This window comes from Kitasatospora sp. NPDC054768 (genome assembly GCF_053612025.1).
This window is the reverse complement of sequence record NZ_JBSHBN010000002.1, coordinates 1-57,671: the sequence shown is the minus strand read 5'-3', so window position 1 is coordinate 57,671 and position 57,671 is coordinate 1. Positions and strand designations below refer to the sequence as shown.

Below are 57,671 nucleotides of genomic sequence, written 5' to 3'. Positions count from 1 at the left end.
GCCGAGTTCACCAACATCAACATCGGCCAGGACGCCTCGACCCTCAAGGGCTCGGCCACCCAGGGCTGGCAGTCCAAGCTCGGCGGCCTGCCGTCCGGTCAGACCGGCTTCGCCCAGGCCGCCGAGAAGGCCGACCTGTACAACGTGCAGCAGACCGCCTGGGCCACCTCGGCCGGCACCTTCAAGCTCCAGGGCCTGAAGCTCGCGCTGCACACCGACGGTTCCGGCGAGTGCTACTGAGCCGCTGACGGCGGCGGACCGGGCCCGGTCCGCCCGCCCCGACGGCACCTGCGGGACCGGGGACGGTGCGTGCGCCGTCCCCGGATCCCGTGTCTCGTCCATCCCCTCGTTCACACCATCGAGGAGCTGCACCGTGTCCAGCGCCCTTGCCTCCTACCGGCCCGCCGAGCACGAGAACCCCGCCCAGTGGCTGCGCCGGGTGTTCCGTACGTTCCGCCGGACGCGGCCGTACTACGGCGGTCTGCTGGCCATGATCGCCGGCGTCCCGATCATGTACTTCCCGTACGCCAAGCTCTCGCTGGGCGGCATGACCGTGGCCATGGCCACCACGGCGGGTGCCGGGTCACTGATCATCGGCGTGCTGCTGGTGGTGCTCGGACTGACCGCGTGGTTCCAGCCGGCCGTGCGGGTCTTCGCCGGTATCGCCACCACCCTGCTGACGCTGGTCTCGATCCCGGTCTCCAACCTGGGGGGCTTCGGGCTGGCCCTGCTGCCGGGCCTGATCGGCGGCGGGCTGATGGTCTCCTGGGCCCCACTGCCGGAGCCCGAGGCCGGAAAGGCCGCCAAGGGCCGGCGCCGGCGCCGGGCCGGGAGCGGCGCCGGGGACGCGGCGGCCGGGAGCGCCGTCGCGCAGAGCGTCGCCACCGAGCCGAACGCCGAGCCGAACGCCGAGACCCGGACCGCCGCCGCGCCCGCCACCGACGGCGCCGTCGCGGTGCCCACCGCCGAACTGCCCGCCCGGGGCGCGCCGCCGGCGACCGCCGCCGCGACCGTCCCCGCGGCCGCCGAAACCGTCGCCGGGAGCACCGTCCCGAAGCAGGCCGGCGCCGTGGACCAGGAGGAGGCGCGGTGACCGGGCCGGCCGAGCAAGCCGACAACGGTACGACCGTTCCCGCGCAGCGCTCCGGCCGGCACGCGGCCCCGCGCACGCCCGTACGGGTCCGGCTGAGAGGCCGGGCGCTGGCGATGGCGGCGGTGCCGACCGCGCTGCTGATGGCCGCGGCCTACACGCCCAACCCGGCGGTCGCCGAGTCCGCGGCGGGCAAGCCCTGCGGCACCGCTCCGGCCACCGTGCCGGACGTCGCGCCGATCGAGACGCCGGTGCCCAAGAGCGAGCTGCCGGAGCCGCCGCCGGGCCCGTCCGGCGCGCCGAGCCAGGCCCCGACCACGGCGCCCCCGGCCGGCCCCTCGACCGACCCCGGCTCGGTGCCGACCCAGGTGCCGACCACCGCGCCCGCCCAGCAGCCCACCTCGCCGGTCAAGCCGTCGGCCGCCACCGCCCAGCCGTCCGTCGCCGGTTCCGCCGTCGCCGGTTCCGCCGACACCGGCACGGCGGTCCGGACCGGCCTGATCGACGACCTGGTCGGCGGCATCAGCCACCTGCTGAACCCGAACGCCGCGCCGAGCCCGACGCCGGCCACCACACCGGCGGCCACCACGGCGCCGACCGCTCCGACGGGCCCGACCGCACCTGCCCCGAGCACGGGCACCCCGGCCCAGCCCGCCCAGCCGCAGGCCCGGGCCGCCGCCCCGCAGACCGCGCCGCCCGCGACCCGGCCGGCCGACGACGAGCCCTCGCCCACCGCCACGCCCACCGCCGCGCCGAGCGGCAAGGCGACCGGCAGGCCGAAGCCCTCCGCGACGCCGTCCGCGGACGCCTCGGCGACGCCCTCCGCGGGCGCCTCCGGCAGCCCGTCCGCCACGCCCACCGAGAACCCCAACTGCGATGTGGACGCCCGGTCTCTGACGGCCGGCGCGCCCGCCCCCGGGCACGTCGTCCCGGAGCAGAACTGGACCCTGAAGACCAGCCGGCTCGCCCTGCACGGCGCGGCCTTCCACGGCGTCTACGACGTGAAGACCCCGACCGGCAGCAAGCGCGTCCTGAAGTTCGTGGTCGACAGCGTGGACATCGACAACCTCGACATGTCCACCCTGGAGGGCAACGGCGTCACCTTCCACGTCCAGGGCGCCCCGGGGTCCACCTCGACGATGCGCAAGGGCCCGGTCACCATGTACGTGGAGCGGCTGTCCGGCCACCTCTCCAAGGTGCTCGGCCTGCCGATCCTGATCGACCTGGGCGAGATCACCCTCACCCCGGACACCCTGCCGCGCTGGCTGTACGACCTGATCGGCTCCATCCCGATCCCGCTGGACCTGGAGCTGACCGGCGTCACCGCCAAGCAGGCCGGTCAGTTCGGCGGCACCCTGCGGATCCCCGGGATGCGCATGTTCAACGACGACGCCCCCTACAGCGACAAGTAGCGGCGACGGGCGGCGCGGGCGACGAGCGGCGTGCGCCGCAAGGCCCGTGGGGCGGCCCTCCGGAAGGAGGACCGCCCCACGGGCGTTCGGGTCGGGCGGGCGGTCACTCGCTCCGGGTGCCGAGGTGGTGCACCTGCACCATGTTGGTGGTGCCGGGGATGCCGACCGGGACACCGGCGGTGACGATGACGGTGTCGCCCTCGCCGAGCCGGCCCAGCTTCAGCAGCTCCCGGTCGACCTGCGCGACCATCGCGTCCGTGGTGGCCACCTGCTCCGTCACGTACGCCTCGACGCCCCAGCTCAGCGAGAGCTGGTTGCGGGTGGCGGTGTCCGGGGTGAAGGCGATCACCGGGATCGGCGAGCGGTAGCGGGACAGCCGGCGGGCGGTGTCACCGGACTTGGTGAAGGCGACCAGCGCCCTGCCGTCCAGGAAGTCGCCCAGCTCGCACGCGGCGCGGGCGACCGAGCCGCCCTGGGTGCGCGGCTTGCGGCCCGGGTTGAGCGGCTGGAGGCCCTGGGAGAGCAGTTCCTCCTCGGCCTTCTCGCAGATCCGGCTCATGGTGCGGACGGTCTCGACCGGGTACTTGCCGACGCTCGACTCGGCGGACAGCATGACCGCGTCGGCGCCGTCCAGGATGGCGTTGGCGACGTCGGAGACCTCGGCGCGGGTCGGGCGCGAGGCGTGGATCATCGACTCCATCATCTGGGTGGCGACGATGACCGGCTTGGCGTTGCGGCGGGCCAGGGTGACCAGCTGCTTCTGGACCAGCGGCACCCGCTCCAGCGGGTACTCCACGGCCAGGTCGCCGCGGGCGACCATGATGGCGTCGAAGGCGAGGACGATCTCCTCCATGGCCTCGACGGCCTGCGGCTTCTCGATCTTGGCGATGACCGGCACCCGGATGCCGACCTCGTCCATGACCTCGTGGACGTCCTTGACGTCGTCCGCGTTGCGGACGAAGGACAGGGCGATCATGTCGACGCCCAGGCGCAGCGCGAAGCGCAGGTCGTCCTTGTCCTTCTCGGACAGGGCGGGCACGTTCACGGCCGCGCCGGGCAGGTTGATGCCCTTGTTGTTCGAGAGCACGCCGCCCTCGACCACCACGGTCCTCACCCGCGGGCCGTCGACGCTGACGACCTCCAGGGCGATGACGCCGTCGTTGATCAGGATCGGGTCGCCGGGCTTCACGTCGCCGGGCAGGCCCTTGTAGGTGGTGCCGCAGATGTGCTGGTCACCGGGGACGTCCTCGGTGGTGATGGTGAACTCGTCGCCGTTGTCGACGGTCACCGGGCCGTTGGCGAAGGTCGCCAGACGGATCTTCGGACCCTGGAGGTCGGCCAGGACGCCGATGGCCTTGCCGGTGTCCTCCGAGACCTGGCGGACCTTGCGGTACCGCTCCTCGTGGTCCGCGTGGTTGCCGTGGCTCATGTTCAGTCGGGCGACGTTCATGCCCGCCTCGACGATGGCCTTCAGCTGTTCGTAGGAGTCCGTCGCCGGACCCAGGGTGCAGACAATTTTCGCTCGGCGCATATGGATCAGTCTATCCGTTCGTGTTATAGGTGCATTCGGCACGCACCGGGAGGAATCGCCGACGAAAAGTTCCGAGGAGTGAGACGGTTCTGTGTCAGTCCTCGGACTCCCGGCGTTCCCGGTGCACCAGGGCGAAGGCCTGTCGGGCGATCTCCAGCTCCTCGTCGGTGGGCACCACGGCGACCGCCACCCGGCCGTACTCGGGCGAGATGATCCGGGCCTCGCCGGACCGCACCGAGTTCAGCTCCGGGTCGACGGCGATGCCCAGTTCCTCCAGTCCCGCGGTGGCCGCCGCGCGCACCGGCGCCGCGTTCTCCCCGACGCCGGCGGTGAACGCGATCGCGTCCACCCGGCCGAGCACCGCGTAGTAGCCGCCGATGTACTTGCGCAGCCGGTGGACGTACGAGTCGAAGGCCAGCCTCGCGTCCGCGTCCCCCTCGTCGGCCCGGCGCATGATCTCGCGCATGTCGTTCTCGCCGCACAGCCCGCGCAGGCCGCTGCGGCGGTTCAGCAGGTCGTCGATCTCGTCCACGGAGAGGCCGCCGACCCGGTGCAGGTGGAACACCACGCCGGCGTCGATGTCGCCCGAGCGGGTGCCCATGACCAGGCCCTCCAGCGGGGTCAGGCCCATCGAGGTGTCCACGCAGCGGCCGCCGGCGACAGCCGAGGCGGAGGCGCCGTTGCCCAGGTGCAGCACGATCACGTTGACCTCGGCCGGATCCTTGCCGAGCAGCCGCGCGGTGGCCCGCGAGACGTACTGGTGCGAGGTGCCGTGGAAGCCGTAGCGGCGCACCCGGTGCCGGTCGGCGACGGCCTTGTCGATGGCGTACCGGGCCGAGTACTCGGGCATCGAGGCGTGGAAGGCGGTGTCGAAGACGGCCACCTGGGGGAGGTCGGGGCGCAGCGCGCGGGCCACCTCGATGCCGGTGATGTTGGCCGGGTTGTGCAGCGGGGCGACCGGGATCAGCCGGCGGATCTCCCGGAGCACGTCGTCGGTGATCACGGTCGGCTCGGTGAACCGCAGGCCGCCGTGCACCACCCGGTGGCCGATCGCGGCCAGCTCGGGGGAGTCCAGCCCGAGGCCGTCGGCGGACAGTTCCTCGGCGACGGCCTTGAGCGCGCCGGCGTGGTCCGGGAAGACCTGGACGGTCTCGCGCGCCTCGCCGCCGCGCGGGGTGTGCACCAGCCGCCCGCCGGTCTCACCGATCCGCTCGACCAGCCCGGCGGCCAGCTTGGCCCCGTCCAGCATGTCGATCAGCTGGTACTTCACCGACGAGGAGCCGGCGTTCAGCACGAGAACGCGGGTGCCTCCACTCATGCGACGGGCTCCTTGCTGTCCGATGTGCGGTCCTGGGACTGGATGGCGGTGATCGCGACGGTGTTGACGATGTCCTGCACCAGCGCCCCGCGGGAGAGGTCGTTGACGGGCTTGCGCAGCCCCTGGAGCACCGGCCCGACCGCGACCGCGCCGGCCGAACGCTGGACCGCCTTGTAGGTGTTGTTGCCCGTGTTGAGGTCCGGGAAGATCAGCACGGTGGCCCGCCCGGCGACCGGGGAGCCCGGCAGCTTGGTGGCCGCGACGTGGGCGTCCACCGCCGCGTCGTACTGGATCGGGCCCTCGACCAGGATGTCCGGCCGCAGCTCGCGGACCAGCTCGGTGGCCTTGCGGACCTTGTCGACGTCGGCGCCGGAGCCGGAGGTGCCGGTCGAGTACGAGAGCATCGCGACCCGCGGCTCCACCCCGAACTGGGCGGCGGTGGCGGCCGATTGGATGGCGATGTCGGCCAGCTGCTGGGCGTCCGGGTCCGGGTTGACGGCGCAGTCGCCGTACACCAGCACCCGGTCGGCCAGGCACATGAAGAAGACCGAGGAGACGATCGAGGCGCCCGGCGAGGTCTTGATCACCTCGAAGGCGGGCCGGATGGTGGCGGCGGTGGAGTGTGCCGCGCCGGAGACCATGCCGTCCGCGATGCCCTCCTGGACCATCAGGGTGCCGAAGTACGAGACGTCGGTGACCACGTCCAGCGCCAGCTCGACGGTCATCCCCTTGTGGGCGCGCAGCTTCGCGTACAGCTCGGCGAACTGGCGGCGCAGCGGGCTGGTGGCCGGGTCGACGATCCGCACCTGGGCCCGGTCGGCGGCCGGGTTCCCCCCGGCCTGGTGGCCGGGAGCGGTGCCCGCGTCCGGGAGGGCGATGCTCAGGGCCGAGGCCTTGCGGCGGACGGCGTCCACCTCGCCGAGCAGGGTGAGGTCGCAGATGTTGCGGCGCAGCAGGATCTCGGCGGCGCGCAGCACCCGCTCCTCGGTGCCTTCGGGCAGGACGACGTGCCGGCGGGCGCCCCGGGCGCGCTCCAGCAGCTCGTGCTCGAACATCATCGGGGTGACCCGGTCGGACCGGCCGACCTCGATCAGGTTGGTCAACTCGGCGGTGTCGACGTGCAGTTCGAAGAGGCCGAGGGCGATCTCGGCCTTCCGGGGGCTGGCCGGGGTGAGCTTGCCCTCCAGGTGGGTCAGATGGGCGGCGGTGGGCCAGCTGCCCTCGGGGACGACGGCGACCGGGGTGCCGGGGGCGAGCCGGGCGGCCAGTGCCATCACGTTGGGGCCGGGGTGCTGGCCGAGCGTCAGCAGCACGCCGGCGATCGGCGGGGCGCCGGCGGCGTGCGCGGCCAGCGAGCCGATCACCAGGTCGGCGCGGTCCCCGGGGGTGACCACCAGCGCGCCTTCGGTCAGCGCGTCCAGGAAGGTCGGCAGCATGGCGCCGCCGAAGACGTAGCCGCGCACGTCCCGGGCGAGGCCGGCGGCGTCCCCGATCAGGACCTCGGCGCCGGTCGCCTCGACCAGCTGGGCGACGGTGGGCGCGGCCAGGGCCGGCTCCTCCGGGATGACGTAGGCGGGGATCGGCAGCTTCTCGGTGAGGGTGTGCCGGATCCGCTGCTCGGCGCCGGGGGAGACCCGGTTGGCGATCATCGCGAGGGTCTGGCAGCCGAGGTCGGTGTACGCCCGGTGGGCGTTGCGGACCTCGGCGATGACCGTCCCGGCGTCCGCGCCGTGCCCGCCGACCACGGGCAGTACGGCGGCGCCGAACTCGTTGGCCAGGCGGGCGTTGAAGGCCAGTTCGTCCGGGATGCTGGTGTCGGAGAAGTCGGTGCCGAGCACCAGCACGGCCTGGCAGCGCCGCTCCAGCGCGTGGAAGCGGTCGACCAGGACGGAGACCAGCTCGTCCTGCCCCATGGCGGCCTGGAGCGCGGCGGCCTCCTCGTAGGTGAGGCCGTACAGCTCGGTGCTCGGCAGGTCGAGCCGGTAGCGGCCGTGCAGCAGCTCGACCACGTGGTCGGAGCCCGGCCGCCCGGGCGCGGCGGCGTGCACCAGTGGGCGGAACACCCCGACCCGGTCCACCTGGCGGGTGAGCAGTTCCATGACCCCGAGTTCGACCGCCTGGCGGCCGTCCCCCCGGTCGATACCGGTCACGTACACGCTGCGCGCCACGTGGGTGTCTCCGTCCCGTCGTCTCGGAAAGTGGTCATATCGACCATACCTTCGCACCCCGAACGGCCGTCCGCGAGCAGAACGGCGGGGTTCGGGCAAGGGGCGGAGGTCCCTCCCGGGTGCCCGCCCGGTGGGGCGGGCACCCGGGGCCTCGTCGTGCGCGGCCCCCGGCCGAGCGGCGCTCAGCGGGCGGGGCGGAGCCAGACGGTGGAGAGCGGGGGGAGGACCAGTTCGGCGGAGCGGGGCTGGCCGTCCCACTCCACCGGCTCGGCCTTGACCGGGTGGGAGTTGCCGACGCCGCTGCCGCCGTACTCCTCGGCGTCGGTGTTCAGTGCCTCCTCCCAGAGCTGCTCGCGGCCCGCCAGCCGGGGCAGGCCGACCCGGTGCCCGTGCCGGACGACCGGCGAGAAGTTGCAGAGCGCGACCAGCGGCGAGCCGTCGGCCGCGTACCGGACGAAGGAGAGCAGGTTGTCCTCGGCGGCGCCGCCGTCGAGCCAGCGGAAGCCGTCCGGGACGGTGTCCAGCTCCCACAGTGCCGGGGTGTCGAGGTAGCACCGGTTGAGGTCGCCGACCAGCCGGCGCACCCCGAGGTGGTCCCGGTGGGCCGGCCACTGCTCGTCGAGCACCCACCACTGCGGGCCCTGCTCGTGGTCCCACTCCGCGCCCTGGGCGAACTCCTGCCCCATGAACAGCAGTTGCTTGCCCGGGTGGGACCACATGAAGCCGAGGTAGGCGCGGTGGTTGGCGCGCTGCTGCCACCAGTCGCCGGGCATCTTGGAGACCAGCGCCTGCTTGCCGTGCACCACCTCGTCGTGGGAGATCGGCAGGACGTAGTTCTCCGAGTAGGCGTACACCATCGAGAAGGTGATCTCGTTGTGGTGGTACTTGCGGTGCACCGGCTCCTTGGAGATGTAGACCAGCGAGTCGTGCATCCAGCCCATGTTCCACTTCAGCCCGAAGCCGAGGCCGCCGGCGTCGGTGGGCCGGGTGACCCCGTCCCAGGCGGTGGACTCCTCGGCGACGGTGATCACGCCCGGGCAGCGGCGGTAGACGGTGGCGTTCATCTCCTGGAGGAAGGAGGCCGCGTCGAGGTTCTCCCGGCCGCCGTACTGGTTGGGCGTCCAGTCGCCGCCCTCGCGGGAGTAGTCGAGGTAGAGCATCGAGGCGACGGCGTCCACCCGCAGGCCGTCGATGTGGAACTCCTCGCACCAGTACACCGCGTTGGCGACCAGGAAGTTGCGCACCTCCTTGCGGCCGTAGTCGAACTCCAGCGTCCCCCAGTCCGGGTGCTCGGCGCGCAGCGGGTCGGCCGGCTCGTACAGCGGCTCGCCGTCGAAGCGGGCGAGCGCGAAGTCGTCCTTGGGGAAGTGCGCGGGCACCCAGTCGACGATCACGCCGATGCCGTGCCGGTGCAGGGTGTCCACCAGGTGGCGGAAGTCGTCGGGGCCGCCGAGCCGGGCGGTGGGGGCGTAGTAGCCGGACACCTGGTAGCCCCAGGAGCCGCCGAAGGGGTGCTCCATCACCGGCATGAACTCCACGTGGGTGAAGTTCAACTCCTGGAGGTAGCGCGGCAGTTCCTCGGCGATGGCGCGGTAGGTGGTGAGGTCCGGGCGCCAGGACGGCAGGTGCAGCTCGTACACCGACATCGGTGCCCGGTGGTGCGCCGAGCGGGCCCTGCGGGCCATCCACTCGCCGTCCTGCCACGTGTGGTCGGAGGAGGTGACCACCGAGGCGGTGCCGGGCGGGCACTGGGCGGCCCGGGCGAGCGGGTCGGCCTTGTCCAGCACCCAGCCCTGCCGGGTGTGCACCTCGTACTTGTAGGTGGCGCCCTCGGCCAGGCCGGGGACGAACAGCTCCCAGATCCCGGACGAGCCGAGCGAGCGCATCGGGTGCCCGGTGCCGTTCCAGTGGTTGAAGTCGCCGATCAGCCGCACCCCGGCGGCGTTCGGCGCCCAGACCGCGAAGGCGGTGCCGGCCACCCCGTCGACGGTGCGCACGTGCGAGCCGAGCGCCCGCCACAGCTGTTCGTGCCGGCCCTCGGAGATCAGGTGCAGGTCGAGTTCGCCGAGGGTGGGCGGGGTGCGGTAGCCGTCGTGCTGGCGCAGCGGCTCGCCGTCGGGGTACGTCACCAGCAGGGTGTAGTCCGGCGGATCGCCGCCGGCCACCAGGCCGGTGAACAGTCCGCCCTGCTGGTGGGTGAGTTCGGCCGGGCCCTGGGTGGTCTCCACGACCACCCGTTCGGCGAACGGGCGCAGCACCCGGATCGCCGTGCCGCCGAGCACCGGGTGTGCGCCGAGCAGGGCGTGCGGGTCGTGGTGCTGCCCGCCGACCAGCCGGTCCACCTCGGACGGCGGCAACGGCGCCTCGGGCAGCCGCAGCGCCCCGGCGGGGGCCGGGCGTCCGGCCTCCCGGGGTTCTCCGGCGGCGGGCCGGGGGGCGGGCCGGGGCGAGGGTGGAGGCTCGGAGGCGGTCCCGGCGTCCTCCTCCTCGGTCGCCCGGCGCGCTTCGCGGTCGTGGCCGGCGCGCCCTTCGGCCGCCCGCCCTTCGGCTGGGAGCGGTCCGGCCAGGAAGGTGGCCGGTACGGTGCGGGTGGGGCGGCCGGTCGGGTCGATCGGCGTCACGGCGGGGTCCTCCTGCGACGGGGGTGGGCGAACTCCTGCGGGCGGTACGGGAAGCGGGGGGTCAGACGGACAGGGCCAGCCGGTTGATCGCGGCCAGCGGGATCGGCAGCCAGCTCGGCCGGTGCCGGGCCTCGTACACCACCTCGTACACCGCCTTGTCGATCTCCAGCGCGCGCATCAGCTCCGGCGAGGCGGCCGGGTCGGCGCCGCCGCCGGCGGTGTAGCCGGCGCAGTAGGCGGTGCGGTTGCGCTGGGCCCAGGCGGCGGCCAGGTGGGCCAGCTCCGGGTCGACCGGGCCGCCGGCCAGCAGGTGGGCGGCCGCGTAGTCGAAGGAGCGCAGCATCGCGGCGACGTCGCGCAGGGCCGGCTGCGGCTCGCGGCGCTCGTTGACCGACTTGGCCGGCTCGCCCTCGAAGTCCAGCAGCACCCAGCCGTGCGGGGTGCGCATCGCCTGTCCGAGGTGCAGGTCGCCGTGGATGCGCTGGACCGGCAGGCCGTCCGGGTGGGCGTCGGCGAGCTGCTGGAAGGCGGCGCGCAGCGCGGCCCGGAAGCGCAGCAGCCCGGGGACGGCGGCCACGGCGCTGTCCAGCCGGTCGGCCATCGCGCCGGCCAGGCGTCCGGTCTGGGTGCGGTCGAGCCGGGCGACCGGCATCGAGCGGGCCAGCACCCGGTGCACCTCGGCGGTGGCCCGGCCGAGCCGGTGCGCCTCGATGGCGAAGTTGCCCGGGGACCGGTCGCCCTTGAGCCGGCCGACCTGGTCGAGGGCCAGTTCCCAGCCGTCCTCGGCGTCCGGCAGGTAGCGCTGCAGCAGCCCGAGGGTGGCGGGCTCGGCGCGCTCCATCCGGCTCTCGAACCAGGCGGCGACCCGGGGGATGCGGGTGGACCCGGCCCGGGAGAGCGCGAGCGAGAGTTCGAGGTCGGGGTTGGTGCCGGGGTGGATGCGGCGGAACAGCTTGAGGATGTACGAGGTGCCGTAGATGACCGAGCTGTTGGACTGCTCGGCGGTGGAGGCGCGGCCGGGGAGGTTGGCGGGCAGCCCCGAGCCGGGGGTGCGGCGGAAGGAGAGCGCGCCGAAGCGGTCGCCGGTGGCCAGGTGTTCCAGCAGCCGCCCGGTGAGTTCCGGGTCGTGCACCGCGTCGTAGAGGGTCGCGCCGTCGTACGGGCCCTGGCTGAGCCGGCCGAGTACGGCGCCGGGCCCGATGTCCCCGAGCCCGCCGGAGCGGATGCCGAGCAGCAGTTGGTAGATGTCGCCGTGCGGGGCGCCGGCCGTGGTGGCGTGCTCGACCCGTAGCAACAGGTGGAGCAGGGCCGGGTCGCCGACCTGCAGCGGGGTGCCGACCACCGGGGTGAGGCCGGTGATGGGCCGCCCCTTGCCGGCGTACCAGCGCTGGGTGGGCAGCCACGCCGCGATCAGCGGCAGGGCCGCCTGGACGAGTTCGCTGACGCCCAGGGCGGTTCTCCGGACCCCGGCGCCCCGGGTGCCCGCCGCGGCGGCGGAACCGGCGGGGGCGCCGTCCTGGAGGTGGGCTTGAGAACGGGAGGTTTCGGACATGGCTCCCTTTCCCCGGAAGCACGCGGACTGCCCGACGGGTCGTGGCCGGGTCCGTCAGTCTTCCGGATTGCGGCGGCGCGGCGGTCGCGGCACGCGAGCACGGCTCGGGTGTCACGCCTTCGTGTGGGTGGCCGTTGGGCTGTTCTCCGTACGCGGTGGTGCAGAGAACTCCGGGGGCGCGGGGGTTCAACTCGCGCCCCCGGAGGGTCTGATGGTGCTGTTCACGCTGGTGTGCGGCGTGCGGCGGATCGTTACTTCGATCGCCTGGTCCCGCTCAGGCGCGGGGGCTGCCGGAGCTGGAACCAGTAGAAGCCGTGCCCGGCCAGGGTGAGCAGGTAGGGCCACTCGCCGATCGACGGGAAGCGCACCCCGCCGATCAGCTCGACCGGATACCGCCCGCCGTACTGCCGCAGGTCCAGCTCGGTCGGCTGCGCGAACCGCGAGAAGTTGTTCACGCACATGACCAGGTCCCCCTCGTGCTCGCGCACGAAGGCCAGTACGGCGGGGTTGCTGGAGGGCAGTTCGGCGTAGCCGCCGAGGCCGAACGCCGGATTGAGCTTGCGGATCTCGATCATGCGACGCGTCCAGTGCAGCAGCGAACTCGAACTGCTTTGCTGCGCCTCGACGTTGGTCACCTGGTAGCCGTACACCGGGTCCATGATGGGCGGCAGACTGAGCCTGCCCGGGTCGGCGGAGGAGAAACCCGCGTTGCGGTCCGGGGTCCACTGCATCGGGGTGCGCACGCCGTCCCGGTCGCCGAGCCAGATGTTGTCGCCCATGCCGATCTCGTCCCCGTAGTAGAGCACCGGGGAGCCGGGCAGGGAGAGCAGCAGGGCGGTGAACAGCTCGATCTGGTTGCGGTCGTTCTCCAGCAGCGGGGCGAGCCTGCGGCGGATGCCCACGTTGGCGCGCATCCGCGGATCCTTGGCGTACTCCGCGTACATGTAGTCGCGCTCCTCGTCGGTGACCATCTCCAGGGTCAGCTCGTCGTGGTTGCGCAGGAAGATGCCCCACTGGCAGCCGCCGGGGATCTGCGGGGTCTTGGCGAGGATCTCCGACACCGGGTAGCGGGACTCCCGGCGCACCGCCATGAAGATCCGAGGCATCACCGGGAAGTGGAACGCCATGTGGCACTCGTCGCCGCCGGAGGCGAAGTCGCCGAAGTAGTCGACGACGTCCTCCGGCCACTGGTTCGCCTCGGCGAGCAGCACGGTGTCCGGGTAGTTGGCGTCGATCTCCTTGCGGACCCGTTGGAGGAACTCGTGGGTCTCCGGCAGGTTCTCGCAGTTGGTGCCCTCGCGGGCGAACAGGTACGGCACCGCGTCCAGCCGGAAGCCGTCGATGCCGAGGTCGAGCCAGAACCGCAGCCCGGCGATCATCTCGTCCTGGACCCGGGGGTTGTCGTAGTTGAGATCCGGCTGGTGCGAGAAGAAGCGGTGCCAGAAGTACTGCTTGCGGACGGGGTCGTAGGTCCAGTTGGACGTCTCGGTGTCGACGAAGATGATCCGGGCGTCCGGGTACTGCTTGTCGTCGTCGGCCCACATGTAGAAGTCGCCGTACGGCCCGTCCGGGTCCGTCCGGGAGGCCTGGAACCACGGGTGCTGGTCGCTGGTGTGGTTCATGACGAAGTCGATGACGATGCGCATGCCGCGGGCGTGGGCGGCGTCGACGAACTCCATGAAGTCGGCGAGGTCGCCGAACTCCGGCAGCACCGAGGTGTAGTCGGACACGTCGTACCCGCCGTCGCGCAGGGGCGAGGCGAAGAACGGGGGGAGCCAGAGGCAGTCGATCCCGAGCCACTGGAGGTAGTCGAGCTTGGCCGTGAGCCCCTTGAGGTCCCCGACCCCGTCGCCGTTGCTGTCCTGGAAGGACCGCACCAGCACCTCGTAGAAGACCGCACGCTTGAACCAGTCGGGGTCGAGCGTCTTCTTCGAGGTCTCGGGGAAGGTGTCGGGGACGGGCTCGTTCACTGTCACGCTGGGTTCCTCCGAACCGTGAGGAGGTGAGCCGGCTCGGCTGAGGGATCGAGCCGGACGTAGTTGTGCCGGCCCCAGGTGAAGACGGCGCCGGTGAGCTCGTCGTGCACCGCGTACGGGCCGTCGCCGTCCAGCGTGACGGTGGCCTCCTGGACGTGGTGCGGGTCGAGGTTCACCACGGTGATGACCTGGTCGGTGAGCCCCTCGGGGGTGGTCGCGGTCTTGGAGTAGGCGAGCACCTGGTCGTTGTCGGTGGGGTGGAAGCGCAGGTCGCGCAGCTGCTGGAGGGCGGGGTGGCGGCGGCGCAGCCGGTTCAGCACGGTCAGCAGCGGGGCCAGGGTGTCGGTGCGGCTCCAGTCGCGCGGGCGCAGTTCGTACTTCTCCGAGTGCAGGTACTCCTCGGAGCCCGGGTGGGCCGGCTCGTCCTCGTACAGCTCGTAGCCGGCGTAGACGCCGTAGCTGGGGGAGAGGGTGGCGGCGAGCACCGCGCGGACCGCGAAGGCGGCCCGGCCGCCGTGCTGGAGGTACGCGTGCAGGATGTCCGGGGTGTTGGTGAAGAAGTTGGGCCGCATGTAGGCGGCGGCGTCACCGGTGAGTTCGGTGAGGTACTCGGTGAGTTCCGGTTTGGTGGTGCGCCAGGTGAAGTACGTGTACGACTGGTGGAATCCGATCTTCGCCAGGGTGTGCATCATCGCCGGGCGGGTGAAGGCCTCCGCCAGGAACACGACGTCGGGGTCGGTCCGGGCGACGTCGGCGAGCACCTTCTCCCAGAACGCCACCGGTTTGGTGTGCGGGTTGTCGACCCGGAAGATCCGGATGCCGTGGGACATCCAGAACCGGAGGATCCGGATGGTTTCCTTGACGATTCCGTCCATGTCCTGGTCGAAGTTGACCGGAAAGATGTCCTGGTACTTCTTCGGCGGATTCTCGGCGTACGCGATGGTGCCGTCCGCGCGATGGCTGAACCATTCCGGGTGCTTGTTCACCCAGGGGTGGTCGGGGGAGCACTGGAGGGCGAAGTCCAGCGCCACCTCCAGGTGCAGCGCCCGGGCCTCGGTGACGAAGTGGTCGAAGTCCTCGATGGTGCCGAGGTCCGGGTGGACCGCGTCGTGGCCGCCCTCGGGGGAGCCGATCGCCCAGGGCGAGCCGACGTCGTGCGGGCCGGCCGTCAGGGTGTTGTCCGGGCCCTTGCGGAAGGCTCGGCCGATCGGGTGGACCGGCGGCAGGTAGACCACGTCGAAGCCCATCGCGGCGACGGCCGGCAGCCGCTCGGCGGCGGTGCGCAGGTTGCCCGGGCGCGGCGGCTCGACGCCGGTCGGGTCCACCACGGCGCCCTCCGAGCGGGGGAAGAACTCGTACCAGGAGCCGAACAGCGCGCGCTCGCGGTCCACCTGGAGCGGCAGCGGGCGGGAGGCGCTGAGCAGCTCGCGCAGCGGGTGGCGGACCAGCACGTCGAGCACCTCGGGGGCGAGCGCGGCGGCCAGCCGGGACAGCGGCGGCATGGTCGGGTCGCGCAGCGCGTCGGCGGCGGCCAGCAGGTCGGCGCGGCCCTCCTTCTTGGGCACCCCGGCGGCGGCCCGTTCCAGCAGCCGGGCGCCCTCCTCCAGGACCAGCGCGGTGTCGATCCCGGCGGGCAGCTTCACCGCGGCGGTCTTGCGCCAGGTGGCGACCGGGTCGCTCCACGCCTCCACCAGGTACGACCAGCGCCCGGGCGCGGTCGGGGTGACGTACGCGCCCCAGCGGTCGGTGCCCTCGGCCAGTTCGCGCATCGGCGTCCACGGGCCGCTGCGGCCGCGCGGGTCGCGCAGCACCACGTTGGCGTTGACGGCGTCGTGGCCCTCGCGGAAGACGGTCGCGGTGACCGGGAAGGTCTCGCCGACGACGGCCTTGGCCGGGCGGCGGCCGGCGTCGACGAGGGGACTGACGTCCAGGACGGGGATGCGGCCGATCACGGTGTCGCTCTCTGTCGTCTTGCGGGCGGAGGGCTTGGTGGAGGGCTTGGTGGAGGGCTTGGCGGCGGCCTTGCCGACGGTCCTCCCGGCGGGTTCGGCCGCGGTCCGGCGGCGCGGCGCGGGATCGGCCCCGGTGCCGGCCTTCGGGGTGGTGGCCGACGCGGTGGCGGTGCTGCGGCGCGTGGTGGTGCGCCGGCGGGGCGTCGCGGTCCGGTCCTCCTCGCTCCCGGGGTGTCGGGTCGCGGAGGGCTGTGCCGCGGGGGGCTGGGCTTCGGAGGATCCGCCACCGCCCGCCCCGGACGCCCTCGGCGCCGGCATCGCCGGATCTGTCCGAGTGTCAGAATCCATCCGTCCGGCGGATTCCGCGACCGCTGCGTCGAGGCCTTCGGCCACCGGTGTGGACTGGTCCCGCGTGTCGCCGTGCATGCCAAGCTCCTGCCCGAGATCGGCGGCAGCTCCCCGCGGGCCGGGGTCGGGCCGGGGGAGTACCGGAGGACTGCTGGGTGGGGAGGACGTGCCACCGGAGCCTGCCCGCGCCGCTGTTCCCGGCAACCTGCCCGGCGCCCGCCGAGCCGGTGGTGGGACGCCCCGGAGCCCGTGTGCGTCCCGGCGCACGCCTGCGCGGGCCACGCCCCGGCCGACCCGGTCCACCCGTGAACGAGCGGGCCGGGCGTCAGGACACGCGTCCGTGCGCGGTGAGCGCCGAATGGGCTAAGAAGGACGGGAACGGCCAACACGAAAAGGATTCGGACGTGCTGCTTCGCGGGGGACGCCACCCGTCGTCGCACTCCCCACAGCACCAACGACCTTCGGTCATCCTCGCACCGGCGACAAGGTTTTTGCAGCGGTACGACAGTAGTTTCGGGCCTTCTCCCGGGTGGACGGGCCCCCGCAAATGGAGTCGTACCGAAGAGTTCACGCATTGGTAGCGCGGGCCTCCGAAATGTGCGCCGCGCGCGCCCCTCGTGCAGACCAATGCGCCGAATGCGATCTCATCAATAGCCCGAACGGATGCCCAATAGCCCACTTGACGCACTGTCGGACCGACCGCCGAGGCTACGCTTCACGCCGTGAAGGCAATCCGCAGATTCACCGTCCGCACCGTCCTGCCCGAACAACTCCAGCCGTTGCACGAGCTGGCCCTCAACCTGCGCTGGTCCTGGCACCCCGAGACCAGGGACCTCTTCCGGTCCGTGGACCCGGAGGTCTGGGCCGCGACCGGCGAGGACCCGGTACGGCTGCTCGGGGAGGTCCCGGCCGCCCGACTGGCCGCACTCGCCACGGACCGGCGCTTCCTGCGCAGACTCGGCGACCTCGCCGACGACCTGCGCGAGTACCTCACCGGCCCCCGCTGGTACCAGAACCGGCAGCAGTCCGACGCCGCCCCGCTGCCCGCCGCGATCGCCTACTTCTCGCCCGAGTACGGCATCGCCGCCGCGCTGCCCCAGTACTCCGGCGGACTCGGCATCCTGGCCGGCGACCACCTCAAGGCCGCCAGCGACCTCGGCGTGCCGGTCGTCGGCGTCGGCCTGTTCTACCGGCACGGCTACTTCCGGCAGTCCCTGAGCCGGGACGGCTGGCAGCAGGAGCGCTATCCGCTGCTCGATCCGGACGAACTCGCGGTCAGCCTGCTGCGGGAGGCCGACGGCACCCCCGGCCGGGTCGACCTCGCCCTGCCCGGCGGCCGCACCCTGGCCGCCCACATCTGGAAGGCCCAGGTCGGGCGGGTCCCGCTGCTGCTGCTCGACTCCGACATCGAGGCCAACTCGCCCGCCGAGCGGGACGTCACCGACCGGCTGTACGGCGGCGGCAGCGAGCACCGGCTGCTCCAGGAGATGCTGCTCGGCATCGGCGGCGTCCGGGCGGTGCGCACGTACTGCCGGCTCACCGGGCACCCCGCCCCCGACGTCTTCCACACCAACGAGGGCCACGCCGGTTTCCTCGGCGTCGAACGCATCCGCGAACTGATCGCCGACGGCCGGGCCGGCCTCGACTTCGCCGCCGCCCTGGAGGCCGTCCGGGCCGGCACCCTCTTCACCACCCACACGCCCGTCCCGGCCGGCATCGACCGCTTCGACCGCGAGCTGGTCGCCCGCCACTTCGGCGGCGACGCCACGCTGCCGGGCGTACCGGTCGACCAGGTGCTCGCGCTCGGCGCCGAGAGCTGGCCCGACGGGGACCCGAAGCTCTTCAACATGGCCGCCATGGGCCTGCGGCTCGCCCAGCGCGCCAACGGGGTCTCCACCCTGCACGGCGAGGTCAGCCGCTCGATGTTCAACGGCCTGTGGCCCGGCTTCGACCCCGCGGAGGTGCCGATCACCTCGGTCACCAACGGCGTGCACGCCGCCACCTGGATCGACCCGGCGGTGGTCCGGCTCGGCGCCGCCGAACTCGGCGCCGAGCGCGCCGAGGAGGCGATGACCACCGGCGAGACCCGGCGCTGGAGCGGACTGGAACGCATCGGCAACACCGAGGTCTGGGAGCTGCGGCGCACCCTGCGGGCCCAGCTGGTGGAGGAGGCCCGCCGCCGGCTGCACGCCTCCTGGCGCCGGCGCGGGGCCGGCGCGGCCGAGCTCGGCTGGGTCTCCTCGGTGCTCGACCCCGACGTGCTCACCATCGGCTTCGCCCGCCGGGTGCCCTCGTACAAGCGGCTCACCCTGATGCTGCGCGACCCGGAGCGGCTGCGCGGACTGCTGCTGCACCCCACCCGGCCGGTGCAGATCGTCGTCGCCGGCAAGGCCCACCCGGCCGACGACGGCGGCAAGCGGCTGATCCAGCAGATGGTCGCCTTCGCCGACGATCCGGCGGTGCGGCACCGGATCGTCTTCCTGCCGGACTACGACATGGCGATGGCCCAGCGCCTCTACCCGGGCTGCGACGTCTGGCTGAACAACCCGCTGCGCCCGCTGGAGGCCTGCGGCACCTCCGGGATGAAGGCCGCGCTCAACGGCTGCCTCAACCTGTCCGTCCTGGACGGCTGGTGGGACGAGTGGTTCGACGGCCGCAACGGCTGGGCGATCCCCACCGCCGACGAGAGCGGCGGGGCGCTCGACCCGGACAGCGGCGAGGCCGAGCGGCGCGACGACATCGAGGCGGCCGCGCTCTACGACCTGATCGAGAACCAGGTCGCCGCCCGGTTCTACGACCGGGACGCCGACGGGCTGCCGCAGCAGTGGATCGCCATGGTCCGGCACACCCTGGTCACCCTCGGGCCCAAGGTGCTGGCCGGGCGGATGGTCCGGGAGTACGTCGAACGGCTGTACGCCCCGGCGGCGCAGGCCCAGCGGGAGCTGGCGGGGCAGCACGCGACCGGGCGGTTCACGGGCGCGCGCGAGCTGGCGGTCTGGAAGGCGAAGGTCCGGGAGGCGTGGCCGGCCGTCCGGGTCGAGCACGTCGAGGCGGACTGCCCGGCCGAGGCGCAGGAGCTGGGCAGCTCGCTGGCGCTGCGGGTGCAGGTCGCGCTCGGGACGCTGGAACCGGGCGACGTCGAGGTGCAGGCGGTCTCCGGCCGGGTGGACGAACGGGACCGGATCTCGGACGCCTGCCTGCTCGCCCTCAAGCCGGTCGGCGGGCCGGACCTGGACGGCCGCACCCGCTACGAGGGTTCGTTGGAGCTGTGCCGGACCGGCCCGTTCGGCTACACCGTCCGGGTGCTGCCCGCGCACCCCCGGCTGGCCTCGCCGGCCGAGCTGGGGCTGGTCGCCCTGCCGGCCGAGTCGGCCGGGATGGACGCCGGACTGCTGCGCTGACCCCGCGGGCGGCTGCCGTGCGTCCCGGGGAGGACGGCAGCCGCCCGCGGGGCCGTGAACCACGGCCGCGGCCGGGCCCGTACGTCCGGTCGGGAAGTGGGGAGGCCCGGCCGGGTGCGTGACGGCGCACCCGGTCGGGCACATTCATGGGGGCCCGGAGCCGGACCCTAGACCAGGCTGTCCCGCCAGGCCCGGTGGAGGGCGGCGAAACGGCCGGAGCCGTCGATCAGCTCCTGTGGGGAGCCATCTTCCACGATCCGGCCCTGGTCCATCACCAGGACACGGTCGGCGATCTCCACGGTGGAGAGCCGGTGGGCGATGATCACCGCCGTCCGGCCGGCCAGCACGGTGCGCATCGCCCGCTGCACGGCCTGCTCCCCGGGGACGTCCAGCGAGCTGGTCGCCTCGTCCAGGATCAGCACCGCCGGGTCGGCCAGCAGGGCGCGGGCGAAGGCCACCAGCTGGCGCTGGCCGGCCGAGATCCGGCCGCCGCGCTTGCGCACGTCGGTGTCGAAGCCGTCCGGCAGGGCGGCGATGAACTCGTACGCGCCGATGTCGCGGGCGGCCTGCTCGACCTCCGCGCGGGTGGCGCCGGGGCGGCCGATCGCGATGTTCTCGGCGACGGTGCCGGAGAACAGGAAGGACTCCTGGGTGACCATCACCACCCCGCGCCGCAGCTCGGGGGTGGCCAGGTCGCGCAGCTCCACGCCGTCCAGCCGGATCCGGCCGTCGGTCGGGTCGTAGAAGCGGGCCAGCAGCTTGGCGACCGTCGACTTGCCCGCGCCGGTCGCGCCGACCACCGCCACCGTCTGCCCGGCCGGGATCGACAGGTCGAAGGGCGGCAGCACCTCCTTGCCGGTCCGGTAGGCGAAGCGGGTGCCCTCGAAGGCCACCGCCCGGCCCTTGCCGTCGGCCCGGGGCAGCTCGACGGGCTCGGCCGGCTCGGCGACGGTCGGCTCGTGGGCGAGCAGGCCGGAGATCTTCTCCAGGGCGGCGGCGGCCGACTGGTAGCTGTTCAGGAACATCGCCAGCTGGTCGATCGGGTCGAAGAGCCGGCGCAGGTAGAGCGCGAAGGCGGTGAGCACGCCCAGCTCCAGCGCGTCGTCCACGACCAGGTAGGCGCCGAGCAGCACCACGCCGGTGGTCCACAGGTTGGCGGTGGCGCGGGAGAGGCCGACGTAGCGGGCGATCTCCAGCAGGCCGTCCGCCGTCGCGGTGGCGGACTGCTGGTTGACCACGGCGAAGGCCGCGTCGTTGGCCTTCTCGCGGCGGAAGGCCTGCACCGGACGGATGCCGTTCATGGTCTCGGTGAAGCGGACGATCAGCGAGGCCGCCGAGGTGCGCGAGCGCCGGTAGACCCGGCGCGAGCGGCGGCGGAAGGAGCGGGCGATCAGGGCCAGCGGCAGGAAGGCCGCCAGCGAGACCAGGCCGAGCCGCCAGTCCAGCACCAGCAGCAGCACCGAGATGTAGCAGACCGACAGGAAGACCGTCAGCAGCTCCTGCAGACCCTCGGAGAGCAGCTCGCGCAGCGCGTCGATGTCGCTGGTGGCGCGGGAGATGATCCGGCCCGAGGTGTAGCGCTCGTGGAAGTCCAGGCTGAGCCGCTGGGCGTGCCGGAAGATCCGGCCGCGCAGCTCCAGCACGATGTCCTGGTTGACCCGGGCGCTGATCTTGATGAACGCCCACTGCAGCACCGGGCTGAGCAGCGCGCAGAACAGGTAGGCCGCGACCACCGCGATCAGCGGGCCGGAGTCGTGCTCGCGCAGTGCCGGGATGCCGCGGTCCATCGCCACCGCGACCAGCAGCGGTCCGGTCTGGAGCGCGGCCTGCTGGACCAGGATGATCACCATCGCGATGGTGATCCGGGCCCGGTGCGGGCCGAGCAGCGAGCGCAGCAGCGCCCGGGGAGCACCCGGTGGGACGGGGATGTCCTCCTCGTCGGCGGGAGGTGCGGGCAGCTCCTCCTCGGCCGGCTCGGCGGGCCCGGTCCGGACGGGTTCGGCGGTGGTGGTCATGCGCGCCCTCCATTCGACGCGAGGGAGCCCTCGGGCACCGGGGCGGCCTCGCCCGACATCAGTTCTCGGTAGTGCGCGCAGTCGCGCAGCAGCTCCTGGTGGGTGCCGACGGCCGCGATCCGGCCGTCCGCCAGCACCGCGACCCGGTCGGCGAGCAGCACGGTGCTGGGGCGGTGGGCGACCACCAGGGCGGTGGTGGTGCCGAGGACCTCGCGCAGCGCCCGCTCGACCAGGGCCTCGGTGTGCACGTCCAGGGCGGAGAGCGGGTCGTCCAGCACCAGGAAGGCCGGGTCGCCGACCACCGCGCGGGCCAGCGCGAGGCGCTGGCGCTGGCCGCCGGACAGGCTCAGCCCCTGCTCGCCGACCTCGGTGTCCGGGCCCTGCGGGAGCTTCTCGACGAAGCCGGCCTGGGCGGTGGCGAGGGCGGTGCGCAGCTGCTCCTCGCCGGCGCCCGGGGCGCCCATCAGGACGTTCTCCCGGACGGTGGCGGAGAACAGGGTGGGCTCCTCGAAGGCGACCGCGACGAGTTCGCGCAGCCGCTGCCGGGGCAGCTCGCGGACGTCCCGGCCGTCCAGCGTGATGGTGCCGGCGGTGGCGTCGTACAGCCGGGGGAGCAGGGCGGTGAGCGTGGTCTTGCCGCTGCCGGTGGCGCCGACCAGGGCCATCGTCTCGCCGCTGCGGACGTGCAGGTCGATGCCGGCCAGCAGGTCGGGGCTGTCCCCGGGGGCGTCGGGGTAGCGGAAGCGGACGCCGGTGAAGCGGATGCCGTCCGCGGCGGCGAGTTCGGCGGCGGTGCCCGGGTCCGGGGTCTCCGGCTCGTCCATCACTTCGAAGAAGCGGTCGGTGGCGGTGGCCGCGTCGTTGCCGTAGGCGAGCAGCCAGCCGAGCGACTCGACGGGCCAGCGCAGCGCGAGCGCGGTGGAGAGGAAGGCGACCAGGGTGCCGGCGCTCAGGCCGTCGTTCGCCACCAGGTAGGCGCCGACGGCGAGGGCGCAGCCCAGCGCGATCTCCGGCAGTCCGACGGTGACCGCCCACAGGTTGGCGAGCAGGTGCGCCTTGCGCAGCTCGGTGCGGCGCAGCTCCTGGGACTGGGCGCGGAAGCGCTCGGCCATCGAGCGGTGGCGGCCGAAGGCCTTGAGGATGCGGATGCCGAGGACGGACTCCTCGACCACGGTGGCGAGGTCCCCGTTCTGGTCCTGGGCGCGCCGGGTGGCGCCGGAGTAGCCGGTCTCGAACCGCCGGGTGACCACGAACAGCGGGACGACCGGGATCAGGGCGATCAGGGCGAGCCGCCAGTCCTGGGTGAACATCAGCACCGTGCCGGCCAGGAACATCACCGAGTTGACGATCAGGAAGACCAGCGGGAAGGCCAGGAACAGCCGCATGGTGTACATGTCGGCGGTGGCCCGGGAGAGCAACTGGCCGGAGCCCCAGCGGTCGTGGAAGGAGACCGGCAGCCGCTGGAGCTTGGCGAAGAGGTCCCCGCGCATCGCCGTCTCCAGCCCGGCCAGCGGGCGGGCCAGCACCACCCGGCGGGTGTAGAACAGCGCCGACTCGACCAGGCCGAGGATCAGCAGCAGGCCGACCAGGGGCCAGAGGCCGGCGAGGTCGCGCTCGGCGAGCGGGCCGTCCACGATCCGGCCGAGGACCACCGGGACGGCGAGGGTGCTCAGCATGGCGAGCGTCGCGGCCGTCACCGAGACGGCCAGCCGGCCGCGGACGGCACGGGCGTACGGCCACAGGCGCAGCAGGGAGCGGACCGCGGAGTGTCGCGGCCCGGGCCCGGTCCGGCCGGTTCCGTCGGGTTCGTCGGTTCTGCCCGGCTCCCCGGGGCCGTCGGTTCGGGGGCTTCCCTGGGGCGGGTTGTCGTGGTCCTGCCTGTTCTCGGCCATCGCGGTGAGGGTAGGCACAGAGCCCGTCACTTCTCATCCGGTTTTTCGCCCCTGTCGGTGCGGCCCGCCGAGAACCGGCCACCTGAACGGCCGGGGCGGGCGCGAAAGGACGGGGCGCGCATAGCCGTTCGTGCGGACAGGAGTGCGCCGCGCGCCTCTTGCGAGCGCCCTGCTGATCGGCCGATGACAGCTCCTGACGGACTGCCTTTGATGCGCGAGTGACAGGAGTGCACACATGACGGTCGAAACCGAACCCACCCCGGGGCCCGGCTCCGCAATCGTGCAGGTACGGGCCCAGCTCAGCCTCAGCACGACCGCGGCGCGGAACCTGGCGACGACGACCAAGTCGAAGCCGCAGATGCAGGAGATCACCTCCCGCTGGCTGCTGAGGATGCTGCCGTGGGTGGAGGTCGGCGCGGGCACCTACCGGGTCAACCGGCGGCTGAGCTTCGCCCCCGGGCAGGGCCGGGTGAGCTTCGCGAAGACCGGCTCCGCGGTGACGGTGATCGCCCCCTCGCTGGCCGAGGTTCCGGCGCTGCGCGGTTTCGAGGACGAGGAGGTGCTCGCCGAGATGGCCCGCCGGTTCGTCCAGCGGGACTTCGCGCAGGGCGACGTGCTGGTGCGGGAGGGGGCGCCGATCGAGGAGGTGTTCCTGATCGCGCACGGCAAGGTGGACCGGATCGGCACCGGCAAGTACGGCGAGCAGACCGTGCTCGGCTCGCTCGCGGACGGCGACCACCTGGGCGCCGAGGCGATCACCGAGGGCGGCGGCACCTGGCCGTACACCGTGCGGGCGAACACCTCAGGGGTCGCGATGACGCTGCCCTGGCCGGTGCTCCAGGAGCTGATCGGCCGCTCCGAGGCGCTGCGCGAGCAGCTGCTGGGCTTCGCAGCCGACGTCGCGCAGGCGCAGAACGAGCACGGCGAGGCGAGGATCGACCTCTCGGCCGGCCACCGGGGCGAGTACGAGCTGCCCGGCGCCTTCGTGGACTACGAGCTGAAGCCGCGCGAGTACGAGCTGAGCGTCGCGCAGACCGTGCTCAAGGTGCACACCCGGGTCGCGGACCTCTACAACCAGCCGATGAACCAGACCGAGGAGCAGCTGCGGCTGACCGTCGAGGCCCTGCGGGAGCGGCAGGAGCACGAGCTCGTCAACAACCCGGAGTTCGGCCTGCTCGGCAACGCCGACTTCGACCAGCGGATCCAGACCCGCGCCGGGGCGCCCACCCCGGACGACCTGGACGAGCTGCTGAGCATGCGCCGTGACACCGACTACCTGTTCGCCCACCCGCGGGCGATCGCGGCCTTCGAGCGGGAGTGCAACCGGGCCGGCGTCTACCCGTCCACCGTCGACGTCCTCGGCAAGCAGCGGCCGACCTGGCGCGGGGTGCCGATCTTCCCGTGCAACAAGATCCCGGTGTCCGACCAGCAGACCACCGCGTTCATCGCGATGCGCGTCGGCGAGGAGAACCAGGGCGTGGTCGGCCTCACCCAGGTCGGCATCCCGGACGAGGTGGAGCCGGGCCTGAACGTGCGGTTCATGGGCATCGACGAGAAGGCGATCGCCTCCTACCTGGTCAGCACCTACTACTCGGCGGCGGTGCTGGTGCCGGACGCGATCGGGGTGCTGGAGAACGTCGAGCTCGGGCACGCCCGCGGCTGAGCCCGGGCCCTCAGGCAGCGGGCGCGCGCAGCAGCCGCAGCGAGCGCCCGCCGAGCACGACGGCGCCGCGCGGGCACGGTCCGTCCGGGCCCGCGGCGGTGTCGACCACCGTCTCCCAGCCGACCGCCGCCTCCCGCCCGACCGCCGCCTCCCGCCCGGCCGGCGCCTCCCGCCCGGTCATCGGCTCCCGTTCGGCGGCCGGCGCCGCGCGGGGCTCGCCGGGCAGGGTGAACACCACCGGTTCGTGGCCCGCGTTGAGCAGCAGCAGGAAGCTGTCGTCGCTGAGCGGCAGCCCGGTCTCGTCCCGTTCGGACAGCGCGGTGCCGCAGAGCAGCATGCCGAGGCAGGCGGTCGGCGCGAACCAGTCGGCCTCGGTCATCTCGGTGCCCCGCGGGGTGAACCAGACGAGGTCGGGCCGGCCGCCGGGGCCGGTGGCGCGGCCGGAGAAGAACGCCCGGCGGCGCAGCACCGGGTGGGCCCGGCGCAGCCGGACCAGCCGGGCGGTGAGCTCGCACAGCTCCTGCCAGCCGGGCTGCTCCAGCAGCGACCAGTCCAGCCAGCCGACCTCGTTGTCCTGGCAGTAGGCGTTGTTGTTGCCGCCCTGGGTGCGGCCCAGCTCGTCGCCGGCGGTGATCATCGGGACGCCGGCGGAGAGCAGCAGGGTGGCCGTCAGGTTGCGCAGCTGGCGCAGGCGCAGGGAGTTGACCGCCGGGTCGGCGGTCTCGCCCTCGGCGCCGTGGTTCCAGGAGCGGTTGTCCTCGGTGCCGTCCCGGTTGTCCTCGCCGTTGGCCTCGTTGTGCTTGCGGTCGTAGGAGACCAGGTCGCGCAGGGTGAAACCGTCGTGCGCCGTCACGTAGTTGACCGAGGCGCCCGGGCGGCGGCCGGCCCGCTGGTAGAGGTCGGAGGAGCCGGAGAGGCGGTAGCCGAGCTCGCGCACGTCGGGGCGGGCGCCGCGCCAGAAGTCCCGTACGGTGTCGCGGTACTTGTCGTTCCACTCGGCCCACAGCGGGGGGAAGCCGCCGACCTGGTAGCCGCCCGGGCCCACGTCCCAGGGCTCGGCGATCAGCTTCACCCGGCTGAGCAGGGGGTCCTGGGCGACGGCGGCGAGGAAGGGGTGGTCCATGTCGACTGCGTCGCCGCCGTTCGGACCGCCGCGGGCCAGCGCGGCGGCCAGGTCGAAGCGGAAGCCGTCCACGCCCATCTCGGCGACCCAGTAGCGCAGCGAGTCGGTGATCAGCCGGATCACCTGGGGGCGGCGGGTGTCCAGGGTGTTGCCGCAGCCGGTGTAGTCGGCGTAGCCGCGGGGGCGGTTGGGCGGGAGGCGGTAGTAGGCGGCGTTGTCGATGCCGCGCAGCGAGAGCGCCGGGCCGAGTGCGCCGCCCTCGGCGGTGTGGTTGAACACCACGTCCAGGATCACCTCGATCCCGGCGGCGTGCAGGGCGCGGACCATCCGCTTGAACTCGCCGACCTGGCCGCCGCGGGAGCCGGAGGCGGAGTAGCCGGCGTGCGGGGCGAAGTAGCCGATCGTGTTGTAGCCCCAGTAGTTGACCAGTCCGCGGGCCTGCAGGTGGTCCTCGCTGGCGTGCTGGTGCACCGGCAGCAGCTCGACGGCGGTCACCCCGAGGCGGGTGAGGTGGGCGACGGCGGCGGGGTGGGCGAGGCCGGCGTAGGTGCCGCGCAGCTGCGGCGGGACCTCGGGGTGGCGCATGGTGAAGCCGCGCACGTGCAGTTCGTAGAGCACCGTCTCGGCCCACGGGGTCCTCGGGCGGTGGTCGTCGGACCAGTCGTCGTCGTCGTGGACGACCACGGATCTGGGCACGTACGGCGCGGAGTCGCGGTTGTCCCGGACGGTGTCGGCGACGTCCGCCTCGGGCCAGTTGCGGACGGCGGAGCAGACGGCGTCGTGCGAGGTGTAACAGCCGTCCACGGCGCGGGCGTACGGGTCGAGCAGCAGCTTGGCCGGGTTCCAGCGGGCGCCGGTCCACGGGTCCCAGCGGCCGTGCACGCGGAAGCCGTAGCGGGTGCCGGGGCGCACGTCGGGGAGGAAGCCGTGCCAGATCTGGACGTCCTGCTCGGTGAGGTGGTGCCGGCTCTCCCGGCCGTCCTCGTCGAACAGGCACAGCTCGACGGCCTCGGCGCCGGCCGCCCAGAGCGCGAAGTTGGTGCCCCGGCGGCCGCGCCGGTCGGTGCGGCAGCGGGCGCCGAGCGGCTGCCAGCTGCCGGGCCAGGGCGGTTCGGCGGTGCGGTGCGGACCGCCGACCGGCCGTACCCCGGCTTCCAGCTCCTGCCCTGACGCCATGGCCGCACCCTCCCTGGGCGGGGTGTCCCGGACCCCGTTCACCTTCTCCTTCCCGGATTGCGCAGATCGGAAGCCGTTGAACGGGGGCTTACCGGCGGATGGCGGCCAGGGTGGCGGGTTGACGGGATGGGGGGATTCCGGGGCGATCGGCGTGTCCCCGCGTCGATGCGCCTCGTTGTTCCCGGCGTCGGACGCGAACAGTGGGAGGGCCCCGGGATGCGGCGCCGAGGACGGGTGTGGGCGCGGGGCGCGGCGGCGGTGGCCTGCTGCCTTGCCGTCCTGACGGGTTGCGGCGGCGGTGGCTCCACGGCCGTGCCGGACGGGGACGCGGTCGCGGCCGGTGGGCACACCACGCCGGCGGCGCCGTCCCGGGCGGTGCTCACCGTGCAGCCGGCCGACGGCGCGCAGGACGTGCAGCCGGAGGGCGCCGTCCGGGTGAGCGCCGCGCAGGGCCGGCTGGTCTCCGTCCGGCTGGCCGACGCCAAGGGCACCGAGGTGCCCGGCACGATCGCCCCGGACGGCACCGGCTGGGCGCCGGACGGCCCGCTGCCGCTCGGCACCGCGTTCACCCTGGACTCCGTCGCCGAGGACGAGCAGGGCCAGAAGGCGGCCCAGCACTCGGCGTTCACGACCGTCGCCCGGGCGCACACCTTCGTGGCCTTCTTCACCCCGGAGGACGGCTCCACGGTCGGCGTCGGCATGCCGGTGTCGCTGCGCTTCAGCCGTCCGATCACCGACCGGGCGGCGGTGGAGAAGGCCGTCCAGGTCGCCGCCGACCCGCCGGTGCCGGTGGCCGCGCACTGGTTCGACGGCCAGCGGCTGGACTTCCGCCCGCAGCAGTACTGGGCGGCCGGCACCAAGGTCGCGGTGGCGCTGCGGCTCAAGGACGTGCAGGGCGCGCCGGGGGAGTTCGGCACCCAGAGCCGGGAGCTGCACTTCACCGTCGGCCGGGCGCAGGTCTCCACCGTCGACCTGGACGCCCACACCCTGACCGTCCGGGCCGGCCAGGGCGGCGCGGTGGTCCGGGTGCTCAAGGTCTCCGGCGGCAGCCGGGACCACTCCACCTACCGGGGCGTGATGGTGGTGTCGGAGAAGTACAAGGTGACCCGGATGGACTCGCAGACCGTCGGCATGGGCGACGAGTACGACATCAAGGACGTCCCGCACGCCATGCGGCTGACCACCTCCGGCACCTTCGTGCACGGCAACTACTGGGCCGACCCGGGGGTGTTCGGCGCCACCAACACCAGCCACGGCTGCATCGGGCTGGCCGATGCCAAGGGCGGGGCGAGCAAGGACTCCCCGGCGGGCTGGCTGTTCGAGCACACCATCCCGGGGGACGTGCTGGAGGTGAAGGCCTCGTCCGGGGACTTCGTGCCGCCGCAGAACGGGCTCAACGGCTGGAACGTACCGTGGGAGCAGTGGGTGGCGGGGAGCGCGCTGCCGCAGGCGGTGTCGGTCGGGGCGTCCGAGTCCGGGGTTCCGTCGGCCGTGGTGTCCGTTCCGGCCGTGCCGCCGGCCGTGCCGTAAGGGCCGTTCAGGGGTCCGAGGGGGTTTCCGTCCCGTTCCGTCCCGACTTCACGCCTGCTTCACACGCCGTCAACCCGACTCCCCTCAGCTTTCACTCGGAAGGCTTAGTTATCCTGCTCCGGCGCGTCCGGGGTCCGGCCGGAAAGATCGGCCGGACAGTGCAACTCATGGGGGCACTCAGCGCGTCAAGTGAGTGAATACCGGGAGGGGAGAAACCGTGAAGACGGGTAAGACGGCCGGCGCAGCGATACGCACCACCAACCGCTACGGGCGCAGGAGTGCGATGGCGCTGGTCATGGGTGGGGTGCTGCTGCTCACCGCGGCCTGCAACGACGACAAGGGCAGCGGTTCGGGCGGTTCGGCGGCCGGCGGTGGGGCCTCGGCTTCGGCCGCGGCGGACGGGGGCGGGTCGGCCACGCCGAAGCCCTCGGCCGCGGTGCTCGCCGTCGAGCCGAAGGACGGTGCCCAGGACGTCCCGCCGAACGGGCTCCAGGTGTCCGTCTCCAACGGCAAGCTCACCACGGTCGAGGTGACCGACAAGGACGGCAAGCCGGTCGACGGGGCGATCACCCCGGACGGCTCCGGCTGGAAGCCCGCGGGGGCGCTCGCGGTCGGCATGGCGTACAAGGTGAACGCGCAGGCGAAGGACGGCGAGGGCCTGGTGGCCGCGTCCACCACCTCGTTCACCACCCTGACGCCGGACAAGAAGATCGCCACCAACGACAACATCAGCGACGGCGCCACCTACGGCGTCGGCATGATCGTCTCGGTGAACTTCAACAAGGACGTCAAGAACAAGGACGCCGTCGTCAAGGGCATCAGCATCGAGTCCAGCAACGGCACCGTGGTCAAGGGCCACTGGTTCGGTGACCGCCGGGTGGACTTCCGCCCGGAGCAGTACTGGGCGCCGGGCACCAAGGTGACCGTCAAGTACCGGCTGAAGAACGTCGAGGTCGCGCCCGGCATCTACGGCGACGTGGACAAGGACGAGCCGTTCACCATCGGCCGGTCGATGATCTCCACCGCGGACGCCAAGTCGCACCAGATGACCGTCGAGCGGGACGGTCAGAGCGCCACCCTGCCGGTCACCCTGGGCGCGGACGCCACGCCGTCCTGGGGCGGGACGATGGTGGTCATGTCCAAGGAGAAGGTCACCCGGATGAACTCGCAGACCGTCGGTCTCGGCGGCGAGTACGACATCCAGGACGTGCCGCACGCGATGCGGCTGACCACCTCCGGCACCTTCGTGCACGGCAACTACTGGGCCAGCCCGTTCGGCAAGACCAACGCCAGCCACGGCTGCGTGTCGATGCAGGACGTGAAGGGCGGCAGCGACAGCTCGGTCGCGGGCAAGTTCTTCAACGACTCGATGATCGGCGACCCGATCAAGGTCGTGAACACCAAGGAGAAGACCGTCGCGCCCTCCAACGGGCTGGGCGGCTGGAACGTGGACTGGGCCAACTGGTAGGCCCTACCCGCCGGAGGGCCCGGATACCCGGGCCCTCCGGCGAGTCCTTCGCCGCGCGGCCCGATCCTCACCCGTTGGGGTCGGGCCGCCGCGGTTTCCGGGGCGATCAGCCCCACGCGTGGCGCAACCTTTCCGGTGGCCGGGTGCGTGCAACCGGTCGGGTCCGTCGGGTCCACGGGGAGTTTCTCGGATCTTCTGAGGGAGGGAATCGACGTTGAGGTCGATACGCAGAGTGGTGGCGGTCGGTCTGGTCGGCGGGGCGATGACGCTGACGGCGGCCTGCGGCGGGGGCGGCGGGGGTACGGGGGGCAGCGCGGCCAAGGCCGACCTGGGGGCCGGCGGGGCCGCTGCCACGCCCGCGGCGGCGGCGCCCACCAGCGCGGTGCCCACCAGCGCGGTGCCGAAGGTCTCCACGGCCGCCGTGAGCATCGAGCCCAAGGCCGGCTCGGTGGACGTGGCGCCGAACGCGCTCAGGATCGGCGCGACCGGGGGCAGGCTCACCACCGTCAAGGTGAGCGACAGGGCCGGCAAGGAGGTCCCCGGCACCATCTCCGCCGACGGCGCCTCCTGGACGCCGACGGCCGGCCTGGAGGTGGGCACCGCCTACCAGGTCAGCGCGATGGCCGCGGACGCGAACGGCGCGGTCGCCACGGCGGACAGCAGCTTCACCACGCTGACGCCGACGGCGCTCGCCAAGGCCTCCGACAACGTGGACAACGACGCCACGTACGGCGTCGGCATGATCGTCTCGGTGAACTTCGGCAAGGACGTCAAGAACAAGGACGAGGTCCTGCGGGGCATCACCTTCCAGACCGACAACGGCACCGTGGTCAAGGGCCACTGGTTCAACGACCGCCGGCTGGACTTCCGCCCGGAGCAGTACTGGACGCCCGGGACCAAGGTGGTCGTGCACTACCGGCTCAAGAGCGTCGAGATCGCCCCGGGGGTGTACGGCGCGGACCGGGACGAGCCCTTCACGATCGGGCGGTCCCAGGTTTCGACGGTTGACGCCGCGGCACACAAGATGACGGTCGTACGGGACGGTGCGTCGAGCGACATCGACATCAGCGCCGGCGCACCCGAACACCCCACCTGGAACGGCACGATGGTGGTCATGTCCAAGGAGGGCGTGGTGCGGATGCAGTCCAGCACCCTGCCCGGGATGACCGGCGCGCCGTACGACCTCCAGGTCCCGCACTCGATGCGGCTCACCGACTCCGGCACGTACGTGCACGGCAACTACTGGAGCAGCAGCAGCACCTTCGGCGAGGACAACGTCAGCCACGGCTGCGTGGGCCTCAAGGACGTCGAGGGCGGCGGCGCCAGCACCTCCATGGGCAAGTTCTACGACGGCTCGCTGGTCGGCGACGTGATGGTCGTGAAGAACTCGATCCGGAAGGAGACGCTCGACCCGGCGAACGGGCTGAGCGGCTGGAACGTCCCGTGGAGCAACTGGTGACCGGCTGCTGAGGCGTGTGAGGGGTCAACCCGGGATTGACGGAAGTCGGCCCGGGTGACCCCTTCTTGCTTCCGGCATATGCCGACTCGCGGAGATCGTTTGCTCATTGTCCGTACGCGGCTGCTTGCGTTCCGCAATGATGGTCCGCATGGCGGGTTGGGGCGAAGCAGATCAGTCATCGGTTCCCGGGGTCGGCGCGGTGGCCGAGGTTTCCTGGATCGACGTCCAGGGCGGCGGGCTCTCGGCGCTGGAGCGGCTCACCTCCGAGGAGCTGGAGGAGCTGTACTCCGGCAGACTGTGCGACCAGTCGGCGCCCAACGAGGTGCGGCTGCCGTCCCGGCCGGAGTCGGGCCCGGTGGCCCGCAGACTGGTGCTCTCCGTCCTGGAGTCCTGGGAGCTCCACCAGCACCTGGAGGCCGGGGAGTTGCTCACCAGCGAGCTGGTGGCCAACGCGGTGCGGCACGCGGCCGGGCGCACCATCGGCCTGCACGTCAGCCGCAAGCCCGGCTGGCTCCGGATCGAGGTCCGGGACTCCTCCCGGGCGCTGCCCTGCATGATCCTCGCCGAGGCCAGGCCGGTGAACGAGCGGGGGCGGGGGCTGAAGATCGTCGACGACCTCGCCGACCGCTGGGGCGCGGACCTGCTGCCGCGGGGCAAGGGCGTCTGGTTCGAGCTGAAGGTGCGCGAGCGGCCCTGAGGGCCGGGGTGGGTCCGAGGTCCGGGCGGGGCCGACGGTTTCCCCGGAAAACACGCAGGGCCCCCGGATTCGCCGTGGTCCGGCGGGCGGGGGCCCTTGCAGGTCATCGCGTCGGCCAAGGGGGTGCGTGCCGCGCGATGGGTGTCGGCAGTGCCAGGTCGGGCCCGCCGAAGTCATCGGCCCAGGGCGGCGTGCGGTGTCGCCCGCCGTTGGGCTGCTTCGACTATCGCACGGATCTCAGCATGCGGGCAAACCAGGCGTCTTGGAATGCAAGGCTTGTTACCTAGTTCACCTTTGGATTTTGCATACGTTAACGCCATTGCCTGTGAATATTCACGATCGCGGCGATGTGACCATGGCTTGGCGGGCTCGCGCGGCGTGCGCGCGGACGGCGGTCGGGGAGAGGCCGCCGGAGCGGGGCGGTGGGGTCGCGGTTCCGCCGCCGCTGCGGCAGGCGCGGCAGAGGCCGCCGAGGAGGACCTGCGGTCGGCAGGGGGTCCGGCAGTCGGTGCACTCGGGGATGCGGACGGCTTCCGGCGGCTGCGGGCGTTCGGGCGGAAGCTTGTCGATCAGGCGGCGCCGGGTGAGGGCCGCCGCGCTGTGGACCGGGGTGGGCAGGCCCGAGGTGAGGGCGTTCATGAAGAGGGCCAGGGTGGCGCCCCGGGCGAACCACTCGGCGGCGAGCGGTTCGAGCGCTTCGCAGTCGGTGGCGGAGAGGGAGAGGCGGGCGTCCGCGATGCCGAGGCCGGCGAGGGCGGCGTAGGCGACCGAGGTGAGGGGGGCGCGGTTGCGCGTTCGCTCTTCCGGGGGATCGGGTGCGGAATCCGTTGACGCCTCCCCGGCGCCCCCAGTGGCGAGGAAGTGGTTCCACCAAGCGTCGGAGCGGGGCGTCCGGGAGAAGTAGGTGCGGAACACCCACTGGGGGTGCTCGGCGTTGACCCGTTCCCGGACGCGGCGCAGGTGACCTGCGGTGGAGAGCTTGTTGAGGGCCGAGCGGACGGCCATCTGCCCGAAGAGGGGCTGGTGCGCGGCGAGGGTTTTCACGTCCATCGCGGCGCCGTCGGGAAGCTGGTTGATCAGGCTGGCGAGGTATGCCTCGCGGGCCGGGAGGTGAGTGAAGTCGTCCGCTGCCGGGGGGAGTTGCCCGGGGGCCGACTGCTTGCCGTATCCGGGGGAGGCCATGACGGTAGAGTCGTGGGTAGCCACAGGATCGAACCCTCTTCGATCGTGCCGGTCAGACCCCCGTTCGGTGTTGCTGCACCGGCGGGGGTTGTTTCGTTAGTGCGCACGCTACATGGGGGAACTGCCTGTGGAGAAGTCGTGACGATAAGTCATATCTGCTGCGTGCGGGGGTGGTTGGAAGGTGGTTACCCACCCGTTCCACTAAGGGGTCACTCGGGCTCGGTGGCTTGAGCTTCGGCCGCGAAGGCGACGAAGGCCGACCAGGCGGCGGGGGAGAAGGAGAGGGTCGGGCCGGCCTTGTCCTTGGAGTCCCGGACGTGGACGGTGGAGGGGCAGGAGGCGACTTCGATGCACTCGCCGCCGTTGTCGTCGCTGTAGCTGGACTTGAACCAGTCGGCTTCGGCGCTCATAGCTCCTCCGAGACTTTCCCGATGAACTCTGCGGACTCCTCGACACTGAGGGCCTGCATGCGGATCATTCCATGCCGCTGCCTGAGGACGTTCACCCTGTCCGGGTCGGAATGCAGCACGCCGGTTCGATGCCCTTCCACGTAGGCCAGCTGCTCGTGGTCGGCCGTCTCCAGTAGGGTGATGGGGCCGGTGAGGGCGGGATATGCCGCGCGATCTGCAGGAAGCACCTGGATCGCGACGTTCCGCAGGCGGCTCACATCGATGATGTGCGCGAGCTGCCTCTTCATGAGGTCCGCGCTGCCGACCCTTGCCCGCAGTGCGGCTTCGTAGATCACGAAGCCGAACAGCACCCTCGGTGAGTTCGACAGTTTCTCCTGGCGTTGCATCCGGCCCGCGACGCGCGCTTCGACGCTGTCGTCGTCCAGGGGCGGACAGGCGTGGCTGGTCAACTCTCGGGCGTATTCCTCGGTCTGGAGCAGTCCCGGGATGAGCAGGGCCGCGTACGAGTGGATCGCAATCGCGTCGGCCTCGGCATGCGTGTAGCCCTGCGAATAGGACGGGAACTTCTCGGGCGCCAGGTAGTCCGCCGCCCCCAGCAGCATCCCCTTCGCGTCACACAGTTCATCCGCCGTCTGAAGCAGCTTGAGCGACGGCCGCCGCCTCCCCGCCTCCATCGACCGCACGCTCTCGATGTCGTAGCAGGCTTCCTTGGCCAACTGCTCGCGGGTCACTCCCGCCTTCGTACGCCACCGCTTGAGCTGGTCGCCGCAGTACTTCCACGACATCGGGTTTTCCTTCGGCGTGCTCACGGCCCCGTGCTCCTCCCTGCCCTGGTCGCAGGGCGGTTCAAGCTCTCGCTGTACGTATCGCGTAACTGCTGAGGCTATGCCCGGCTGCCGACGCTTGAAGGGTGAAATGGCCGAACTCAGCTCTCCCGAGTGAAGCCGTCCGTACGCCCCCCAAGGACTCTGATGCTCACTCACCCCGTCGATGTCGTCGAGTGGATGTTCCCCCGCCTCCCTCGTAGCGCCGGCCGTGCCCGGATCCGTTTCATCCGGCAGGCCTTCGAGTGGGAGGTGCCCGTCGACTCCGCCGAGACCGGGCTGATCCTCCTCAGCGAACTCGTCACCAACGCCTGCCGTCACGCCCGCTCCCAGCGCGACCGGATGATCGGCGTCCGCGTCCTCCTCCCCACCGATTCCCTCCTCCGCATCGAGGTCTCCGATGCGAACGCCAACCTCCCGACCCTGCGCCACGCCACCCTCGACGACGAGTCGGGCCGTGGCCTCGGACTCGTCGCCTCCCTCTCCACCTCCTGGGGCGCCCACCTGCGCGGTGAGGGCTACATCGGCAAGACCGTCTGGTGCGAACTGGCCCTCCCCACCCCTGCCAACCCGCACGGCTGAGCCCGGTCCTCCGGGCGCACGCAACTGGCGTCGCGCCGGAGCGCGTCCTGATCTTCGACGGCGCCGGAAGTCGCCGCCCGAGAGGATCAGGAGACCACCGTGCGCCCCCTTCCCTGGCCGCCGTCCGCCCCGATCAGGACCGAGCGGCTCGTGCTCCGCGAGCCCGAGGCCCGGGACCGGGCGGCGTTCATCGAGCTGCTGGCCTCGCCGGAGGTGAACACCTACCTCGGTGGGGCCCGGCCGCGTGACGAGATCGAGCGCGAGATGCCCGGGGCGCCCAGCCGCAGCCCCGGCATCTTCGCGGTCGATCTCGACGGGGAGACGATCGGCCAGGTCCTGCTCCGCAAGGAGGCGGGGCGCCTCGGCCGGGTCGGCGAGAGGGCCGAGCTCGGCTACCTGTTTCTGCCGCAGGCGTGGGGACGCGGCTACGCCGCCGAGGCGTGTGCGGCGGCGCTCGACTGGTTCGCCGGCGTGCTCCCCGGGGAACCGGTGGTGCTCGCCACCCAGACCGCCAACCTCCCCTCGATGCGTCTCGCGGCGAAGCTGGGCTTCACCGAGGTCGAGCGCTTCGAGGCCTTCGGCGCCGACCAGTGGTTGGGCCTCTGGTCCCCGACGCCGGCCCACGACTGACCGGGCCCCGCCGCCCGCGTGAGAAGTCGGGTGGGCCGACTTCTCACGCTCACCCGGGGTCAGTTCCACGGTTCCCGGTCGGGGTCTTCGCCCAGCACCTTCGCGGCGGCGACGCAGAGGTCCCTGCCGTAGATCTGGTTGCTGCCGTACTCGGAGCCCCACAGGTCGGTCGCGGCCCGGGCCACGGAGCGCCAGCCGAGGTCCTCGTCGACTCGCCACGTGCGAATCCGCAGGGCCATCTCCGTGGTGACCGTTGCCGGGTCCACAAGGTTGGGTTTCATTCCGGCGACCCTGAGACGTGTCCGACAGTTCCGGCGGGCCGTCGGTCAGTCCTTCGCCTCGACCTCGACGGCGGCCCGGATGTCCAGCGTGCGCAGGGCCAGTTCCTCGGGCTCGCCGGCGCCCGTCTCGTCGACGACGATGCCGACGGTCGTGCCGTCCGCCCAGGCGCAGGTGGTGAGGGACGCGGCCGGGTAGTCGAGCACCGCGCAGTCCAGCGCGCCGCCGAGGGGGCCGGCCGGGTAGTCCTGGCGCGCGACCACCGGGTTGTCCGACGGGTCGCTCATCGTCTGCGTGCCGAAGTACTTGTCCAGCTCCCGCCGGACGTCCGGGAAGCTGCCGGTCAGCCCGATCACGGTCAGCGTGGTTTCGGTCGACCCGGCGGCGCCGTAGCCGGCCACCGTCAGCTCCCGGTACGGCCGCAGGGCTGTCATCTGCCGCTCGATGTCGGCGCGCAGGGCCAGGGTGCTGCCGTCGTCCGGGAGTCGCACCTGGTCGCCGATCCGGTCCGCGAGCACGATCCGGTGCCGCGTCGGGGCGCCGGCCCCGGTCACCGCCGCGACGGTCACCGCGGCGAACAGGCCGACGACCACGACCCCCGCGATCACAGCATTGCGGGGCACCCGCCGGTACCAGGGCAGCGGAGCCACCGGCTCCAGGGTGTTCGCCCAGATCGCCCGGAGGCCGCTGGGCTTCTCGGCCGCCTGGGCACTCTTGAACGTGGTCGTATCGTCACTCTGCACGGGGCCGGATCCTACGTCAGCGCCCGGAACGCCCGCCGGGGTTTTCCGGGCGCCGACGCCTCCGGTGGCAGCCGCATCCCCAGCCTCACGGGACAGAACACCCAGGGACATCGCGGGTGTTCGCGGTCGATGCCGAGCAGGTTCCACTCATCACGCTTGCTCTCCGCCTTGTAGGCGTCGCGCGGCATCCGTCGGAGATCCCTTCCGAAGACATCCGTACAACCTGCTTTTCGTCAACCAGCCGATGCCTCGACCTTGGGGCCGTCGGCAGCCAAGCCTGCATCCAGGGCGAACCATGATGACGACCTCCGAACAGGGCAAGGGCCACCGGACGCGCCCATGGCCGCTCCCGCACGCCCCTACCTCTGGATGCGATGCGGCGCCAGGATGGCAACCGGTTGTGTCCGTCCCAGTGACAGGAGAACAGCATGGGAGAGCACTCGAAGCCGCCGCAGGACCCGAGCCAGGGAACGCCCCCGCCGAACGACGCCGACGGGAAGGTCACCCCGCCGCCGCCGAGCAACGGCAAGCACAAGAAGTGATGACGAGCGACGACGGGGGCCTGGCCGGGTACCGGGCAGGCCTGGACGTGGAGATGGAGCGGCGCGGGGCGTGGCCGGAGGATTCGCCGTGGCTGCGCGACGCCTTCGCCGCGCTGCCGCGCGACCGGTTCGCGCCGGACCGGTTGTGGCGGTGGGACGGCTGGGCCTACATGCCGATCGACCGCGCGGAGGACCGGGACAGGTGGGCCGCCGAGCTGTACTCCGGCGTCGATGCCCCGGCCGTCACCCAGCTCACCGGCGGCCTCCCGTCGTCGTCGCTGTCCGCGCCCTCCGTGGTGGCGGACATGCTGGACAGCCTCCGGGTGGAGCCGGGGCACCGGGTGTGGGACATCGGCACCGGCCAGGGCTGGACGGCGGCGCTGTCCGCCTGGCGGGCCGGGCCGGGTCGGGTGGTCACCACCGAGGTCGACGAGCACCTGGCCGCGTTCGCCCGGGCCAGGCTCGCGGACGCCGGGCTCGACGTCGAGGCGGCGGCCGGGGACGGTACCGGTGGCGGGGTGCCGGGCGGCGGCCCGGTCGACCGCCTCCACGCCGCCTACGCCGTCGAGACCGTCCCCTGGTCCTGGGTCGCGGCGGTCCGGCCGGGCGGACGGATCGTCTACCCCTGGGGCCGGCTGGGGTACGTCGCCCTCACCGTCGCCGACGACGGTGCCGCCGCCCACGGCCGGGTCCACGGCCTGGCCCGGTTCATGGGCGACCGGACCGGCCCGGCCCAGCCGAGCACCGGCCCCGCCGCGTACGCGCAGGTGCGCGGCGACGCCGAACCCGAGACCCGCCGGGCACTGGACCGCGACCCGGCCGGCCTGGAGGACTGGCACCTCCGGTTCGCGCTGCGCGTCGCCGTCCCGGAGGCCGTGCTGTTCACCGAACAGAGCGCGGACGGGCCGGCCGCCCTGGTCCACGACGGGGACCGCTCATGGGCCGAGATCCGCCCGGGTGCGGACGGTCGGCCGCTGCTCCTCCAGGGCGGGCCGCGCCGCCTCGGCGACGAGGTGCTGGCCGCCTGGACCCAGTGGGAGGACCTGGGCCGTCCCGACCTGTACGACTACGGCGTCACCGTCACCCCGCACGCCCAGTGGGCGTGGCAGGGCGACCCGGACACCGGCCCGCGCTGGCCGATCGGACGCTTGCACCCGGCCACGCGGTGACCGTTCTCGGATCCTCCGGCTGAACAGCGTGACGCCGATGTTGCCCGAGAAGTCGGGTGGGCCGACTTCTCGCGCTTCAGGGCGGGCGCCACTGGCCTGCGGCAGCCTGTTCAGGCTTGCCGAAGGCCTGTTTGCGCGATTCACTTGCGCAGAAAGGCCTGACAGCCCGCGAAGGGGGGATCACAGATGTTGCTGAACTTCAGGGTCGCGAACCACCGCTCGATCAGAGACGAGCAATCGCTCCAGCTCAACCCGGTCTATGAAGCGGACAGGCCGCCGGGGACGCACTGGGAAGCGGTCCCCGTGGCAGGCATCTTCGGGGCCAATGCCGCCGGCAAGTCGAACGTGATCGATGCCCTGGCATACATGAGCAGGATGGTCGTCAACTCGCACCGGGACGCGGAGCCGGACGGTGGTGTGGCCCGGCAGCCCTTCCGTCTCGAAGAGGCGGCGCGCAGGGAACCGTCCTGGTACGTGGTGGACCTGCTGATCGACGGGATCCGCTACACCTACGGGTTCAGCGTTGACGACGACCGGGTGGTCGACGAGTGGCTGCACAGCTTTCCCCGCGGCAGGAAGCGCAAGATCTTCGAGCGTTCGGCCGACGGGGTGGAGATCGGTGACTCGCAGCACCGGCGAGAGCTGGAGCTGGTCGAGAACATCACCGAACCCAATGTCCTCTTCATGTCCCTCGCGGCGCGATCCCGGCAGGACGACTTCCGCCCGGTGTACGACTGGTTCGCCCGGAGCCTCCAGTTCAGCCGACGGCTGCCGGGCGGCGCGGGCCGCCTCGGGGCTGCGCGAATCCTCGAAAACCCGGACCGGTACCCGGAGTTCATCGAGCTGCTGCGTGCCGCGGACCTCGGGATCGCCGATTGCGGCACCGAGCGCGTGCTGGAAGACGAGGGGGAGCTTCGGAGGCGCTACGGTGCGCGCATTCCGGAGTGGCGGTTGGCAGGCCTCGAAGAGAACGGGCCGCGCGAGGTCATGCGCCCGTGGATAGGACATCGCGGGCGCGACGGGATCGTCAGGATGGACGTGTCCGAGGAGTCCGAGGGAACACAGGCTCTGCTGCGGCAAGCACCCCTCATCACGGGGGCGCTCCGACGGGGTGGAACCTTCGTGGTGGACGAAATCGATTCGAGCCTCCACCCGGTTCTCACCGCACGCCTGATCGGGCTCTTCCAGGATTCCGCCACCAATCCGAACGGCGCCCAGTTGATCTTCACCTCGCACGACTCCAGTCTGCTCGGCCGGACCGGCGGGGAGGAGATCCTGCGGCGGGACCAGGTCTGGTTCGTGGAGAAGAACGAGCACGGTGAGACGGAGCTCTTCGCCCTCGCCGACTTCAAGCCGCGCCAGGAGGAGAACCGCGAGCGGCGGTACCTCAGCGGGAGCTACGGCGGCGTGCCGTACATCGACGACGATTTTGCCAGCGCCGTGGCGGCGCGGGGGGATGAAGATGGCAAGGGCGGCGAAGCCGAGCGGAAGCAAGCGTCCCAGTTTTGACACGTCACTGACCAGGCGGGCGGGGCATCGGGAGTCGCGGCAGCGCCTGCTGGTCGTCTGCGGCGCGAAGGTGACCGAGCGCGACTACCTTCAGGGGCTCAAGTCGAGTGCCCGGAATCCAGCCGTTTCACTGAAGATCGTCGAATGCCCGAGGTCGCCCTCCCAGGTCGTCGATCACGCGGTGCTCCTGCGTGACCAAGCGGACGGCGAGTACGACGCGACGTGGTGCGTGCTCGACGTCGATGAATTTCCCGACCTGGGGCAGACGGCAGTCGAGGCGCGGAAGAAGAACATCGAGGTGGCGTTCTCCAACCCCTGCTTCGAGGTGTGGCTCCTGCTGCACTTCAAGGACTATCGCCGTCCGGCTCAATCGTTCAAGCAGCTCATGCCGGCCCTTGATGAGGCGTTCCCGGCCGGGTACGGGAAGACCGGCATGAAGTTCGACCTCTACGCGCCGCACTGGCGGCTGGCTGCGAGTCGGGCGAAACAACTGGCCGAATCAGGGAAGGAACACGAGGTCAACCCGTCCACCGGCATGTGGAAGCTCGCGCTCGCCATCGGAGGTGGCGAGGCACAGCCGTGAAGGGCCCCCGGGTCAGGAGAGCGAGAAGCCCATCCGGTTCACCACCGGGGTCATCGGCACGTACATCACCTGCGCGTAGCAGGTCGTCGGGTGCGCCGTGGATCCGGCCGGGCAGCCGACCTCCGACCGGGCGGCCACGATCACGCCGCGGGCCTCCATGTCGCCGTTCGGGCCGGACGGGTTCGCCAGTGCCGGGCCGCCGCTGTCGCCCTTCGCGGCGATCGCCCGGCGGTCGCCGCCCTTCGACTCCGCGACGTCGACCGGCTTGATCCTCGTGCCCTCGTCGTTCGTCGTCTCCACGTCGACCCGCTTGATCTGCACGTCGCACTTCCACCCCGACTGGGCACCGCTGAGGCAGATCAGGTCCCCGACGTTGTTCCGCCCGGCCCCGTACGTGTGCCGGGACGAGCCGCCCCTGTCCGACCAGGCGCCGTCGTAGAACCGGCCGCCGCCGCTCCCGCTGATCGCGATCATGCCGACGTCCAGGCCGTCCCCGACCGAGGACAGGTCGCCGATGTAGCTCCCGGTGCCGTTGTAGTACCGGCCGCCGCCGCAGTGCGCGGCGGTCAGCACCACCTTCGTCCCGCCCTTCCAGCCGCTGAACGCCGTCGAGCAGAACGACGCCTTTCCGGTGCTCACCTCGGCACCCGCGTAGTGCGGCGCGCTGTCGGAGTGCCGGCTGCCGGACAGCGCGACCGGGGTCTCCTCGATGCCGGCCGTCACCGGCATCCCGGCGATCTCGGCGGCCTGCCGGGAGTACGCCTGCACGGCCGTGTCACCGCCGGTCAGCTGCTTCGCCTTCGCCCGCGCGTACGTGATCGCGATGGCGGTGCCGTCCTCCTGCGGGCCGATCGACGTCCACGCGTCGCGCGCCACGCCGGCGGTGAACCGGTCGATCGCGGCGCGCATCTCGGCGCGGGAGTACGGGCTCCGGTGGACGTCGACGGTGTAGCCGGGGCCGGCGCTCGCGGCGTTCGCGTCGAGCAGGGAACGGACCTCGGCCGGGGCCTCGCCCTTCCAGTAGATGTCGGCGCGCTGATTCGCCGGGTCGATCACCGTCCCGGCATAGCCGACGGCCGCCGGATCCCCGGACTCGACCCAGTCCTGCACCGGGTCCGTCATGCGGTGGAGCAGCTGCTGGGCCTGCGGGTCGCGGAGCACCGGCAGGCTGACGGACAGGTAGGGCTCGTCCTGAACGGTGTCGACGGCGACCAGGCCGGAGGCGACCACGGTGGTCAGGACCAGGGACAACGCGAGGCGGGAGCGGCGCACGGGCGGGTCCTTCCGGCATGTGTCGATGGGTCGCTACTCAGCGTAGGGGGGGATGGGCGGTCCGCTACGTCCGGACGTCGCGGCCCGGGCCGGCAGTCGGTGCACGCGTGGGGCAACGCGCCCCCGGGAGGGGCGGGGCGGCGTCCCGGGGGCGGGTGGGGCGCCTGCGCCCCCGGCCGGTCCGGTGGCGGCCGCGCAGGAAGTCGGGCCTGTCGACTTCCTACGCGGGTTCCTGCGCGGGCGGATAGCATCGGGCCCGTGAACCTGTACTGGCACGTCGTGCTGCCACCGCTCAGCGCCTGATCGGGCGCGCGCTTCGGTGGCTTGACCCCTGCGACCCCGGCCCGGCCCGATGGCGGCCGCCGTGGGCCGACGGCGTGCGCCCGTTCTCGGAACCAGTTCCCCCGACGGTTTTCGACGACGGAAGTTCACGACTGTGCCGAATCGTTTGTCCTCGCCCGCCCGTTCCCTTCCCGCGACTCCCCGCCGCAGCCGCCGCACCCGCCCGCGCGGTGGCGCGGGGCCGATCCTGATCGCCGCCGTCCTCTGGGGCACCACCGGGACGGCCAGTTCGCTGGCGCCCGGCGGGGCCCCGGCGGCGGGGATCGGGGCCGCCGGGCTGGTGCTCGGCGGGCTGCTGCTGCTCCTCACCGACCGCGCCGCCCGCGTGCTGCCCCGAGTGTGCGGGCCGCGCGAACGGTGGCTGCTCGCCGCCGGCGCGGTCGCGGTGGCCGGGTATCCGGTCACCTTCTACCCGGCGGTCGGCCGTACGGGCGTGGCGGTGGCCACCGTGATCGCGCTCGGCAGCGCGCCGGTGTTCACCGGGCTGCTCGGCTGGCTCACCCGGCAGGGGCGGCCGGGCGGGCGGTGGGCCGGGGCCACGGCGCTGGCCGTGCTCGGCTGCGCGCTCCTGGTGCTGGGCCCGAAACTCGCCGGGGGCGGCGGTGCGGTGGACCCGCTGGGGGTGCTGCTGGCGGCGCTCTCGGGGCTCTCGTACGCCGGGTACTCGCTGATCGGCGGGCGGCTGATCACGGCCGGGCACCCCTCGGGCGGGGTGATGGGCGCGATGTTCGGCGGCGGGGCGCTGATCGTGCTGCCGGTGCTGCTCGCGGGTGACCTGGAGTGGCTCGCCTCGGCGCGCGGGGCGGGCGTGGTGCTGCACCTCGCGGTGGTCACCACCTTCCTCGCGTACTGGCTGTTCGGCCACGGCCTGCGGCACACCACCGCCCAGACCGCCACCACCCTGACCCTCGCCGAACCGGCCGTCGCGGCGGTGCTCGGCGTGGCCGCCCTGGGCGAGCGCCTGCCGGCGCTCTCCTGGTGCGGCCTCGCCGTCCTCGCCGCCGGCCTGGCCTTCCTGGCGCTCCCCGCCCGGCGGTAGGCCCGACGCCCCTGCGTGGGACGTCGGCCGGGCCGACTTCCCGTGCGGCAGAGGCAAGTTCGCGGAACCCGGTTGCCGGCGGCGGTCCCGTCTGTTGGGCTTGCCGGCGGCGGGCCCGACCGGGGCCGCCGACGTCCTTGCCGTACGAGGGGATCCCCGTCATGCCCGACAACGCCACCGGCCCGCTCGACCTGCTCGCCCGCTACCGGCGGGCGATGCTCGACCTGGACGCGGACGCCCTGGCCGACCTCTACGCGGAGGACGGGGTGCACGAGTTCCCGTTCCTGTTCCCCGGGGTGCCCGAGCGGTACCGGGGACGGGAGGAGATCCGGGCCGGGTACCGCGCGATCTGGGGTCCGAGCGCGGCGCGGCCGCGGGAGATCCGGGAGGTGGCCGTCCACCCGGGGGCCGATCCGGAGGTGCTCACCGTCGAGCAGCAGGTGGTCGGGACGCACGCCGGCACCGGCGAGCCGTTCACCGTGCCGGGCCTGCTGGTGATGCGGTCCCGGGGCGGGCTGCTGGTGCACGTCCGGGACTACATGGACGGCCTGGGCGTGGCCCATGCGATGGGGCGGCTGGGTGCCGTCGCCGCGCGGCTGGAGGCCGGGGAGTAGGGCGTCGGCCGGGCCGGCCTCCGGCGCGGGCCGGTCAGAGGGCGAAGTGGGCGGCGATGCCGTCGAGGACGCAGTCGAGGCCGGTCTCGAACTGCCAGTCGGGGTCGTCCTTGCGGGTGGCCGCGTGGAGGTAGCGCTGGTAGTTGGGGTAGCGGCCGGTGCCCATCAGCCAGCTCATCCGGGGGGCGAGGCCGGCCCGGGTCTGGTCGCCGTCGGACCATCCGCGCTCGCGGCGCAGGGTGTTCAGGGTGACCTCGGTGGTGACCGAGCCGTGGACGTAGCCGGTGACGGTGCGGAACACCGCCATGGTGGTGTCGGCGTCCAGGCCGTGTTCGGCCAGGGCGGCGAACGCGTGCTCGGGGACGGCGAGTTGGTGGGGGCTGAGGGAGAACGGGGTGGCCGTCCGGACGGTCCACGGGTGGGCCAGGTGCATGGCCCGCAGGTTGAGGGCCAGGGCGCGCATGGTGTCCCGCCAGCCCTCGGCGGGGGTGCCCAGCGGGAGCCGGCCGTAGACGAAGTCGACCATCAGCTCGATGAGCTCGTCCTTGCCGGAGACGTACCGGTAGGCGGCCATCGGGGCGACGCCGAGTTCGGCGGCCAGTCGGCGCATGGTGACGGCCTCCAGGCCCTCGGCGTCGGCGACGGCGACGGCGGCCTCGGCGATCCGCTGCGGGGTCAGGGTGGTGCGCGGTGCGGGGGCCGGGCGGGCCAGGCGCTCCCAGAGCGAGACCGGGGGCCTGTCGTCGCCGGCGGGGGTGTCCCCGGCTGGGGCCTGTTGAGCGGGCACGGGGCGGGCTCCTTCCGACTGGGGTCGGGCCCACCGTAGCACTCCGCGTGTACGGCGTATCCACAGTGGACGACGTACGCGCCGATGTGTACGTTGTATCCGACAGATACGCCGTACACAGCAGTTGTCCCGGAGGGGGATTCCCATGTCCACGGAGCAGAGCCTGATGGAGCAGAGCCTGAAGGTCGCCGTCCTCGTCGGCAGCACCCGCGAGGGCCGCTTCGGCCCGGTGGTCACCGACTGGCTGCTCGGCCACCTGGAGGCCCACGGCGACCTGACCGCCGACCGGATCGACCTGGTGGAGACCCCACTGCCCACCACCTTCCCGTCGTTCGGCGGTGAACTTCCGCCGGGCGACGCCGAGTTGCTGGCCGCCGTATCGCCCCGACTGGAAGCGGCCGACGCCTTCGTGATCGTCACGCCCGAGTACAACCACAGCTTCCCGGCCCCGCTGAAGAACGCCATCGACTGGCACAACCGGCAGTGGCACGGCAAGCCGGTCGCCTTCGTCTCGTACGGCGGCCTGTCCGGGGGCCTGCGGGCCGTCGAACAGCTCCGGGTGGTGCTGGCCGAGCTGAACGCCGCGACGATCCGCAACACGGTCAGCTTCCACGGCGCCGGCCAGCGCTTCGACGCCGACGGCAAGGCGATCGACCCGGCCGCCGACGCCGCCGCCAAGACCATGCTCGACCAGCTCGTCTGGTGGGCCCAGGCACTGCGGGACGCCCGCCGGGCCCGCCCGTTCGCGGCCTGAGCCGGGGCAGGGGGCGGAGACCATGGCCACGGAACCGGCCGAGAGCCAGATCGAGAGCCAGGCCGAGGGCCAGGCCGAGAGCCAGGCCGAGGGTCAGGCCGAGAGGCAGGCCGAGGAGCGGCCCAAGCCGCCGTTGCTCGGTGTCATCGGGCTGATGCTCGGCATCTTCCTCTCGGCCCTCGACGGGCAGATCATCGGCACCGCGCTGCCGACCGTCGTCGGCGACCTCGGCGGACTGGAGCACCTCTCCTGGGCGGTCACCGCCTACCTGCTGACCTCCGCCGCGGCCACCCCGCTCTGGGGCCGGCTCGGCGACCTGTACGGGCGCAAGGGCGCCTACCAGTGGGCGGTGGTGGTGTTCCTGGCGGGCTCGGTGCTGGCCGGACTCGCCCAGGACATGGGGCAGTTGATCGCTTTCCGGGGCCTCCAGGGGATCGGCGCGGGCGGGCTGATGGTCGGCGCGCTCTCGGTGATCGGGGTGCTCGTCCCCGCCTCCGACCGGGCGCGGGTGCAGTCGGTGGTCGGCGTGCTGATGCCGATCGCCTTCGTCGGCGGACCGCTGCTCGGCGGCTTCCTCACCGAACGGCTGAGCTGGCGCTGGGCCTTCTACGTCAACCTGCCGGTCGGGCTGGTCGCGCTGCTCGCGGTCGGCGTCGGGGTACGGCTGCGGACCGAGCGGGTGCGCGCCCCGTTCGACTGGGCCGGGGTCGTCCTGCTGACCACCGGCATCCTCGCGCTCACCCTGGTCGGCAGCTGGGGCGGCGCCGCCTACTCCTGGACCTCCCCGGTGCTCCTCGGCACGGCGCTCGTCGCGCTGGTCGCGCTGGGCTGGTTCGTCCGGACCGAACTGCGCGCCCCCGGGCCGCTGATCCCGCCCGCGCTGTTCCGCGACCGCAACTTCACGGTGGCGCAGGTGCTCGGCTTCCTCACCGGCGCGGTGATGATCGCTCTGGTCGGCTACCTGCCGCTCTACCTGCAACTGGCCCGGGGCGCCTCACCCACCGCCGGCGGCCTGCTCCTGCTGCCGCTGATGCTCGGCATGATGGGCACCCAGCTGGTGACGGCGCGGCTGATGGGCCGGCCGGGCGGCGAGCGGCGCTACCCGCTGCTGGGCGGCGCGCTCACCCTGGCCGGCGGCGCACTGCTGCTGCTCCTGCGCACCGACACCCCGATCGCCCTGGCCTCGGCCCTCACGGCAGTCGCCGGGATCGGCCTCGGCCTGGTGATGCAGAGCACCCTGCTGACCTCGATGGGGGCCGTGCCGCCCCAGGACATGGGCGCGGCGATGGGCGTGGTCACGCTGCTGCGGAGCATCGGCGGCTCGCTCGGCATGGCGGCGCTCGGCGCGGTCTACACGGCGCGGCTCACGGACTCCCTCACGGAGCGCCTCGGGTCCGCCGAGGCTGGCCGGCTCACCGGCGGCGGGCTGACCCCGGCCTCCCTCGACGGCCTCCCGGCGGAGGTCCGCGACGCCGTCGGGGCGGCGGTCACCGGCGGCCTGCACGGCACGGTCGTGGGCGGGGTCCTGCTGGCGGCCGCGGCGACCGCCCTCGCCTGCCTGGTCCGCCCGCGCCGGGCCCCGGAGCCGGCCGGAGCCGGAACCCGGACCGATGCCCCGGCCGATGCCCCGGCCGAAGCCCGGGCCGATGCCCGGGCGGAGACGAAGGCCTGACGCGTCCGAGGCACGCGAAACGGCCCCCGGCGGAGCAGGACTCCGCCGGGGGCCGTCAGGCTGTCGGGATCAGCGGGTGATCAGCACTCGATGACGTTCACGGCGAGGCCGCCGCGCGAGGTCTCCTTGTACTTGATCTTCATGTCGGCCCCGGTCTCCTTCATCGTCTTGATCGCCTTGTCCAGCGAGACGTGGTGCCGTCCGTCGCCGCGCAGGGCCATCCGGGCCGCGGTGACGGCCTTGACGGACGCCATGCCGTTGCGCTCGATGCAGGGGATCTGGACCAGGCCGCCGACCGGGTCGCAGGTGAGGCCGAGGTTGTGCTCGATGCCGATCTCGGCGGCGTTCTCGACCTGCTCGGGGGTGCCGCCGAGGACCTCGGCGAGGCCGCCCGCGGCCATCGAGCAGGCGGAGCCGACCTCGCCCTGGCAGCCGACCTCGGCGCCGGAGATGGAGGCGTTCTCCTTGAAGAGCATGCCGATGGCGCCGGCCGCGAGCAGGAAGCGGACGATGCCGTCGTCGTCGGCGCCCGGGATGAAGTTCAGGTAGTAGTGCAGGACGGCCGGGATGATCCCGGCGGCGCCGTTGGTCGGCGCGGTGACCACCCGGCGCCCGGAGGCGTTCTCCTCGTTGACGGCCATCGCGTAGAGGGTCACCCACTCCATCGCGTTGGCCGGCCCGATGCCCTCGGCGCGCAGCGCACGGGCGCCGGACGCGGCCCGGCGGCGGACCTTCAGCCCGCCCGGCAGGATGCCCTCGCGGGACATGCCGGCCCGCACGCACTCCTGCATCACGGACCAGATCTCCAGCAGACCGGTCCGGATCTCCTCCTCGCTGCGCCAGGCCTTCTCGTTCTCCAGCATCAGGCCGGAGATCGACAGGCCGGTCTCCCGGCTGAGCCGCAGCAGCTCGTCACCGGTGCGGAAGGGGTACTTCAGCGCGGTGTCGTCGGGCTTGACCCGGTCCGCGCCGATCGCGTCCTCGTCCACCACGAAGCCGCCGCCGACCGAGTAGTAGGTCTTCTCCAGCAGGGTCGAGCCGTCCGCCGCGTACGCCCACAGGGTCATGCCGTTGGCGTGGTACGGCAGCGAGCGGCGGCGGTGCAGGACCAGCTGGGTGTCCGGGTCGAAGTCGATGGTGTGCTCGCCGACCAGGTTGATCCGCTTCTCGGCGATGATCCGCTCGACGTCCTTGTCGGCCTGGTCGACGTCGACGGTGCGGGGCGAGGCGTTCTCCAGGCCCAGCAGGACGGCCTTCGGGGTGCCGTGGCCGTGGCCGGTGGCGCCGAGCGAGCCGTACAGCTCGGCGCGCACCCCCGTCACCCCGTCCAGGAGGCCTTCGGAGCGCAGTCGGCGGGCGAACATCCGGGCGGCGCGCATCGGACCCACGGTGTGGGAGCTCGACGGGCCGATGCCGATGGAGAAGAGGTCGAAGACGCTGATGGCCACGGGGGACGTCCTTGTCTGGTCTCGTGGAAGGACTTGCGGGCAGGGAGGGGCCGACACGGGACGGGGCACCGCGCGCACTGTCCAGTGTGCGCGGTGCCCCGGGGTGCCAGGTACGCCGGAGGGGTGAGGCCGGTCACCCCGCCCGAACGATCACCGGAGTGATCAGAGGTTCGGGTACAGCGGGTACTTGTCGGCCAGGGCGGTGACCCGGGCCTTCAGCGCGGCGGCGACGGTCTCGTCGAAGGCGGGCTTGAGCGCCTCGGCGATGATGTCGGCGACCTCGCGGAAGTCCTCGGCCTGGAAGCCGCGGGTGGCCAGGGCCGGGGTGCCGATGCGCAGGCCCGAGGTGACCATCGGCGGGCGCGGGTCGTTCGGGATCGCGTTGCGGTTGACGGTGATGCCGACCTCGTGCAGGCGGTCCTCGGCCTGCTGGCCGTCGAGCTGGCTGTTGCGCAGGTCGACCAGGACCAGGTGGACGTCGGTGCCGCCGGAGAGCACGCTGGCGCCGGCCTCGGCCACGTCGGCCTGGAGCAGGCGCTCGGCGAGGATGCGGGCGCCGTCCAGGGTGCGCTGCTGGCGCTCCTTGAACTCCTCCGAGGCCGCGACCTTGAAGGCGACCGCCTTGCCGGCGATCACGTGCTCCAGCGGGCCGCCCTGCTGGCCGGGGAAGACCGCGGAGTTGATCTTCTTGGCGTACTCGGCCTTGGACAGGATGACGCCGCCGCGCGGGCCGCCCAGGGTCTTGTGGGTGGTGGTGGTGACCACGTCCGCGTACGGCACCGGGTTCGGGTGCAGCCCGGCGGCCACCAGGCCGGCGAAGTGCGCCATGTCCACCATGAGCAGCGCGCCGACCTCGTCGGCGATCCGGCGGAACGCGGCGAAGTCGAGCTGGCGCGGGTAGGCCGACCAGCCGGCGATGATCAGCTTCGGCTGGTGCTCCTTGGCGAGGCGCTCGACCTCGGCCATGTCGACCTGGCCGGTCTTCTCGTCCACGTGGTACGCGGCCACGGTGTAGAGCTTGCCGGAGAAGTTGATCTTCATGCCGTGGGTCAGGTGACCGCCGTGGGCCAGGCTCAGGCCCAGGATGGTGTCACCCGGCTGGATCAGCGCGAACATCGCGGCGGCGTTGGCCTGCGCGCCGGAGTGCGGCTGGACGTTGGCGTGCTCGGCGCCGAACAGTGCCTTGATGCGGTCGATCGCGATCTGCTCGACCACGTCGACGTGCTCGCAGCCGCCGTAGTAGCGGCGGCCGGGGTAGCCCTCCGCGTACTTGTTGGTCAGCACCGAGCCCTGGGCCTCCATGACCGCCACCGGGGCGAAGTTCTCGGAGGCGATCATCTCCAGGGTGGTCTGCTGGCGGTGCAGCTCGGCGTCGACCGCGGCGGCGATCTCCGGGTCGAGGGCGTGCAGGGACTGGTTGAGAACCGTCATGGTGTGGTCTTCCCGGGAGGAGGAGGGAAAGGGGCCGGGGCGGGGCGGACCGCCGTGTGCGGCCCGTCCCGTCGGGTGGCTCAGCCCTGGGGGTTGATGAGCGCGTCGTACTCGTCGGCGCTGAGCAGCTCGTCGGTGGCCTCGACGCGCACCTTGAACAGCCAGGCGTTCCCGAACGGGTCCGCGTTCACGGAGGCCGGGTCGTCGATGACGTCCTGGTTGATCTCGGTGACCTCGCCGGTCACCGGGGAGTACAGGTCGCTGACCGACTTGGTGGACTCCAGCTCGCCACAGGTCTCGCCGGCGGTCACGGTCTCGCCGACCTCGGGCAGCTGCACGTAGACGATGTCACCGAGGGCGGTGGCGGCGTGCTCCGTGATGCCGACCGTGGAGACACCGTCCGCGGCCGCGGTCAGCCACTCGTGCTCCTTGGTGTACTGCAGGTGCTGGGGGTTGCTCATGGCGTCATTCTCCAGGATGGGAAGCGGGTACGACGAAGCGGGCCGCCGCGCGGACGGCCGCGACGTGCGCAAACGGAAAAACGGGGGCCCCGGCGAAGGCTCAGCGGGCGCGCTTGTAGAACGGCAGCGCCACGACCTGGACGGGCTCGTGCTTGCCGCGCACGTCCACCGCGACGGTGGTGCCGGGGACGGCGTGGGCGGCGTCGACGTAGGCCATCGCGATCGGCTTGCCCAGGGTCGGGGACGGCGCGCCGGAGGTGATCCGGCCGATCGGCTCGCCCTCGGTGGAGACCACGGTGTACTCGGCGCGCGGCACCCGCTTGCCCTCGGAGACCAGGCCGACCAGCACCTTGGGCGGGTTGGTCTCGGCCGCGGCGGCGGCCTGCTCCAGCGCCTTGCGGCCGATGAAGGCGCCCTCGTTGGTGGTCTTGTCGAAGCGGACGACCCGGCCCAGGCCGGCGTCGAACGGGGTGAGGTCGGTGGACAGCTCGTGCCCGTACAGCGGCATGCCGGCCTCCAGGCGCAGCGTGTCGCGGCAGGACAGGCCGCACGGGATCAGGCCGTGGCCCTCGCCCGCGGCGGTCAGCGCCTGCCAGACCGGCTCGGCGTCGGCCGGCCGGCAGAAGATCTCGAAGCCGTCCTCACCGGTGTAGCCGGTGCGGGCGAGCAGCACGTCGCGGTCGGCCACCCGGGCCGGGAGGATCGCGTAGTACTTCAGGCCGGGCAGGTCGGCGTCGGTGGTCTTCGCCAGGATGCCGGTGGCCTCCGGGCCCTGGACGGCGATCAGCGCGTAGGTGTCGCGGTCGTCGGTGACGACGGCGTCGAAGCCCTTGGCGCGGGCGATCAGCTCGTCGAGGACCAGCTGGGCGTTGGAGGCGTTGGCGACGACCAGGAAGGCGTCCTCGCGCAGGCGGTAGACGATCAGGTCGTCCAGGATGCCGCCGTCCTCGGCGCAGATCATGGTGTAGCGGGCGCGCAGCACGCCCAGCGCGGAGACGAAGCCGACCAGCGCGTGGTCCAGCATCTCGCCCGCCTGCGGGCCGGTGACGGTGATCTCGCCCATGTGCGAGAGGTCGAACAGGCCGGCCTGGGTGCGGACCGCGAGGTGCTCCTCGCGCTCGCTGCCGTAGCGCAGCGGCATGTCCCAGCCGGCGAAGTCGGTCATGGTCGCGCCGAGGGCGCGGTGCAGCGCGTCGAGCGCGGTCAGGCGGAGGGACGACATGGCCAGGAACTCCTCGGTCGGGGCACTCAGGGGTGCACGCGCCGGACCGGACCCGCTCGGGTTCGACCCTGCGCGCGGGCATGCGGCGGCGTGGGTCTCCCCATCTGTCGTCGAACCTGAGAGCTTCACCGCCCACCGCCCGCAGCTGTTTCCAGCTTGGGGGACAGCATGACGGCTTGCACCGTGGGTGGGCGCACGACAGGGCCGGGCGCCGCTTTCCAGATGTGCCTAACCCGTGCGGTAGGGGTGCCTGAGAGATTCCGGGGAGGACTTGCTCCTTCGGCGCCGGCTGTGCCTGAACGGCACTCCGGGCTCTCCCGCGCGGGTTCGAGCGGCCGGTATGGAGTTGTGGGGGCCCGCGGCGCATGCCGTCGGACGGGCACATCATGGCACGTCCGGGACGGCGAGGGGAGAGGGGACCCGGTCACACCGCGCGGCACCCGGACGCGGGCCCGGGGCGGCACCCGGGACCGGGGCCCGCGGGGCACCCGAACACGAGCCCTAAAGGGGAGGCCCCGGGGCCCTAGACTGCTGCGCGTCGGCGCAGCAGAGGGCGGCCGAGCGGCAGAGGGCGGGATCGGCGGCGCATGGGGTACCCGGTGGAGCAGCAGCAGGAGTGGGGCGGACCGCAGGAGGCGCCGGCGGGCGGTTCCTGGCCGGCCAACGAGCTGGAGCAGGTGCTGACCGCGGCCCTGGGCGACCCGGGCGCGACGCCGAGGGTGATCGAGGTGCTGGCGCGCAGCCAGGTGTGGGTGCCGCTGCCGGCCGGGGCCGATCCGCAGGGACAGGCGCTGGACCTGCCGACCGTCGAGCTGGGCGGTGACCCGTACGTGCCGGTGTTCTCCTCGCAGGAGGTGTTCCTCCAGCAGGCGCCGGGGATGGCCTTCGCGGTGGCGCCGGTGTGGGAGTTCGCCCGCGGGTTGCCGCTGGGCGTGGGCATCGCGGTGAACCCGGACGCGGCCGTGGGCATCCCGGTGCCGCCGCAGGGGGTCGCCGAGCTGCGCCGCGGTCCGCGCGGGGACCGCTGGGAGGCCGCCGACGACGCCACGGCGCCGACCGGAGGCCGGGTGGCGCTGCGCGAGCCGGTGCCGGGCGAGGACCCGGAGCACTTCCTGGCCGCCTGCCGGGGCGAACTGTCGTCACTGCCGGGAGTGTTGACCGCCCGCAGGGCGCTGGCCAGCATCGAGGGCGAGCCGACCGTGATGTTCGTGGGCGTCCAGCTGGACCCGGCGGCACCGGCCGATCCGGCCGCGGTGAACGACGCGCTCGGCCGAGCGCTGGGAACCGCGCCGCTGCCCGGCGGCGTCCACCTCGTACTGCTCGACCTCGCCGACGACCCGGTGGTCGAGTGGCTGCTCACCCGGGTACTGCCGTTCTATTCGCGGGGCTGAGCGGGGTTCGTATCAAAGGCACGTCGCCGTGGCGGTGGCCGGTGCAGCGCCATAGGGTGCGTGCAGACGGCCGACGGGCCGGCGGGTTGAGGGAAAGAGGCGCGGCGAGGTGGGCGCATGAGTGCGGGAACGGGAGCGGGCGGTGTGCCGGGGCCCTGGGGCCAGGCACCGGCCGGGCGCCCGGGAGCTGATCCCGGCGCGTTGGAGCGCGCCCTGCGCGACGTCGCGCCGGAGCGCTACGACGCGTACGAGGGGCTGCTGCACGCGCTGGCGGACGGCCAGGTCTGGATGCTGCTGTGGCACGGCACGCCGGGCAGCCCGGACGCCCAGTACGGGAACATGGAGATCAGCGGCCACGGCTACGCGCCGGCCGTCACCTCGTCCGAGCAGCTGACCGCCTCCGGCTGGGCGCGGGCCCACGAGGTCATCTCCGGCCGGGAGATCGCGGCCTCGCTCTACCGCACCCGCTGGGGCCTGTGGCTCAACCCGCACGCGCCCGGCGGCGGCGTCGGCGTGCCCTGGGCGGACCTGCGGCGGGTCGCCGCGGGCCTGGACCGGCTGCCGGCCGGGCCGTTGAAGCTGAGCGAGCCGCAGCTGAACGCCCAGTCGTTCTTCGCGCTGCTGGAGCGGCAGGCCGCCGAGGTGCGCGCCGTGCGGGCCCTGCGCCGGGCCTGGGTGCAGCCCGCAGTGGGGGAGCCGTACCTGGCCATCGGCCTCGACCTGTACGAGAGTTCGCCGCCGGCGGTGGAGGCGGTGCGGGCGCTGATGCAGCGCGCGATCGCGGTGGCCCCGGAGGGGCTCGCGGTGTCGACGGTGGCGATGTCGGACGAGTACGACCCGGTGGCGCTGTGGATGCGCGCCAACGCGCGGCCGTTCTTCGACCGGGAGGCGGGCCGCCCGCCGACCGGTCCGTACCCGCCGGTGCCCCCGCCGCCGTACCCGGGGCAGTCGATGCCGGGTTACGGGTACGGCACCCAGCCGCCGGCGCAGGGCTGGCAGCAGCAGCCGCCGCAGCGGCCGTGGCCCGGCTACCCCGGGCGCTGATTCCCAAAACTCATTCCCCGAAGCCGACTTGATTGTCCGTCAAGTCGGCTTCGATGCTTTCCGGACGAATTTCCGGATGTGTGCTCCGGTCATCTTGACATGGCAGTTACAGCCATGTGAAGAGGTATATGCCGAAGACCGGGGAGGTGCATGCACGCAGATCACAGTTGGGCATCTGTCGGTTGGCAGGGCTGGCGCAAGCCAGTTCGGATGGCAGAGAGTTCTGCGCAACGCACCGCGCGTGCTTGAACCCCACAAGGGCGAGCGCGCACGCCGACAGTCCGCCCACGCGACGCCCATCCCGCGTGGTGGCAGTGCCTGTGCACGACGCACTGCCGTCAACACCCGCTCCTCCTAAGCACCTCCGCACGTCCGCAGCCGCACCGCCGAAGCCGGCGACCGGCACCCGTGGGCCGGCCACCGTCGGCGAGGGGACCAACTGACCATGACCGCAACCGTGACCACCGCCGGGAACGATCCGGAGGCACCCGCCACCGCAAGCCCGGCCAAGAAGATCGAGGGCCGCTCCCTCGGCCAGATCGCCTGGACCCGCTTCAAGCGGGACAAGGCCGCCGTCGCCGGCGGCGTCGTGGTGATCCTGCTGATCCTGCTCGCCGTGCTCGCCAAGCCGATCGAGTCGATGTTCGGGCTCGACCCGGACGCCCTCCACCAGGACCTGCTGGACGCCGACCTCGGCGGTCTGCCGTTCGGCGACTGGGGCGGTATGAGCTGGGACCACCCGCTCGGCGTCGACCCCCTCCAGGGCCGTGACCTGCTCACCCGCGTCATCGAGGGCTCCTGGGTCTCCCTGCTGGTCGCCTTCGGCGCGACCCTGCTGTCCAACACCATCGGCACCGTGCTCGGCATCATGGCCGGCTACTACGGCGGCTGGGTGGACACCCTGATCAGCCGGGTGATGGACGTCTTCCTGGCGTTCCCGCTGCTGCTCTTCGCCATCGCGATCTCGACCTCGCTCCAGGGCGGCGCGTTCGGCCTGCACGGCCTGCCGCTGCACATGCTGGTGCTGATCTTCGTGATCGGCTTCTTCAACTGGCCCTACATGGGCCGGATCGTGCGCGGCCAGACGCTGTCGCTGCGCGAGCGGGAGTTCGTCCACGCGGCCCGCAGCCTGGGCGCGCGCGGACCGTTCATCCTGTTCAAGGAACTGCTGCCCAACCTGGTCGGTCCGATCCTGGTCTACTCGACCCTGCTGATCCCGACCAACATCCTCTTCGAGGCCGGGCTGAGCTTCCTCGGCGTCGGCATCCAGCCCCCGCAGGCCTCCTGGGGCGGGATGCTCCAGGACGCGATCCGGTACTACCAGGTGGACCCCCAGTACATGGTGGTCCCCGGTCTGGCGATCTTCGTCACCGTGCTCGCCTTCAACCTGCTCGGCGACGGGCTGCGCGACGCCCTCGACCCCAAGAACAACTGACCCTGTGTCACTCGGACCACTCGTCACTCGACGGTGCGTCAGAATCCCTCCTCCACATCCTCAAGGGGTTGATCTCACCCATGCGTAGGTCCCGTACCGTCGCCCTGACCGCGGCGGCTGCCGCCGCGGTCCTGGTCGTGACCGGTTGCACCAGTTCGTCGAAGAGCGGAGGGTCCTCCACGGCCTCCGGCTCCGCCGAGGGCGGCTCCGGTGCCAACGCGGCCACCAAGGGCATCGTCAACGCCTCGGACAAGAAGGGCGGGACGGTGACCTACGAGATGAAGGGCACCCCCGACTCGCTCGACCCGGGCAACACGTACTACGCGTACATCTACAACTTCTCGCGTCTGTACGGCCGGCCGCTGACCACCTTCAACCCGGCGCCGGGGGAGGAGGGCAACAAGCTCGTCCCGGACCTCGCCGAGTCGATGGGCCAGCAGAGCGCGGACGGCCTGACCTGGACGTACAAGCTCCGCAAGGGCCTGAAGTACGACGACGGCACCCCGATCTCCTCGAAGGACGTCAAGTACGCCATCGAGCGCTCGAACTACGCGCTGGACGTGAACTCCAACGGCCCGGTGTACTTCCACGATCTGCTGGTCGACAACGCCACGCCGTACGCGGGGCCGTACAAGGACAAGGAGGGCGGCCTCAACTCGATCGAGACGCCCGACGACACCACGATCGTCTTCCACCTGCAGCACCCCTTCGCCGACTTCGACTACCTGGTCAGCGCCCCGGAGACGGTGCCCGTCCCGCAGGCCAAGGACACCGGTGCGGAGTACGTGAAGAAGATCGCGTCCTCGGGCTCCTACAAGTTCGAGTCCTACGAGGACGGCAAGCAGGCCGTCCTGGTGCCGAACACCAACTGGGACCAGAGCACCGACCCGATCCGCAAGCAGCTCGCGGACAAGATCGTGCTCAAGTTCAACATCGACCAGGCCACCATCGACAAGGACCTGCTGGCCGGCAACGCCCAGGTCGACCTGGTGGGCGGCGGCGTCGACCCGCAGACCCAGGCGCAGATCCTGCAGAACCCGAAGCTGAAGGCCAGCACCGACAACGCCTACGGCGGCCGTCTGGTGTACATGGCGATCAACTCCAAGCTCGCGCCGTTCGACAACGTCGAGTGCCGCAAGGCCGTCCAGTACGCGATCGACAAGGTCTCGGTGCAGACCGCGCTCGGCGGCCCGATCCGCGGCCAGATCGCCAACACGGTCCTCCCGCCGGACATCGCGGGCCACCAGGACTTCAACCTGTACGAGACCAAGGACAACAAGGGCGACGAGGCCAAGGCCAAGGAAGCCCTGAAGGCCTGCGGCAAGGAGGGCGGCATCAACACCGTCCTGTCGGCCCGCACCGAGCGCGCCACCGAGGTCGCCGCGGCCACCTCGATCCAGGCCGCGCTGAAGAAGGTCGGCATCAACGCCGAGATCCAGCAGTACCCGCAGGGCAAGTACCTGCAGGACGCCGCCGGGTCCCCGCAGTTCGCGGCCGAGCACAACATCGGCCTGATGATGATGCAGTGGGGCGCCGACTGGCCGACCGGCTACGGCTTCCTCCAGCAGATCGTCGACGGCCGCACCATCAAGCCGTCCGGCAACAACAACCTGGCCCAGCTGAACGACTCCGCCGTCAACAAGCTGATCGACGACGCCGCGATCAACCCCGACAAGGGCGCCCGCGAGAAGATCTACGGCGACGTCGACAAGAAGGTCATGGAGCAGGCGGTCTACGTCCCGCTGACCTACTTCAAGGTCTTCCTGTACCGCCCGGACAACGCCACCAACCTGGTCTCCACCTCGGCGTTCTCGGGTGAGTACGACTACCTGAACATCGGCTCCACCAAGTAAGAGCCTGGCTCCGCATCCCTGAAGGCAGGTGAAGGCAGCGGCGCCCGCCGCCGTCCGGAAG

General features: G+C 72.4%; 43 protein-coding genes and 1 riboswitch (1 of these 44 running past the window's edge). Of the genes, 22 read left to right on the top strand and 21 right to left on the bottom strand.

Annotation, left to right across the window (positions count from 1 at the left end):
* The 3 genes from ACWGKU_RS00870 to ACWGKU_RS00860 form a co-directional block, all read left to right on the top strand.
* Window positions 1-240, top strand: partial view of a DUF6230 family protein gene (locus ACWGKU_RS00870; protein WP_359899897.1) — the end only. It extends 423 nt beyond the left edge of the window; only the last 240 of its 663 coding nucleotides appear in the window; its start codon lies off the left edge, out of view; it ends in the stop codon at window positions 238-240.
* A 133-nt stretch (window positions 241-373) separates the two neighbouring features.
* On the top strand, window positions 374-1,093 hold the full coding sequence (locus ACWGKU_RS00865) for a DUF6114 domain-containing protein (RefSeq protein ID WP_452177015.1): 720 nt from the start codon (window positions 374-376) through the stop codon (window positions 1,091-1,093).
* Complete coding sequence (locus tag ACWGKU_RS00860; protein ID WP_452177014.1) at window positions 1,090-2,502, top strand: hypothetical protein; 1,413 nt, start codon at window positions 1,090-1,092, stop codon at window positions 2,500-2,502. The genes ACWGKU_RS00865 and ACWGKU_RS00860 overlap by 4 nt, the downstream gene beginning before the upstream one ends.
* Before the next feature lie 103 nt (window positions 2,503-2,605).
* Here ACWGKU_RS00860 and pyk read toward each other — a convergent pair whose 3' ends face one another.
* The 7 genes from pyk to ACWGKU_RS00825 all read right to left on the bottom strand — a co-directional run bounded on the left by pyk (window position 2,606) and on the right by ACWGKU_RS00825 (window position 15,620).
* Window positions 2,606-4,033 carry a pyruvate kinase gene (gene pyk / locus ACWGKU_RS00855; RefSeq protein ID WP_359899892.1) on the bottom strand — a complete coding sequence of 476 codons (1,428 nt, stop codon included), beginning with the start codon at window positions 4,031-4,033 and terminating at the stop codon, window positions 2,606-2,608.
* A 94-nt stretch (window positions 4,034-4,127) separates the two neighbouring features.
* Window positions 4,128-5,351 carry an acetate kinase gene (locus ACWGKU_RS00850; RefSeq protein WP_401048815.1) on the bottom strand — a complete coding sequence of 408 codons (1,224 nt, stop codon included), beginning with the start codon at window positions 5,349-5,351 and terminating at the stop codon, window positions 4,128-4,130.
* The gene (gene pta, locus ACWGKU_RS00845; RefSeq protein ID WP_452177013.1) at window positions 5,348-7,519 is read right to left on the bottom strand and encodes a phosphate acetyltransferase; all 2,172 of its coding nucleotides are present in this window, start codon (window positions 7,517-7,519) and stop codon (window positions 5,348-5,350) included. Before pta ends, ACWGKU_RS00850 begins: the two co-directional genes overlap by 4 nt.
* A gap of 182 nt (window positions 7,520-7,701) precedes the next feature.
* A complete protein-coding gene (gene glgB, locus ACWGKU_RS00840) occupies window positions 7,702-10,140 on the bottom strand; it encodes a 1,4-alpha-glucan branching protein GlgB (RefSeq protein WP_452177012.1) in 2,439 nt (812 codons plus the stop codon).
* A 61-nt stretch (window positions 10,141-10,201) separates the two neighbouring features.
* Window positions 10,202-11,692 carry a maltokinase N-terminal cap-like domain-containing protein gene (locus ACWGKU_RS00835; protein ID WP_359901409.1) on the bottom strand — a complete coding sequence of 497 codons (1,491 nt, stop codon included), beginning with the start codon at window positions 11,690-11,692 and terminating at the stop codon, window positions 10,202-10,204.
* Between the two features lie 251 nt (window positions 11,693-11,943).
* Window positions 11,944-13,668 (bottom strand): maltose alpha-D-glucosyltransferase, encoded by a 1,725-nt coding sequence (gene treS, locus ACWGKU_RS00830; protein WP_380348689.1) that lies wholly within the window; start codon window positions 13,666-13,668, stop codon window positions 11,944-11,946.
* Window positions 13,665-15,620, bottom strand: a complete 1,956-nt coding sequence (locus tag ACWGKU_RS00825; RefSeq protein WP_401043217.1) for an alpha-1,4-glucan--maltose-1-phosphate maltosyltransferase — start codon at window positions 15,618-15,620, stop codon at window positions 13,665-13,667. Before ACWGKU_RS00825 ends, treS begins: the two co-directional genes overlap by 4 nt.
* A 1,070-nt stretch (window positions 15,621-16,690) precedes the next feature.
* On the opposite strand from ACWGKU_RS00825, the gene glgP reads away from it, so the two are divergent.
* Window positions 16,691-19,369 carry an alpha-glucan family phosphorylase gene (gene glgP / locus ACWGKU_RS00820; RefSeq protein ID WP_380538182.1) on the top strand — a complete coding sequence of 893 codons (2,679 nt, stop codon included), beginning with the start codon at window positions 16,691-16,693 and terminating at the stop codon, window positions 19,367-19,369.
* A 167-nt stretch (window positions 19,370-19,536) separates the two neighbouring features.
* Here glgP and ACWGKU_RS00815 read toward each other — a convergent pair whose 3' ends face one another.
* Together ACWGKU_RS00815 and ACWGKU_RS00810 are read right to left on the bottom strand one after the other, a co-directional pair.
* A complete protein-coding gene (locus ACWGKU_RS00815; protein WP_380538180.1) occupies window positions 19,537-21,384 on the bottom strand; it encodes an ABC transporter ATP-binding protein in 1,848 nt (615 codons plus the stop codon).
* On the bottom strand, window positions 21,381-23,276 hold the full coding sequence (locus ACWGKU_RS00810) for an ABC transporter ATP-binding protein (protein WP_452177011.1): 1,896 nt from the start codon (window positions 23,274-23,276) through the stop codon (window positions 21,381-21,383). The genes ACWGKU_RS00815 and ACWGKU_RS00810 overlap by 4 nt, the downstream gene beginning before the upstream one ends.
* Window positions 23,277-23,511: 235 nt before the next feature.
* On the opposite strand from ACWGKU_RS00810, the gene ACWGKU_RS00805 reads away from it, so the two are divergent.
* Window positions 23,512-24,939: a family 2B encapsulin nanocompartment shell protein gene (locus tag ACWGKU_RS00805; RefSeq protein WP_452177010.1), complete on the top strand. Its 1,428-nt coding sequence runs from the start codon at window positions 23,512-23,514 to the stop codon at window positions 24,937-24,939.
* Between the two features lie 10 nt (window positions 24,940-24,949).
* Here ACWGKU_RS00805 and glgX read toward each other — a convergent pair whose 3' ends face one another.
* A complete protein-coding gene (gene glgX, locus ACWGKU_RS00800) occupies window positions 24,950-27,238 on the bottom strand; it encodes a glycogen debranching protein GlgX (RefSeq protein ID WP_452177009.1) in 2,289 nt (762 codons plus the stop codon).
* Between the two features lie 216 nt (window positions 27,239-27,454).
* On the opposite strand from glgX, the gene ACWGKU_RS00795 reads away from it, so the two are divergent.
* From ACWGKU_RS00795 to ACWGKU_RS00780, 4 genes are all read left to right on the top strand, one after another.
* The gene (locus tag ACWGKU_RS00795) at window positions 27,455-28,768 is read left to right on the top strand and encodes a L,D-transpeptidase (RefSeq protein WP_452177007.1); all 1,314 of its coding nucleotides are present in this window, start codon (window positions 27,455-27,457) and stop codon (window positions 28,766-28,768) included.
* Between the two features lie 217 nt (window positions 28,769-28,985).
* Window positions 28,986-30,236 carry a L,D-transpeptidase gene (locus ACWGKU_RS00790; RefSeq protein WP_452177006.1) on the top strand — a complete coding sequence of 417 codons (1,251 nt, stop codon included), beginning with the start codon at window positions 28,986-28,988 and terminating at the stop codon, window positions 30,234-30,236.
* Between the two features lie 214 nt (window positions 30,237-30,450).
* Window positions 30,451-31,695: a L,D-transpeptidase gene (locus ACWGKU_RS00785; protein ID WP_452177005.1), complete on the top strand. Its 1,245-nt coding sequence runs from the start codon at window positions 30,451-30,453 to the stop codon at window positions 31,693-31,695.
* Window positions 31,696-31,894: 199 nt separating this feature from the next.
* Window positions 31,895-32,392, top strand: a complete 498-nt coding sequence (locus ACWGKU_RS00780) for an ATP-binding protein (protein ID WP_359901437.1) — start codon at window positions 31,895-31,897, stop codon at window positions 32,390-32,392.
* 333 nt (window positions 32,393-32,725) lie between these two features.
* Here ACWGKU_RS00780 and ACWGKU_RS00775 read toward each other — a convergent pair whose 3' ends face one another.
* The 3 genes from ACWGKU_RS00775 to ACWGKU_RS00765 all read right to left on the bottom strand — a co-directional run bounded on the left by ACWGKU_RS00775 (window position 32,726) and on the right by ACWGKU_RS00765 (window position 34,793).
* Window positions 32,726-33,574: a hypothetical protein gene (locus tag ACWGKU_RS00775; protein ID WP_452177004.1), complete on the bottom strand. Its 849-nt coding sequence runs from the start codon at window positions 33,572-33,574 to the stop codon at window positions 32,726-32,728.
* 209 nt (window positions 33,575-33,783) lie between these two features.
* On the bottom strand, window positions 33,784-33,984 hold the full coding sequence (locus ACWGKU_RS00770) for a DUF397 domain-containing protein (protein WP_452177003.1): 201 nt from the start codon (window positions 33,982-33,984) through the stop codon (window positions 33,784-33,786).
* Window positions 33,981-34,793 (bottom strand): helix-turn-helix domain-containing protein, encoded by an 813-nt coding sequence (locus ACWGKU_RS00765; RefSeq protein ID WP_452177002.1) that lies wholly within the window; start codon window positions 34,791-34,793, stop codon window positions 33,981-33,983. Before ACWGKU_RS00765 ends, ACWGKU_RS00770 begins: the two co-directional genes overlap by 4 nt.
* Before the next feature lie 162 nt (window positions 34,794-34,955).
* Between ACWGKU_RS00765 and ACWGKU_RS00760 the strand changes: the two genes are divergently transcribed.
* Together ACWGKU_RS00760 and ACWGKU_RS00755 are read left to right on the top strand one after the other, a co-directional pair.
* Window positions 34,956-35,390: an ATP-binding protein gene (locus ACWGKU_RS00760; protein WP_452177001.1), complete on the top strand. Its 435-nt coding sequence runs from the start codon at window positions 34,956-34,958 to the stop codon at window positions 35,388-35,390.
* 99 nt (window positions 35,391-35,489) lie between these two features.
* The gene (locus ACWGKU_RS00755; protein ID WP_452177000.1) at window positions 35,490-36,020 is read left to right on the top strand and encodes a GNAT family N-acetyltransferase; all 531 of its coding nucleotides are present in this window, start codon (window positions 35,490-35,492) and stop codon (window positions 36,018-36,020) included.
* A 59-nt stretch (window positions 36,021-36,079) separates the two neighbouring features.
* On the opposite strand, the gene ACWGKU_RS00750 is transcribed toward ACWGKU_RS00755, so the two are convergent.
* Both ACWGKU_RS00750 and ACWGKU_RS00745 read right to left on the bottom strand, forming a co-directional pair.
* A complete protein-coding gene (locus ACWGKU_RS00750; RefSeq protein ID WP_452176999.1) occupies window positions 36,080-36,301 on the bottom strand; it encodes a hypothetical protein in 222 nt (73 codons plus the stop codon).
* Between the two features lie 45 nt (window positions 36,302-36,346).
* Entirely contained in the window at window positions 36,347-37,042 is a 696-nt protein-coding gene (locus ACWGKU_RS00745) for a hypothetical protein (protein WP_452176998.1), read from the bottom strand.
* Window positions 37,043-37,583: 541 nt separating this feature from the next.
* Between ACWGKU_RS00745 and ACWGKU_RS00740 the strand changes: the two genes are divergently transcribed.
* The 3 genes from ACWGKU_RS00740 (at window position 37,584) to ACWGKU_RS00730 (ending at window position 40,845) form a co-directional block, all read left to right on the top strand.
* Entirely contained in the window at window positions 37,584-38,753 is a 1,170-nt protein-coding gene (locus ACWGKU_RS00740; protein WP_452176997.1) for a protein-L-isoaspartate O-methyltransferase, read from the top strand.
* Between the two features lie 186 nt (window positions 38,754-38,939).
* On the top strand, window positions 38,940-40,262 hold the full coding sequence (locus ACWGKU_RS00735) for an AAA family ATPase (protein ID WP_452176996.1): 1,323 nt from the start codon (window positions 38,940-38,942) through the stop codon (window positions 40,260-40,262).
* A complete protein-coding gene (locus tag ACWGKU_RS00730) occupies window positions 40,210-40,845 on the top strand; it encodes an RloB family protein (protein WP_452176995.1) in 636 nt (211 codons plus the stop codon). The genes ACWGKU_RS00735 and ACWGKU_RS00730 overlap by 53 nt, the downstream gene beginning before the upstream one ends.
* A 12-nt stretch (window positions 40,846-40,857) precedes the next feature.
* Here ACWGKU_RS00730 and ACWGKU_RS00725 read toward each other — a convergent pair whose 3' ends face one another.
* On the bottom strand, window positions 40,858-42,117 hold the full coding sequence (locus tag ACWGKU_RS00725) for a hypothetical protein (RefSeq protein WP_452176994.1): 1,260 nt from the start codon (window positions 42,115-42,117) through the stop codon (window positions 40,858-40,860).
* 436 nt (window positions 42,118-42,553) lie between these two features.
* Here ACWGKU_RS00725 and ACWGKU_RS00720 point away from each other — a divergent pair, with 436 nt between their 5' ends.
* A complete protein-coding gene (locus ACWGKU_RS00720) occupies window positions 42,554-43,498 on the top strand; it encodes an EamA family transporter (RefSeq protein WP_452176993.1) in 945 nt (314 codons plus the stop codon).
* Between the two features lie 161 nt (window positions 43,499-43,659).
* Window positions 43,660-44,112, top strand: a complete 453-nt coding sequence (locus tag ACWGKU_RS00715) for a nuclear transport factor 2 family protein (protein WP_401056009.1) — start codon at window positions 43,660-43,662, stop codon at window positions 44,110-44,112.
* Window positions 44,113-44,146: 34 nt separating this feature from the next.
* Here ACWGKU_RS00715 and ACWGKU_RS00710 read toward each other — a convergent pair whose 3' ends face one another.
* On the bottom strand, window positions 44,147-44,899 hold the full coding sequence (locus tag ACWGKU_RS00710; protein WP_452176992.1) for a TetR/AcrR family transcriptional regulator: 753 nt from the start codon (window positions 44,897-44,899) through the stop codon (window positions 44,147-44,149).
* 145 nt (window positions 44,900-45,044) lie between these two features.
* On the opposite strand from ACWGKU_RS00710, the gene ACWGKU_RS00705 reads away from it, so the two are divergent.
* Together ACWGKU_RS00705 and ACWGKU_RS00700 are read left to right on the top strand one after the other, a co-directional pair.
* Entirely contained in the window at window positions 45,045-45,653 is a 609-nt protein-coding gene (locus ACWGKU_RS00705) for an NADPH-dependent FMN reductase (protein WP_452176991.1), read from the top strand.
* A 22-nt stretch (window positions 45,654-45,675) separates the two neighbouring features.
* On the top strand, window positions 45,676-47,325 hold the full coding sequence (locus ACWGKU_RS00700) for an MDR family MFS transporter (protein ID WP_452176990.1): 1,650 nt from the start codon (window positions 45,676-45,678) through the stop codon (window positions 47,323-47,325).
* A gap of 80 nt (window positions 47,326-47,405) precedes the next feature.
* Here the strand turns inward: ACWGKU_RS00700 and ACWGKU_RS00695 are convergent, their stop codons facing one another.
* The 4 genes from ACWGKU_RS00695 to gcvT form a co-directional block, all read right to left on the bottom strand.
* Window positions 47,406-48,773: an L-serine ammonia-lyase gene (locus ACWGKU_RS00695; protein ID WP_380538136.1), complete on the bottom strand. Its 1,368-nt coding sequence runs from the start codon at window positions 48,771-48,773 to the stop codon at window positions 47,406-47,408.
* Between the two features lie 162 nt (window positions 48,774-48,935).
* Window positions 48,936-50,204 carry a serine hydroxymethyltransferase gene (gene glyA / locus ACWGKU_RS00690; RefSeq protein WP_452176989.1) on the bottom strand — a complete coding sequence of 423 codons (1,269 nt, stop codon included), beginning with the start codon at window positions 50,202-50,204 and terminating at the stop codon, window positions 48,936-48,938.
* An 80-nt stretch (window positions 50,205-50,284) separates the two neighbouring features.
* Entirely contained in the window at window positions 50,285-50,665 is a 381-nt protein-coding gene (gene gcvH, locus ACWGKU_RS00685; RefSeq protein WP_359901485.1) for a glycine cleavage system protein GcvH, read from the bottom strand.
* 100 nt (window positions 50,666-50,765) lie between these two features.
* Window positions 50,766-51,887: a glycine cleavage system aminomethyltransferase GcvT gene (gcvT, locus tag ACWGKU_RS00680; RefSeq protein WP_401054521.1), complete on the bottom strand. Its 1,122-nt coding sequence runs from the start codon at window positions 51,885-51,887 to the stop codon at window positions 50,766-50,768.
* Between the two features lie 228 nt (window positions 51,888-52,115).
* Window positions 52,116-52,217: riboswitch (glycine riboswitch) on the bottom strand.
* Between the two features lie 257 nt (window positions 52,218-52,474).
* Between gcvT and ACWGKU_RS00675 the strand changes: the two genes are divergently transcribed.
* The 4 genes from ACWGKU_RS00675 to ACWGKU_RS00660 all read left to right on the top strand — a co-directional run bounded on the left by ACWGKU_RS00675 (window position 52,475) and on the right by ACWGKU_RS00660 (window position 57,610).
* A complete protein-coding gene (locus ACWGKU_RS00675; RefSeq protein ID WP_401050362.1) occupies window positions 52,475-53,278 on the top strand; it encodes an enhanced serine sensitivity protein SseB C-terminal domain-containing protein in 804 nt (267 codons plus the stop codon).
* A 117-nt stretch (window positions 53,279-53,395) separates the two neighbouring features.
* Window positions 53,396-54,322: an enhanced serine sensitivity protein SseB C-terminal domain-containing protein gene (locus tag ACWGKU_RS00670; RefSeq protein WP_401050363.1), complete on the top strand. Its 927-nt coding sequence runs from the start codon at window positions 53,396-53,398 to the stop codon at window positions 54,320-54,322.
* Between the two features lie 445 nt (window positions 54,323-54,767).
* Entirely contained in the window at window positions 54,768-55,757 is a 990-nt protein-coding gene (locus ACWGKU_RS00665; RefSeq protein ID WP_359901496.1) for an ABC transporter permease, read from the top strand.
* Window positions 55,758-55,837: 80 nt separating this feature from the next.
* Window positions 55,838-57,610, top strand: coding sequence for an ABC transporter substrate-binding protein (locus ACWGKU_RS00660; RefSeq protein ID WP_401050364.1), 1,773 nt, complete (start codon window positions 55,838-55,840; stop codon window positions 57,608-57,610).
* Window positions 57,611-57,671 lie beyond the last annotated feature (61 nt).

What these genes read in the sequence shown, in the direction of transcription:
- pyk (WP_359899892.1), bottom strand. Translation starts at nt 4,033, where the DNA reads ATGCGCCGAGCGAAAATTGTCTGCACCCTGGGTCCGGCGACGGACTCC.
- ACWGKU_RS00850 (WP_401048815.1), bottom strand. Translation starts at nt 5,351, where the DNA reads ATGAGTGGAGGCACCCGCGTTCTCGTGCTGAACGCCGGCTCCTCGTCG.
- ACWGKU_RS00835 (WP_359901409.1), bottom strand. Translation starts at nt 11,692, where the DNA reads ATGTCCGAAACCTCCCGTTCTCAAGCCCACCTCCAGGACGGCGCCCCC.
- ACWGKU_RS00815 (WP_380538180.1), bottom strand. Translation starts at nt 21,384, where the DNA reads ATGACCACCACCGCCGAACCCGTCCGGACCGGGCCCGCCGAGCCGGCC.
- ACWGKU_RS00810 (WP_452177011.1), bottom strand. Translation starts at nt 23,276, where the DNA reads ATGGCCGAGAACAGGCAGGACCACGACAACCCGCCCCAGGGAAGCCCC.
- ACWGKU_RS00805 (WP_452177010.1), top strand. Translation starts at nt 23,512, where the DNA reads ATGACGGTCGAAACCGAACCCACCCCGGGGCCCGGCTCCGCAATCGTG.
- glgX (WP_452177009.1), bottom strand. Translation starts at nt 27,238, where the DNA reads ATGGCGTCAGGGCAGGAGCTGGAAGCCGGGGTACGGCCGGTCGGCGGT.
- ACWGKU_RS00795 (WP_452177007.1), top strand. Translation starts at nt 27,455, where the DNA reads ATGCGGCGCCGAGGACGGGTGTGGGCGCGGGGCGCGGCGGCGGTGGCC.
- ACWGKU_RS00775 (WP_452177004.1), bottom strand. Translation starts at nt 33,574, where the DNA reads ATGGCCTCCCCCGGATACGGCAAGCAGTCGGCCCCCGGGCAACTCCCC.
- ACWGKU_RS00770 (WP_452177003.1), bottom strand. Translation starts at nt 33,984, where the DNA reads ATGAGCGCCGAAGCCGACTGGTTCAAGTCCAGCTACAGCGACGACAAC.
- ACWGKU_RS00760 (WP_452177001.1), top strand. Translation starts at nt 34,956, where the DNA reads ATGCTCACTCACCCCGTCGATGTCGTCGAGTGGATGTTCCCCCGCCTC.
- ACWGKU_RS00750 (WP_452176999.1), bottom strand. Translation starts at nt 36,301, where the DNA reads ATGAAACCCAACCTTGTGGACCCGGCAACGGTCACCACGGAGATGGCC.
- ACWGKU_RS00740 (WP_452176997.1), top strand. Translation starts at nt 37,584, where the DNA reads ATGACGAGCGACGACGGGGGCCTGGCCGGGTACCGGGCAGGCCTGGAC.
- ACWGKU_RS00735 (WP_452176996.1), top strand. Translation starts at nt 38,940, where the DNA reads ATGTTGCTGAACTTCAGGGTCGCGAACCACCGCTCGATCAGAGACGAG.
- ACWGKU_RS00730 (WP_452176995.1), top strand. Translation starts at nt 40,210, where the DNA reads ATGAAGATGGCAAGGGCGGCGAAGCCGAGCGGAAGCAAGCGTCCCAGT.
- ACWGKU_RS00715 (WP_401056009.1), top strand. Translation starts at nt 43,660, where the DNA reads ATGCCCGACAACGCCACCGGCCCGCTCGACCTGCTCGCCCGCTACCGG.
- ACWGKU_RS00705 (WP_452176991.1), top strand. Translation starts at nt 45,045, where the DNA reads ATGTCCACGGAGCAGAGCCTGATGGAGCAGAGCCTGAAGGTCGCCGTC.
- ACWGKU_RS00700 (WP_452176990.1), top strand. Translation starts at nt 45,676, where the DNA reads ATGGCCACGGAACCGGCCGAGAGCCAGATCGAGAGCCAGGCCGAGGGC.
- glyA (WP_452176989.1), bottom strand. Translation starts at nt 50,204, where the DNA reads ATGACGGTTCTCAACCAGTCCCTGCACGCCCTCGACCCGGAGATCGCC.
- gcvH (WP_359901485.1), bottom strand. Translation starts at nt 50,665, where the DNA reads ATGAGCAACCCCCAGCACCTGCAGTACACCAAGGAGCACGAGTGGCTG.
- gcvT (WP_401054521.1), bottom strand. Translation starts at nt 51,887, where the DNA reads ATGTCGTCCCTCCGCCTGACCGCGCTCGACGCGCTGCACCGCGCCCTC.
- ACWGKU_RS00675 (WP_401050362.1), top strand. Translation starts at nt 52,475, where the DNA reads ATGGGGTACCCGGTGGAGCAGCAGCAGGAGTGGGGCGGACCGCAGGAG.
- ACWGKU_RS00670 (WP_401050363.1), top strand. Translation starts at nt 53,396, where the DNA reads ATGAGTGCGGGAACGGGAGCGGGCGGTGTGCCGGGGCCCTGGGGCCAG.
- ACWGKU_RS00665 (WP_359901496.1), top strand. Translation starts at nt 54,768, where the DNA reads ATGACCGCAACCGTGACCACCGCCGGGAACGATCCGGAGGCACCCGCC.
- ACWGKU_RS00660 (WP_401050364.1), top strand. Translation starts at nt 55,838, where the DNA reads ATGCGTAGGTCCCGTACCGTCGCCCTGACCGCGGCGGCTGCCGCCGCG.